43 protein-coding genes, 1 tRNA gene and 1 pseudogene are annotated in these 44,203 nt (G+C 60.0%); 17 read left to right on the forward strand and 28 right to left on the reverse strand.

The genetic code is table 11. The features are described from left to right. From AAHK20_RS31780 to AAHK20_RS31835, 12 genes and pseudogenes are all read right to left on the reverse strand, one after another. A pseudogene (locus AAHK20_RS31780) lies at positions 1-272 on the reverse strand (hypothetical protein); the annotation flags it as partial. A gap of 31 nt (positions 273-303) precedes the next feature. Continuing rightward, positions 304-774, reverse strand: a complete 471-nt coding sequence (locus tag AAHK20_RS31785; protein ID WP_449185483.1) for a hypothetical protein — start codon at positions 772-774, stop codon at positions 304-306. 204 nt (positions 775-978) lie between these two features. Then, complete coding sequence (locus AAHK20_RS31790) at positions 979-1,968, reverse strand: type VI immunity family protein (protein WP_449185484.1); 990 nt, start codon at positions 1,966-1,968, stop codon at positions 979-981. A gap of 23 nt (positions 1,969-1,991) precedes the next feature. Further along, entirely contained in the window at positions 1,992-3,026 is a 1,035-nt protein-coding gene (locus AAHK20_RS31795; RefSeq protein ID WP_449185485.1) for a type VI immunity family protein, read from the reverse strand. After that, entirely contained in the window at positions 3,005-3,988 is a 984-nt protein-coding gene (locus AAHK20_RS31800; RefSeq protein ID WP_449185486.1) for a type VI immunity family protein, read from the reverse strand. Before AAHK20_RS31800 ends, AAHK20_RS31795 begins: the two co-directional genes overlap by 22 nt. Before the next feature lie 25 nt (positions 3,989-4,013). Then, positions 4,014-5,003 carry a type VI immunity family protein gene (locus tag AAHK20_RS31805; protein WP_449185487.1) on the reverse strand — a complete coding sequence of 330 codons (990 nt, stop codon included), beginning with the start codon at positions 5,001-5,003 and terminating at the stop codon, positions 4,014-4,016. Between the two features lie 42 nt (positions 5,004-5,045). Beyond that, positions 5,046-6,092: a DUF4150 domain-containing protein gene (locus AAHK20_RS31810; RefSeq protein WP_449185488.1), complete on the reverse strand. Its 1,047-nt coding sequence runs from the start codon at positions 6,090-6,092 to the stop codon at positions 5,046-5,048. Continuing rightward, complete coding sequence (locus AAHK20_RS31815; RefSeq protein WP_449185489.1) at positions 6,089-7,183, reverse strand: beta-ketoacyl synthase; 1,095 nt, start codon at positions 7,181-7,183, stop codon at positions 6,089-6,091. The genes AAHK20_RS31810 and AAHK20_RS31815 overlap by 4 nt, the downstream gene beginning before the upstream one ends. After that, the gene (locus AAHK20_RS31820) at positions 7,180-8,250 is read right to left on the reverse strand and encodes a DUF2169 family type VI secretion system accessory protein (protein WP_449185490.1); all 1,071 of its coding nucleotides are present in this window, start codon (positions 8,248-8,250) and stop codon (positions 7,180-7,182) included. Before AAHK20_RS31820 ends, AAHK20_RS31815 begins: the two co-directional genes overlap by 4 nt. A gap of 3 nt (positions 8,251-8,253) precedes the next feature. Beyond that, positions 8,254-8,517, reverse strand: a complete 264-nt coding sequence (locus AAHK20_RS31825) for a hypothetical protein (protein ID WP_449185491.1) — start codon at positions 8,515-8,517, stop codon at positions 8,254-8,256. Positions 8,518-8,529: 12 nt separating this feature from the next. Further along, complete coding sequence (locus AAHK20_RS31830; RefSeq protein ID WP_449185492.1) at positions 8,530-9,852, reverse strand: hypothetical protein; 1,323 nt, start codon at positions 9,850-9,852, stop codon at positions 8,530-8,532. Positions 9,853-9,871: 19 nt separating this feature from the next. Next, positions 9,872-11,968, reverse strand: coding sequence for a type VI secretion system Vgr family protein (locus AAHK20_RS31835; RefSeq protein WP_449185493.1), 2,097 nt, complete (start codon positions 11,966-11,968; stop codon positions 9,872-9,874). A 214-nt stretch (positions 11,969-12,182) separates the two neighbouring features. On the opposite strand from AAHK20_RS31835, the gene AAHK20_RS31840 reads away from it, so the two are divergent. The 4 genes from AAHK20_RS31840 to AAHK20_RS31855 all read left to right on the forward strand — a co-directional run bounded on the left by AAHK20_RS31840 (position 12,183) and on the right by AAHK20_RS31855 (position 15,652). Beyond that, entirely contained in the window at positions 12,183-13,262 is a 1,080-nt protein-coding gene (locus AAHK20_RS31840) for a hypothetical protein (RefSeq protein WP_449185494.1), read from the forward strand. Between the two features lie 9 nt (positions 13,263-13,271). After that, the gene (locus AAHK20_RS31845; RefSeq protein WP_449185495.1) at positions 13,272-14,030 is read left to right on the forward strand and encodes a hypothetical protein; all 759 of its coding nucleotides are present in this window, start codon (positions 13,272-13,274) and stop codon (positions 14,028-14,030) included. Positions 14,031-14,347: 317 nt separating this feature from the next. After that, positions 14,348-14,908, forward strand: a complete 561-nt coding sequence (locus AAHK20_RS31850; protein WP_449185496.1) for a hypothetical protein — start codon at positions 14,348-14,350, stop codon at positions 14,906-14,908. A 309-nt stretch (positions 14,909-15,217) separates the two neighbouring features. Next, positions 15,218-15,652, forward strand: a complete 435-nt coding sequence (locus AAHK20_RS31855) for a very short patch repair endonuclease (protein WP_449185497.1) — start codon at positions 15,218-15,220, stop codon at positions 15,650-15,652. Here the strand turns inward: AAHK20_RS31855 and AAHK20_RS31860 are convergent. The 8 genes from AAHK20_RS31860 to AAHK20_RS31895 all read right to left on the reverse strand — a co-directional run bounded on the left by AAHK20_RS31860 (position 15,642) and on the right by AAHK20_RS31895 (position 23,068). Beyond that, positions 15,642-16,403 carry a GIY-YIG nuclease family protein gene (locus AAHK20_RS31860; RefSeq protein WP_449185498.1) on the reverse strand — a complete coding sequence of 254 codons (762 nt, stop codon included), beginning with the start codon at positions 16,401-16,403 and terminating at the stop codon, positions 15,642-15,644. The genes AAHK20_RS31855 and AAHK20_RS31860 overlap by 11 nt on opposite strands. Before the next feature lie 50 nt (positions 16,404-16,453). Then, positions 16,454-17,617 carry a DNA cytosine methyltransferase gene (locus AAHK20_RS31865; RefSeq protein WP_449185499.1) on the reverse strand — a complete coding sequence of 388 codons (1,164 nt, stop codon included), beginning with the start codon at positions 17,615-17,617 and terminating at the stop codon, positions 16,454-16,456. Continuing rightward, positions 17,614-17,844, reverse strand: coding sequence for an XRE family transcriptional regulator (locus AAHK20_RS31870; RefSeq protein ID WP_449185500.1), 231 nt, complete (start codon positions 17,842-17,844; stop codon positions 17,614-17,616). The genes AAHK20_RS31865 and AAHK20_RS31870 overlap by 4 nt, the downstream gene beginning before the upstream one ends. 2,733 nt (positions 17,845-20,577) lie before the next feature. Beyond that, positions 20,578-20,653 (reverse strand) — tRNA-Ala (locus AAHK20_RS31875). 73 nt (positions 20,654-20,726) lie between these two features. After that, the gene (locus tag AAHK20_RS31880; protein ID WP_449185501.1) at positions 20,727-21,065 is read right to left on the reverse strand and encodes a c-type cytochrome; all 339 of its coding nucleotides are present in this window, start codon (positions 21,063-21,065) and stop codon (positions 20,727-20,729) included. After that, complete coding sequence (locus AAHK20_RS31885) at positions 21,062-21,868, reverse strand: BON domain-containing protein (RefSeq protein ID WP_449185502.1); 807 nt, start codon at positions 21,866-21,868, stop codon at positions 21,062-21,064. The genes AAHK20_RS31880 and AAHK20_RS31885 overlap by 4 nt, the downstream gene beginning before the upstream one ends. 44 nt (positions 21,869-21,912) lie before the next feature. Beyond that, positions 21,913-22,500: a phosphoheptose isomerase gene (locus AAHK20_RS31890; protein ID WP_449185503.1), complete on the reverse strand. Its 588-nt coding sequence runs from the start codon at positions 22,498-22,500 to the stop codon at positions 21,913-21,915. A 136-nt stretch (positions 22,501-22,636) separates the two neighbouring features. Then, positions 22,637-23,068, reverse strand: coding sequence for a YraN family protein (locus AAHK20_RS31895; protein WP_449185504.1), 432 nt, complete (start codon positions 23,066-23,068; stop codon positions 22,637-22,639). Here AAHK20_RS31895 and rsmI point away from each other — a divergent pair. Beyond that, positions 23,067-23,939 carry a 16S rRNA (cytidine(1402)-2'-O)-methyltransferase gene (rsmI, locus tag AAHK20_RS31900; RefSeq protein ID WP_449185505.1) on the forward strand — a complete coding sequence of 291 codons (873 nt, stop codon included), beginning with the start codon at positions 23,067-23,069 and terminating at the stop codon, positions 23,937-23,939. The two genes, AAHK20_RS31895 and rsmI, sit on opposite strands and share 2 nt — an antisense overlap. Positions 23,940-24,042: 103 nt before the next feature. Here rsmI and AAHK20_RS31905 read toward each other — a convergent pair whose 3' ends face one another. After that, positions 24,043-24,630, reverse strand: a complete 588-nt coding sequence (locus tag AAHK20_RS31905) for a septal ring lytic transglycosylase RlpA family protein (protein ID WP_449185506.1) — start codon at positions 24,628-24,630, stop codon at positions 24,043-24,045. Between the two features lie 638 nt (positions 24,631-25,268). Here AAHK20_RS31905 and AAHK20_RS31910 point away from each other — a divergent pair. The 3 genes from AAHK20_RS31910 to AAHK20_RS31920 all read left to right on the forward strand — a co-directional run bounded on the left by AAHK20_RS31910 (position 25,269) and on the right by AAHK20_RS31920 (position 27,110). Next, entirely contained in the window at positions 25,269-25,913 is a 645-nt protein-coding gene (locus AAHK20_RS31910) for an MBL fold metallo-hydrolase (protein WP_449185507.1), read from the forward strand. Further along, on the forward strand, positions 25,910-26,560 hold the full coding sequence (locus AAHK20_RS31915; RefSeq protein WP_449185508.1) for a 3'-5' exonuclease family protein: 651 nt from the start codon (positions 25,910-25,912) through the stop codon (positions 26,558-26,560). The genes AAHK20_RS31910 and AAHK20_RS31915 overlap by 4 nt, the downstream gene beginning before the upstream one ends. 91 nt (positions 26,561-26,651) lie before the next feature. Further along, entirely contained in the window at positions 26,652-27,110 is a 459-nt protein-coding gene (locus tag AAHK20_RS31920; RefSeq protein WP_085228732.1) for an Lrp/AsnC family transcriptional regulator, read from the forward strand. A 21-nt stretch (positions 27,111-27,131) separates the two neighbouring features. On the opposite strand, the gene AAHK20_RS31925 is transcribed toward AAHK20_RS31920, so the two are convergent. From AAHK20_RS31925 to AAHK20_RS31935, 3 genes are all read right to left on the reverse strand, one after another. Beyond that, positions 27,132-28,325: a cation diffusion facilitator family transporter gene (locus AAHK20_RS31925; RefSeq protein ID WP_449185509.1), complete on the reverse strand. Its 1,194-nt coding sequence runs from the start codon at positions 28,323-28,325 to the stop codon at positions 27,132-27,134. Positions 28,326-28,632: 307 nt separating this feature from the next. Then, positions 28,633-28,932: an H-NS histone family protein gene (locus AAHK20_RS31930; protein WP_449185523.1), complete on the reverse strand. Its 300-nt coding sequence runs from the start codon at positions 28,930-28,932 to the stop codon at positions 28,633-28,635. A 397-nt stretch (positions 28,933-29,329) separates the two neighbouring features. Next, positions 29,330-29,995 (reverse strand): HugZ family pyridoxamine 5'-phosphate oxidase, encoded by a 666-nt coding sequence (locus tag AAHK20_RS31935; protein WP_449185510.1) that lies wholly within the window; start codon positions 29,993-29,995, stop codon positions 29,330-29,332. Positions 29,996-30,174: 179 nt separating this feature from the next. On the opposite strand from AAHK20_RS31935, the gene AAHK20_RS31940 reads away from it, so the two are divergent. Next, positions 30,175-31,386: an MFS transporter gene (locus AAHK20_RS31940; protein WP_449185511.1), complete on the forward strand. Its 1,212-nt coding sequence runs from the start codon at positions 30,175-30,177 to the stop codon at positions 31,384-31,386. Between the two features lie 134 nt (positions 31,387-31,520). Here AAHK20_RS31940 and AAHK20_RS31945 read toward each other — a convergent pair whose 3' ends face one another. Beyond that, positions 31,521-32,669: a branched-chain amino acid ABC transporter substrate-binding protein gene (locus tag AAHK20_RS31945; RefSeq protein ID WP_449185512.1), complete on the reverse strand. Its 1,149-nt coding sequence runs from the start codon at positions 32,667-32,669 to the stop codon at positions 31,521-31,523. 601 nt (positions 32,670-33,270) lie between these two features. On the opposite strand from AAHK20_RS31945, the gene AAHK20_RS31950 reads away from it, so the two are divergent. Further along, complete coding sequence (locus AAHK20_RS31950) at positions 33,271-33,969, forward strand: dienelactone hydrolase family protein (protein ID WP_449185513.1); 699 nt, start codon at positions 33,271-33,273, stop codon at positions 33,967-33,969. Positions 33,970-34,083: 114 nt separating this feature from the next. On the opposite strand, the gene AAHK20_RS31955 is transcribed toward AAHK20_RS31950, so the two are convergent. The 3 genes from AAHK20_RS31955 to AAHK20_RS31965 form a co-directional block, all read right to left on the reverse strand. Then, on the reverse strand, positions 34,084-34,398 hold the full coding sequence (locus tag AAHK20_RS31955; RefSeq protein WP_449185514.1) for a high-potential iron-sulfur protein: 315 nt from the start codon (positions 34,396-34,398) through the stop codon (positions 34,084-34,086). A 115-nt stretch (positions 34,399-34,513) separates the two neighbouring features. Further along, the gene (locus AAHK20_RS31960; protein WP_449185515.1) at positions 34,514-35,632 is read right to left on the reverse strand and encodes an NAD(P)/FAD-dependent oxidoreductase; all 1,119 of its coding nucleotides are present in this window, start codon (positions 35,630-35,632) and stop codon (positions 34,514-34,516) included. Positions 35,633-35,936: 304 nt separating this feature from the next. After that, the gene (locus AAHK20_RS31965; protein ID WP_449185516.1) at positions 35,937-36,914 is read right to left on the reverse strand and encodes an AAA family ATPase; all 978 of its coding nucleotides are present in this window, start codon (positions 36,912-36,914) and stop codon (positions 35,937-35,939) included. A gap of 297 nt (positions 36,915-37,211) precedes the next feature. On the opposite strand from AAHK20_RS31965, the gene AAHK20_RS31970 reads away from it, so the two are divergent. The 7 genes from AAHK20_RS31970 to bcaP all read left to right on the forward strand — a co-directional run bounded on the left by AAHK20_RS31970 (position 37,212) and on the right by bcaP (position 43,966). Further along, positions 37,212-37,715, forward strand: coding sequence for a hypothetical protein (locus AAHK20_RS31970; protein ID WP_449185517.1), 504 nt, complete (start codon positions 37,212-37,214; stop codon positions 37,713-37,715). A gap of 18 nt (positions 37,716-37,733) precedes the next feature. Beyond that, positions 37,734-38,543 carry an endonuclease/exonuclease/phosphatase family protein gene (locus AAHK20_RS31975; protein ID WP_449185518.1) on the forward strand — a complete coding sequence of 270 codons (810 nt, stop codon included), beginning with the start codon at positions 37,734-37,736 and terminating at the stop codon, positions 38,541-38,543. A gap of 113 nt (positions 38,544-38,656) precedes the next feature. Beyond that, on the forward strand, positions 38,657-39,304 hold the full coding sequence (locus AAHK20_RS31980) for a LysE family translocator (protein WP_449185524.1): 648 nt from the start codon (positions 38,657-38,659) through the stop codon (positions 39,302-39,304). Between the two features lie 155 nt (positions 39,305-39,459). Beyond that, entirely contained in the window at positions 39,460-40,230 is a 771-nt protein-coding gene (locus AAHK20_RS31985; protein WP_449185519.1) for a ferredoxin--NADP reductase, read from the forward strand. 467 nt (positions 40,231-40,697) lie between these two features. After that, entirely contained in the window at positions 40,698-41,588 is an 891-nt protein-coding gene (locus AAHK20_RS31990; protein WP_449185520.1) for a sensor histidine kinase, read from the forward strand. After that, positions 41,585-42,241, forward strand: coding sequence for a response regulator transcription factor RqpR (gene rqpR / locus AAHK20_RS31995; protein WP_449185521.1), 657 nt, complete (start codon positions 41,585-41,587; stop codon positions 42,239-42,241). Before AAHK20_RS31990 ends, rqpR begins: the two co-directional genes overlap by 4 nt. Before the next feature lie 324 nt (positions 42,242-42,565). After that, positions 42,566-43,966 carry a branched-chain amino acid transporter BcaP gene (gene bcaP, locus AAHK20_RS32000; RefSeq protein WP_449185522.1) on the forward strand — a complete coding sequence of 467 codons (1,401 nt, stop codon included), beginning with the start codon at positions 42,566-42,568 and terminating at the stop codon, positions 43,964-43,966. Positions 43,967-44,203: the final 237 nt, after the last annotated feature.

Here is a 44,203-nt window from a genome sequence, read left to right on the forward strand (position 1 = left end):
CGAACAACGCCATTCCCAACGGCTCGTGAGTGTCTAGGATAGCCGGGGCGATTCATGTCGAGAAAAGCCGGCTGGGTTTTACCGCCTTCGTCGACGAAGAGTGCGTCGCCATCATCGCCGTGGGACTCGGCTTTAAGCGTGGCACGCGTGCCGTCGGCAAGAGGACACGAGACTATGGTGCGAAGCTTCGTTGGGATAGTGTCATCCGCGTACGTCAAGTTGGTTGAGAACGCGGTCGCGGCGCATAAGAGAGCTAGAGCGATGTATTTCATTTGGCCGTGTCACATGGAAGTTGCACGTTATTTATCGCCACAGAATTCCGAATTGAACTCTTTGAATAGCTCTTCTCCCATCCGCATATCTGACAAAAAAGCGGATGTTCCCGGGCAATTCCCAAAACTCGCTGTCTCTATCTGGATGAAATCTCGCAGAGTTACCGAGTTTTTGAGTGGCCTCGTCTCGACTGTCAGAGAAGCGCAGGCCACCGGGCAGTTCGCCTTGGTACTCTGAGAACTGATCGTCGCCGTGACCGTAGAGAAAGATCGCCGTCAATACTGGAGCGTCACTAGGCAAGTCCACCCCGTACTTTGAACTGACATAGCGCTCGCTTTCAAAGAGCAACGAAACGCCAGCGTCTTCATTGTTCATATACGTATCTGTGTCATCACACTTTATGATGATCCGGCGCTCGATCCCTAGGCTTAACAAGAGACTCTTGGCAGCCTCCGAGTCTGCTTGCTGCCCAATTACGTTCGTGAAATCTTCGGTTCGCATCGTTACCTCGGCGCGTAGCGTTTATCGATCGATGTTCGGTACGAAGAGTCCGCAACCCCATCCGAACTTTGCAACAGGCTCCGAGCTCGCCCAGTCGCACGGTAGATGCAGCTTTTCCAGCGCACATAGACCGCGCCGTGCGATAGAGCGGGATCGGCAATGACGTCGTCAGGATTCATTCGATTGAGATTCGATCATCCAGACTCAATCAAAGCGGCGAACCCACGCGAGGGTTTCTTCTTTCTTGTCGAGATTGTCCGGTACCCGGAAAAGTCTGCTCCGGTAGTCCTCGAAACGGACAGGCTTTGTGTAGCGGGCGACCATGCGATACGCCTCGGGAATGTCGTTACGGTAAGTGTCGCCAAGCTGTGGGGCTTCGCCAGCCTGAATGACGACACCGCCCGGATACTCGTGGACCTTGCACGCTGGTTCCAGTGCATGACGCATCGGCTCGATGCCACCCAGTTCACCCACAATCTTGTCACCTAGCACCGTCAGCCAGTTTACGCACTTAATCTGGTTCTCAACATCGCGCGCATCCGAAGCGAAATCGATGCCATGAACGTAGTCGAAACCCGGGAACCGCTTCATGAGGTGAAGCGCGTACTTGGTGTTTTGAGACATCCCCGAAGCAAAAACAAGTGCGAATCCGCCTGTTCCGTGTACGGGATGACAAATTCCGCACCATCGCAAGACTGCTTGCAGCAACGAATCGAAGTGTGTGTGCCCATTGCCAATGCAGACGGGAATCGTTGCCGATACGTACGAGAGTTCGGCGTATTGAACTCGCTTGACGAGGACGTGGGCCTGATAGGGTTCCACGTCGTCTTTCGGCAAACCTACGTCGACTGCTCCGAACAGCGACGCGCCGTATCCCGTGTCAGGCGGAAATTTTTCGTACTCTGCCTGGAGGCGGGTGGCGAGATCATCTTTGATCTTGACTGTTCGTCGCTGGTCCCGCGGAAGGAACTGATCGACCTTGTCTGCGAATGAAGTCTGATAGTCGATGAGAAAATCGCGCGCCTCTTCGCGCAGCTGTTGTCGATCGGCGTTCGGCATAAAGAGCTCGCAGCCCAATCCAAACTTTGCTGCTGGTCCTGCACTTGCACGATCGTAGGGCAGATGCAACTTGTCCAACGCGCACAGATCGCCATGCGATTGAACGAGATCGGCAATGACGTCGTCAGGTTTCATCCGATTGAGATTCGATCACCTAGTTAGTCGAAGCGGCGAACCCACGCGAGGGTTTCTTCCTTCTTGTCGAGGTTCTCCGGCACCCTGAAAAGTCTGCTCCGGTAGTCCTCGAAACGGACTGGCTTCGTGTATCGGGCGACCATGCGATACGCCTCGGGAATATCGTTACGGTAAGTATCGCCAAGCTGTGGGGCTTCGCCAGCCTGGATGACGACACCACCCGAATACTCGTGGACCTTGCACACAGGTTCAAGTGCTTCACGCATCGGCTCGATGCCGCCCAACTCCGCTACAACATCGTCAGACAGTACGGTGAGCCAACTTACACCCTTGATACGGTTGTAAACGGCACCTGCTTCTCGGGGAAAAGCGATGCCTTCGACGAAATCGAAACCGGGAAAGCGCTTCATCAAGTGCAGAGCGTATTTGGTGTTCTGCGACATGCCGGACGCAAAGATGAGCGTGAATCCCGCGGTCCCATGTGCGGGCCGAGCAATCGCGCTCCATCTCAAGACAGCTGCCAGCAGCTTGTCAAAATGCTGCACGTCTAATGCGTCACAGACCTGCATAGTGGCTGCTAAGAAAGACAGCTCACTCTCCTCATTTCGACGTATCAACACGTGCGCCTGAAAGGGTTCGGCATCGTCTTTTGGTATCCCGATATCGACAGCACCGTACAAAGAGGTGCTATAGCCTTCGCCTACCGGCTGCTGGGCATACTCAGTGCGAATACGCACCTCAAGGTCGCCTGAGATTTTGACGGTCCGACGCGCGTCTATAGGAAGGAACTTGTTAACTCGCTCCGGGAACATCTGCTGGAAGTCGAGCAGAAACTGAAGCGCTTGCTCGCGCTGTACGGAACGATCGACGTCTGGGAGATACAGCTCACAGCCCAAGCCGAACTTAGCGGCCGGGCCTGCATTTGCACGGTCGTACGGCAAATAGATCTTATCTAGCACACACAGTCCGCCGTGCGACTGGATAAGGCCGGCAATGACGTCGTCAGGTTTCATCCGATTGAGATTCAATTGCCCAGTCAGTCGAAGCGGCGAACCCACGCGAGGGTTTCCTCTTTCTTGTCGAGGTTCTCAGGCACCCTGAAAAGTCTGCTCCGGCAGTCCTCGAAACGGACAGGCTTCGTGTATCGGGCGACCATACGATAGGCCTCGGGAATATCGTTACGGTACGTATCGCCAAGCTGTGGAGCTTCGCCAGCCTGAATGACGACACCTCCCGGATACTCGTGGACCTTGCACACCGGTTCAAGTGCTTCACGCATTGGCTCGATGCCGCCCAGCTCTCCCACAATCCCGTCACCAAGGACCGTAAGCCAATTGACGCATTTAATTTGATTGTGGACTTCCTGGGCTTCCATCGAAAAGTCGCCGTAAACGTAGTCGAAACCGGGAAATCGCTTCATCAAATGCAGTGCATATTTAGTGTTTTGCGACATTCCAGATGCAAATGTCAACGCGAATCCCGCCGTTCCGTGTGCTGGTCGGCAGACAGTGCACCAACGCAAGACTGCACCCAACAGGATCTCGAAATTTGGGCGCTCTTCTTTGCACACCGGCATATAGCTAACGACGTACGATAACTCCTTATACTGAGCGCGCTTTACTACGACGTGCGCCTGATAAGGGGGTACGTCGTCTTTTGGCAAGCCAATGTCTTGCTTCCCGAATAGAGCCGTGCCGTAGCCAGTGTCCGCGGGATATTTCTCGTATTCGGCACGGACGCGCGCCTCAAGATCGTTGGATACCTTTACGGTTCGACGTGCGTCTCTTGGCAAAAATTCGTTGACGCGACCAGGAAACATTTGTTGGTAGTCGAGCAAAAACGTTAACGTTTGCTCGCGCAAAACATCCCTATCTATGTCGGGCAAATACAGTTCGCATCCCAGGCCAAATTTGGCCGCAGGACCGGCGTCCGGTCGATCATATGGCAGATGCAATTTGTCCAGCGCGCACAGACCGCCGTGCGATTGAACGAGATCGGCAATGACGTCGTCAGGTTTCATCCGCTTGAGATTCAATCACCCAAACTCAATCGAAGCGGCGAATCCATGCGAGGGTTTCTTCTTTCTTGTCGAGGTTGTCCGGCACTCTGAAAAGTTTGCTCCGGTAGTCCTCGAAACGGACAGGCTTTGTGTAGCGGGCGACCATGCGATACGCCTCAGGAATGTCATTGCGGTAAGTATCGCCAAGCTGTGGGGCTCCGCCAGCCTGAATGACGACACCGCCCGGATACTCGTGGACCTTGCACACTGGTTCAAGTGCTTCACGCATTGGCTCGATGCCGCCCAGCTCGGTCACGATTTCTTCACCTAGAATTGTCAGCCAGTTCACGCATTTAACGCGATTGTGGACAGCACCTGCCTGCAGCGAGAAATCAACACCATCAATGTAGTCGAAGCCCGGGAATCGCTTCATCAGAAACAACGCGTACTTCGTGTTCTGCGACATGCTTGGGGCAAAGATCAATGCGAAACCCGCACTCCCATGCGCTGGACGACAGATCGCACTCCAGCGCAGTACAGCATCGAGCAGGACGTCAAATTGAGGCGCAGGAGACCCGTCGCACACAGGCATAGTCGCGCCCACATAGGAAAGCTCCACTTCCTCGCTGCGGCTTACCAGAACGTGCGCTTGGTAGGGGGCAACGTCATCCTTCGGCAAACCAATATCGACCGCGCCGGACAATGCAGTGCTATATCCGTCGTCGACTGGATGCTTTTCGTGGTCGGCACGAATGCGCGCATCAAGGTCGCCGGCGAGCTTGACGGTACGTCGCGCGTCCGCAGGTAGAAATTCGTTGACGCGTTTCGGAAACATTGCCTCATAGTCCAGCAAAAACTGTCGCGTCTGCTCACGTAATACACTTCTATCGATGCTCGGTAGATATAGTTCGCAACCTAGACCAAATTTTGCGGCTGGTCCTACACTTGCACGATCGTAGGGCAGATGCAATTTGTCCAGCGCACACGGACCGCCGTTAGATTGGATAAGCTCGGCAATAACTTCTTCAGGCTTCATAGTTCAATTCTCGATTCAGTTATCTCAGGTTGATGGCCAAACTTACGGAACAGGAACGAGATTGCGCGGAGGGAACAGTCGGCTTGCTTCGGAGATAACCAACACCGTAACGAGCGCAGCTCCCGTTAGCCTCAGCCCCGTAGTTGACGCAAGTGCATCACCGAATTTGTCCAGAAGGCTTTTTTGTTCCGGTGCCGGTACTGCAACAGGCACGGGCTGCTTTGGAGGCCAGTCGTCATCGCAGTCGCACCGCTCGTCGACGCGAAACTCCTCAAAATTGTCCTCGTCACCCGTGTATTTCTCAGCGATGCGCCTATAGTCCCGCCTTGCCTGCTTCGTAAGGGTGTCATCGCCAAACTTCATGTCATATAGCTTCGTCATTTGACCGTTCTCGACCTGAGCAACATCCAACCGCCGAGAATCCGGCCAGAGCATGTTCGAGCTAGGGACATCCGGATTTGCCCTGCTGCCAATCAGGTCCCACCCACTTTTGCGACCAAAGGATATCTCTCGCCACATCGGCGAATCAGGCTTAGGGTAGCCCCCATCGTAATACTTCTTGTCGATCTTCTTACGAACGCAGTCCTGATAGGTCTGCCCTGGCTCCAACTTTCCTTTCAATTCATTCAGACACTCACAAGCCATCTGGCACATCTCATCAAGGAAGTCCTGATCCTTCTTCGGCAGATCCCGCTGCTTCAACCCCGCCATGTTCACCGTGTTCCGGTGATTCATGAAAAGCTTGTCGGTCAGCCGGCACGCTGGCTTCTTGTCGACGAATACGTCAAAGGAGTGTGTGATCCAGTCGGTCTCTGCCAGATGCGTGCCCGAGACCACGCCCCCCATCGAGCCGGCTTCATCGTAAATGCTCTTCGAGAACTGGCTGCCATCGATGGCGATCATGTTTCCGCCGTCAGCAAAAACCGAAGTGGAACCCTTCACCAGATCGCTCGAATGCGCCTCGTTCTGGTACGGCACCGGTGTGCCGTTGCCCGGCGTCTTGCAGACATCCGGCAACGTGTTGTCGGAAACGCCGCCGCTGCCGCGATGGCACAGCGTCAGTCCGTTGACGTTGATGCTGATCGTCACAGGCGTATCTCCTGCAGTTTGGGCACCACATCAAGCGCACCGATGACCGCTGCTCCTCGCAGCGGATCGTCGGAACTAGCCAGCACCAGTTGCGCGGCCGCTTGCTGCTGCCTCTTGGCGGTGTACGCGGCCAGGGCAACATGCGCGACCGAGCTCGCTGCGTTCAGATCGCCGCTCGCGAGCGCCGGCAAAGCGCGTTGCCACTGGGGTGTGAGGAACCGAGAGAGACGCAGTGTCGTGAAGCCAAACTGGTCCGCCCGGTACGGTTCGCCGTTAAGGTCTGCGGTGATCGAGGAGACCTGGTTCGCTCCATAGCGCTGAGCCTGCTCGATCGCCCCACGCGCGGCTCGCGTAAGCCCTGCCCCGGTACAGACACCGTCAGAAGCGTGGGTGACTGGCTCTTCAGCAATCCCGGTTCCGAGCAGTCTCGCCCAGCCTGTTGATCCAGGAATACCCCCTGTCAGCACGATTGCGGCCGCGCCCTCGCCCGGTATGCGGCCGTATGGCTCCGGATGAATTCGCGTCTGATGTCCGTGGCGCGCGCCATGCAGCAGCGACTGCATGTCGAGCCACATCATCGCCTCGCGGTTCAAGCCAGATTCGACGCCCAACACCACGGCGAGCGTGTCAGGTCGCGTGGAGAGGTAATCAGACGCTTCACGCAACGCGGCGATTCCTGCAGCATGGCCACCGGTGTGCGGCACGACGCGCTCCCATCGAAACGGCCCCTCCTGAACGCCACGCATCACGGTTTCAACGAGGCCGTCCGGCATTCCGAGCCGCTTGGTGGCGTCAGGCAGAACCAGCCACAACACGCACGGCCTTTGCTGAACCACGGACGGCAGAGATTGCTCCAGCGACATGGCAAGCTGCTCTAGCGCGGCTCGTGCCAGCGAGGCCCAGCGCGCGGCATCGAAGGGGGTGTCGATCGGAAAGAAGCTGCCGCGGCAATGCTCGCCAGCCTGGTCAATGTATTCAGGGTGTCGCTGCAGCAGCGACAGCTGTGCGCGAACGGCGGCATCGGCCAGCTCGAGCGTCGGGCCCGAGGGAAACGTGCATGCAGCGGCCGCGATGACGGGTGCCGAACTCATGCGGACTCCGCTGCAGTTGGGCGGGAATCAGCGGCGTCCAGCTTCGGTGCATCTGTCCGGTCCAGTGGTCGACGCTTCTGCGTGATGCGGGTACGGTCCAACAGGTTGACCTTCGCATGGCAAGGCAGTGCCATGTGGTGAACGACGCTGACGCGTGGCGCGTCGGGCTCGAGGATGACCGTATGGATGACGGGCCGGGTGTGCTCCCGCGTGCCGTCGTAGAAGAACGTTTCGCAGACGATCGTCACCTTCGGCAACCGGAACGTGAGCTTGCCGCCATGGACGAATTCGGGCCGTGTCACGTTGATCAGCGTGACGGCTTCACCGCCCTTGAGGCGGCCCGTCGCCTGCTGCGCGTCGGGCGCGATTTGCCAGAAGCGTGAGTCGAAATCCTCAGGCGGCAACGGATGGCGGTCATTGAGCCATGCGTCGTCGTAGGTTCCGGCGTATTGCTGACGCATAGGCCAGTGACCGGGGATCGCTCCGAGGCAGGCCGTTGGTGGCACGTCGTCGCGACTGCGGATCGGATGCGCCACCGACTCGATGTTGGGCATCCACACCCGCCCTTCCGGGTCTGCGGCTACGCCGCGCCCGACAGGGTTGCGGCTCGCAGGCGGAAACTCTGGTACGTCGCCACCGAAGGCGCGTTCGTAGACCAGCGGCATGCTGACAAACGGCTCCGGCGCAGTCGGCTGCCACGACAAGCGTTTCCGTTGCCAGTAGCGATCTCCGTACACCTTCACCATTCGATTCACCGCGCCGATCTGAAACCCCGCGCTGAGTTCGCGTGCAGGTTTCCCATCCGGCGTCCACGCGTGCCCGTTGAGGATGATGTCGGTTGCCTGCTTGGGCGCGCCGAGATCGTTGTCGTATTTCAAGCTAGTAGAACCGTCATGCGGCACCGGGCCGGCGTGCATCGGCACCTGCTCCGCAGCGAGGCGCGTGGTGCCGTCCGGCAGGATGTCGTAGGTCGCCTTGACAGCAACCACCCATACCTCCGCGCCGTTGGTGTCGCGCACCCATGTGCGGTCAGCCATGAACGGGGTGCGGTTGTCGATGCTCCACATGGATCAGTTCAGCTCTACTTGGCCACCGGCAATGCGGTTGATTCCGGCAGCGTCGCTCACGATGTATTCGCCGCGCAGCGAGATCTTCCCGTTCGGGTAAAGCGTGATGCTGGCCTTCCCGCAACGCAGTGTGATTTTCTGGCGTGCCTCCAGCACCAGTTCGTCTTCCATCGGCGCCGGCGGCTGTGCTCCGCCGTTGGGCGCGCTGGGCGAAGCGTCTGAAGATGCCGGTTCAGGCGAGAGAGCCAGTTCGATTTCGCGGGTCATGGCGTCGGTCTCCTAAGGGAGGATGGCGCACTGCGCAGGGGCCGGCAGATGCGTCGGAAAGAGCGGACCATGCGTGAGCCGCTGCCAGTGTTCGGCGGCGACCGGCCGCCACGCAAGCGGGCCATTCGTGATCACTTTGATCAGCCAATCGGCCGCTATTGGACCGCCCAGAAAATATTGGCGTGCGCGATCGAAGCGGTTCTCACTGTTGCGCCACCAGACACGGAAGGCATCGGGTTTCGGCCAGGGCAGCTCGCTATCCTGATCCGGCGCGGGCATATGGTCGCCGTCGGCTTCGTCACGTTCCGTGCTGCGCTGGTTAGCGGCCATCCATCCGTCGCGGGCCGGGTCCGAGCCCGTGATGAGCGAGAGCGACGCGCCGGCCACACGCGCAAGGTCGGGTTCGTCGAGATACCCGATGAGAGCGGGCACGGCATCGATGTGGCCAGCCCACCCCAATGCCTGGATATGGAGCCGCTTCGCAGCGGAGCCTTTGACGGCGCGCATGACACTAGGAATATCCTGCGAAGCATGCAGTGCAACCGCACGAACAGCGGACTCGACGATCGCTGGATCGTCACCCTCTGCCAACGAGGACAACACAGCAAGCGCGGGGACAGCAGCATCGGCAGCGCCCAGCGCGAGCAGTGTGCGCGCCGCGGTCAAGCGCACAACCGCAGCGCCGTGATCAAGGTATGTTCGTGCCGCCGCCGCTAAATCACTGCGACCCAGTCGGCACACCATTTCCAGCGCAGAGCAGATGTCAGCCGGACCAGGCTCGTTGACAGCTCTTATCGCATCGAGCGCCCGCGCGGCCATGCTGTCGAAATCACGGTATCGCACGCCCACCACTTGAAGCCGCATCGCCAGCGGAAGGTTGGTGATTCGACTTTCAAGCCATGGAGAGGGTGGCGCCCATCGGAATGCATCGAGCCATGCTTCCTTCAGCTCCGGTAGCACCGTCTGGAGTGCCATGCAGGCGTCGAGCAACACGTCATCCGAGGTTGAGAGCGCAAACAGCGACATGACGAACATCTCGCCGGGACGCAATGGTTCTTTCAACAGCGCCTGCAGATGTTCACGGGCCGGTGAGCCGAGTGCGCAAAGCGCACCGAGCGAGGCCAGCAGGCGGTCGTCCGACTCGGCAAGGTCAGCGAAGTCGAGGATCGGACTGGCGAGCCGAGCCGGCCGGCGACGCCAGGCGAACGCGAGCAGATCCGCGTGGTGATCAACCAGCTTGCCGGCGGTGCTGCCGACAAACAGCTCGTGTACCGCCGAACGCGGACGCACAGTCGTCGAGGCGTGCGCAATTTCGCTCGTTATCGGTTCGTTCACGGCGTGGGTCCGCAGCGAGTCAGTTGGTGTTGATCGAGCTGCCGTCGAGCTTCACCGCTCCGGAGCCCTTGATGCTGATGTTTGCACCACTGATCACGATGTTGCCGTCGCTGGTCATCACGATGCTGGCTTTGCCGGCCTTGATCTCGATCCTGTCGCCCACATTCAGCGTGTACGTCTTGCCGACCAAGGTTGTCTTCGACAGTCCAACCTCCTCGCCACTGGCAAGCCCCACGGCCGTATTCATCCCGCCGGCGACTGTTACGACGTACGCCCCTCCGACCGTCAACGCCTTGGCCAGCCCGACGGTTTCTGCCGATGCAAGCGCCACCAGCAGGTTCTGGGCGCCATCGATCGTCTCGCTGCGGTTACCGCCGACGGACAGTGTTTCGTTACCGCCTACGGACTCGGTGCGGTTCACGCCGACGGAGATGGTCTCGTTGTTGGCAACGGTCTCCGTGCGGTTGTTGTTGACCTGGACGGTTTCGTCGTGCTGGATGGTTTTCGAGCGATCGTTGCCAACCGTATGCGACTCGTCGTTCTCGACCTCGATGCGCTGATCCTTCTCGGCGTGAATCCAGACTTCTTCCTGGCCGAGCTTGTCCTCGAACCGGATCGCGTTTGCGTTGGCCGCATTCGCTCCCTTGCTCGAACGGGACAGGATGCCGCTTTGCGTCGCGTTGGCCGGCAACGCCCACGGCGGCGTGTTCTGCGCGTTGTAGACGCGCGAGATGATGATCGGCCGGTCCGGGTTGCCGTCGAGGAACGAGACAACGACCTCGTCGCCGATGCGCGGGATTTGGATCGCGCCGAACCCACCGCCCGCCCAAGGTTGACCAACACGCACCCAGCACGAGCTACGCTGATCCTTGTTCCCAAGGCGATCCCAATGGAACTGCACTTTGACTCGCCCAAGCGAGTCCGTATAGATCTCTTCGCCCTTGGGGCCAACGACAATAGCTGTCTGAGGGCCCGTGATCATCGGCTTCGTCGTGCTGAGCGCAGGACGGAAAGGAATCTTCTTGCGAATACACACGAAGCTATTCGCATACGTCGCGGCGCCATCGGACGACTGATAGTTATTGGTACCGTGATGACTGACAGACAGGACGAGAAACTCCCTATCTTCCTGCTGACCGCTATCGTGATCGTAGTGCCCGGTCAATTGGAAGGTGCGGCCGACCGTGAGCGTCCGGCAATTGCTCGCGCCGACGAATACCTTTCCCTCAGCCTCAAGAGCTTCCAGACGAAAGCGCGTGAGCTCCTCTCCGCGATCGGTCGAATCGAAACCGTGCGCGCCGACGTAGTCGTAGATTTCGTATTTCTCGACATCGCCCTGGTTGGTATTCGTATCGCCGGACACATAGCGCTGCGCACTAGGCGCCTTGTAGTCGACCGTCTTCAGACTGATGCGGCCCGACTCCAGCTTTCGATCCGCACGAAACTGAGTCACGACGTTTTCTTCGTCGAACATTTCGCCCGTGGCGTACCGCAACGTCGAATCGCCATCGATCGGCTTAGCGGTGGTCGAATCGTCGGTGATGATGAGCTTATGCCCGTCTTCGGTATGCTCGAAATAAAAGAAGAGCCCATCCTGCTCAAGCAATCGCTTGACGAAGTTCAAATCCGATTCCCGATACTGCGTGCAATAGCTATAAGGCTTCAGTTGCTTGCTGAGCCGAAACTCGTATTTGGCGAGCGCACCGTACTGGGAAAAGACTTCGGTCAGAATGTCCTCGGATGTCTTCTCCTGAAACACCCGAATATCGAAGCGGCGGCTGAGCATCCACAACCATGGGCTAAGCGTCGCTGAATAAGTGGAAAGGCCGCCGTCCGTTCCGAGGTGAACGAAGCGCGTCACATAGCCGTGAAAATATCGAGTCGTCCCATCGGGAACCTGTAGCTCGACGGAAACGTCCTTGGCAATCAGCTCTTTCAGCTCGATCGTCGCATCCTGCGACGTCAGGCCAAGCTCGATCGTATAAAGCCGGGACAGCTCTTCCTGGTAACTGAAATCATTGACGAGCACCTGCGAGCGGCCCGACAACGGCGTCTTCACCGAGAAAAGCCGGTTGTTTTGCAAACTGAGGATTTGGGTGAAATCGGACATTTCCATGACAAACCCCTATACGGCCGCGCGCTCTCTCACGCAGGCGTAACATTGCGGCTTTCAGCAATGTCGTGATTAAATTTTGCTCGGCGATTATAGTCTCAGTTTCTGGCTTACTGAACAAAAGCAGCTAATTTGACATTTTTTGGATTTATTTTGCGAAACTAGTAGTCAGTCAATATTCCCGATTTATTTCCTGATTTGAATAAAGCAGGTAAAAATGGCTGAAACAGAGCTTTACGCTTGTACGGCGGAGAATCCTGGTGCATTGACGGGATTTCCTGGCTTGCTCGGCCCAGGCGCGAGCCCTAATGCCGGTCCGGTCCTCGGCATGGGTTCGGATATTGCGAGGACGTCAATCGACATTGGCGGGTCATATCCTGCCGATGCGGCGGCGGCAAGCCGCTATTTGATTGCGAAGCTGAAGTACGACACGGACATGACGCCGGAAGAACGGGTCAGTGATCTCAGGCAACTCCAGCTCGCATTGCGTGATGCCGAGACGACGCTCAATAAAACCGAAGTCGGCAAGCTATATAAAGAGGCGCAAGGTGTTCCGGGATTGACCGGCGATATTCTCAATGCCGCTTTCGGGCCGACGAATATCGGCTCGAGTCTCGCGACGGCAACGGGAGCGGCCCTCGCGACTGTACAGAAAGCGCCGACATCCGACCTGCTCGACATACCGGAGAGCACACGGCAAAAGCTGCTCGCGTGGGCACGCAAGGGAGGCAACCAGGGCATCAAGTCGGCTCGGAAACGCTTCGGGCAGACGCTTGAACTGGTGCGCGAGGATGGGAAATGGATGTTCGAGATCCCGGCGAACAAAAAAGCAGCGGGCTATGTGATTCGCGGACGAGCTGCGCAGACCGTGGTGCGAATTCCTGCGTATCGACAGGCTGCGCTTGACGCGCTAGAGGTGCGCAACCGGCTCAATCTTGCGGGTTTTGACAAGTCAATTGGCGGTCATATCGTCGGCTTTGGAGCTGGTGGACTGCTCGCCTTGGGGCCACAGGCTATTTCTGATGCGATCGATGCTGACAATATGCATCAGTTCATGAGCCTCGAGGCACATAGCCAGGTCGCCAATGCTGCTGGCTGGCTTGCCGGCGCGGGAGCGGGGGCTATCCTGCCGAGCGCAGTTGCATTTTTTGTGGCCGCTCCCGTTGAGGTCCCTGTGCTCCTCGTTCTCGCAGTGGGATTTGGCGTCGGTTTGACCGCGCAACTTCTTGTGTCGAAGTTTTATGGAAAGCGGGTTGGCGATGGCTTGGTCCATATTGCCGACGGTCAACCTTGGTAAAAGAAACTCATGGAAAGACTGCTCATCCGAGCACCGTTTGTGCTCGTTGTCATTAACGTGGTCGTGGGAATCTTCATTGCGACTAGCTTTCCACCTCTCGCGTGGCTAGTGCCGGTGATGATTGTTACTGCACTGGTCTTTAGCGTGTACGCCGCATTTGTGTCCACTCGATTCACGATCTACTACGGCGGAATGAGCGTTCTAATGCGCCTGAACTTCTGCCTGTTCGCGGTATCTGTCCTCGAGGCAATACTCGATTCGTGGCTGTCGCCCCATGCCGTCTTAGCCGTGGTGATCTGGTACCTCACTCTGCTTAGCGCGTCGTATCTACTTTATTTCCGCAGTGAACGTCGTGCGAATTGGAGTGAATTTTCGACGTCGCTCGCTAGCCCGACGCTCGCGATCGAAAACCTGAGAGTCAGAAGGATTCCTCCTGCTCAAGCGCCACGTAAGGCACGCTCATCGTCTAGTGCCTACGCAAATATCGGCGCGGCGTTGGGCATTGGCGTGCTCACTATGATCGGGGCCGTATTCGGCGCACACGCTAAAGAACTTGTGCAAATTGCCGTTGCAACTGCACTCATATTGTCGCCACTCGTCTTTCTGCGGTACATCATGGCGTACTTCGTAGGCGTCAGCGAGGTGCGAAAAGTCGAGCGGAAGCGTGGGCTGCGGTTTGAATTGGACAATGTCGATGCTCTTCAGGAGGAGAGAAGCAAGCTGTTCATTGCGCGCTTGCTGAACCCTCGACTTCGTCACCAGGGTTGATTCGCCATTGGAGGTGTCACTGTCCTCGTGACGATCACCTTCATCGCCAATACGGGCGCCATACGATTCGCGAATCACTTGGGCATCGACTATTTGTTTGGAAACTGGATCGATGCTTGGCAGGAGGAGTGCTGACGATTGCTGTCCGAACCAGCTGCAATCTGGAATTTAGTTAGGATCGCGAGTAATCGCTTGCGACAGAGGCAATTACGATCATTCAACTTTGACCGGGAACAGCGAGTCGCAGACGCTGGCGAAAGATGCTCAAGTTCGCTCGAAAATTACCACAGGTCCTATTCCGGCTAACGGCCTTCCTGATGTTCATGTTCCTGGGACTGCTCTTCTTCGGCGGTGGCTGTTCCGCTCTGTTCGATGCTGCTCTGCTACTGAAGGCTCGCAACTGGCCGGTCACCGAATCACTGCTTGAACATTGCGACCCAACTTTGTCCAAGCAAAAGGGCCAAGGGTATTACTGGCGGCTTTACGCCACGTGGCGATATGGTGAAGGCATGGAACGGGAATTCAGCGATGTCTGGACACCCGACGACGCGCCCACCTATCCCAGCTCGTCTGATCCTGACGTCGTGAACGCTCATGATCGATCCGCAATCATCGTGCGTTATTGCAGTTCACCCGCATTGACCCAATTGCGCATGTCACCAACTCACCCGTCATGGGCCGTTCGCAATGACGCCGTCGAGCGTGGTGAATGGACGGGCGAACTCTTGGCGGCCATAGTGGCGATTTTCGGTGGTTTGTTCTTGATGAGTTTCTCTTTCCTCGTCCTGCTCGTCGATGAGCGGAAGGATCCGCACTACCGAAAGACGATCAAGCGCTGCTTTTTGAGGGTTAGGCAGTTGCTTGTGAGAGCGCGCTGAAACCCCTTGCCAAGGGTGGGTTGATCGGCGGAGAAGGATCAAGCATTTCCGGCAACGGCGTACTGGAAAACTAACTGGCCTTCTCGATTCTCCGATCCCCCCAATACTACCCCCGGGTCTTGCACACTCACGAAAAGGGAGTGAACATTGCGCGGTCGCGATACAGGTTGCTGATTTCCACCGGATTCTTGCGTGCTTGCCCGGTACGCATCGTTTGGTCAAGGCCAGTGATCAGCGACATCTGAAAGGTGGCGCACGCGCTGCTCATGCGTCACCGTTCTGTGGTTCACGCGACGATGAGATCTCGCTATGACAGATACACTGACGACCGAGCAACGAAGTCGCGTCATGTCGCGCGTCCGGGGGAAAGACACAGTCCCTGAGCTTCGGGTCAGAAAGCTATTATTTGCAGCCGGATACCGATATCGTCTTCACGTCGCGAATCTTCCGGGCAGGCCTGACCTCGTATTTCCGGGGCGGCGCAAGGTCGTTTTCGTGCACGGCTGCTTTTGGCACATGCACCCAGGTTGCGTGCTCGCGCGACTCCCGAAATCCCGAGGCGAGTTTTGGCTACCGAAGTTGCGCGCAAATCGTGAAAGGGACGCGCGAAATGAGCGGGATCTATGCGCTTCGGGGTGGAGCGTACTTGTTGTGTGGGAATGTGAATTGAAGAATATCGATGAAGTATTGGACCGGCTCGCGATCTTCTTGGGACCCGCCAGAACAGCCACAATCAGAGCGTGAAGCCGTGCGGATAGTGCTTTGATTCCTTATACATAATCACGTATCCGGGCAACACCGTAATTTGCCACGACGGACCTAAAGAGATTTTGATTTGCACCAGGATGTTCCTTAGGATATCGCGCGAATTCGATAGCGTGACTAGCGCAGTCACGAGATCAGGATGCGGCTTCCGCGATTTGGGGGCGGCGCTTTCGAATCGAAGCGTATATGGCAGTGTCTGTTTTAGTGCGGTGAGCACGAATGCGACCGTTACGGGACCGCCAGCCGAATCGATCTCGATCGGAATATCGATGTCGATTGGGTACAACAGGTCGAAGTGGCCCGCCTTTAGCGTTGTTGTATCTCGTTTTATGCCCGGGTCGTTGGCCCCGAATCCGCTGTTGTTCCATGGAAGTGGCGAACCCAGGCCCTCGTAATGCTTGATCAACTGCTGCTCAAGGTCCATAGCCGTGAACACGAAAACGCGGACGGCTTTGAAAGTCACGCGTCGCGGGTCTAGGCCCTGTCGGTGAAGAATTTTGTGTGAGTGGCGATCGAGCCGCTGGTTGAGACCAGCTTCGGCATCGGTCTTGCCGACGTAGACGAGTTGACCGTCCAAGAAGAGTTGGTAGACCCCTTGCGCCTCGGGTATCTGCGATACAGTCGCCGCATTAAGTGGGCCAGCCGGCATCGCGGCAAAAAGCCGCGTGAGTTCGTGCAGCAACGCCGCCGGCAAGTCGAATTCGAACTCCCTAAACCATTCCCGTGCCATTCACTTCCCCCGAAAAGTCGGAGGATTATGCCTTAACTGAAAAATTGCGGTTACCGCCGTAGAGCGGCCGCTACGGAAGACGCAACCACCTCGCCGAGTTGGACGGGCACAGCGTTCCCTAGCTGGCGCATCGTTTCGCCCCAAGACCCGTGAAACCTGTAATCATCGGGAAAGGTTTGAATTCGAGCCGCCTCGCGCACGGTGAAATAGCGCACCGTCCCGTCGGACCGTGCCAGCATGTTTTCCCCCCCGGGCACGCCATGGTCGCCGGCCTTCAACGTCTTCGACGGCTCGTCGTACGGACTTCCTGTGTGCCCCGGGTAGGAACGAGCCCCAGGTATGAATACATGATCTCGGATTGCGGATCGACGTGATCTTTCCGGGTCGGGCAAGTCGCTTATTGCGTCGCGAACCGTTTTCCAAGGCTCCAGCGGTCGATGTAAGAGGTCGCGCTGTGCCAAACGCTGAACGCGCGCAGTGGCACGTGCTGGCAATGTGGGGCGATTTTTGCGAACCACTCCGTGTCGCTCCCAGTACTCGTGCGTTACCCATTTCGACACGAGCAACTCATCCTCGGAATGCGTCGGATCGGGGAACGCCCATTCAATGGCTAGGTCCGCACGGAAACCGACGATAACGACACGCTCCCGCTTCTGGGGAACCCCGTAATCAGCTGCATTCAGCAAGCGGAACACAACGTTGTATGTTGGTCTCCTTTTGCCAGCTGTATGGATGCCTTCGAGCTTAGCCAGATGCTCCATCCAGGTTTGATTCTTTCGGCGAATCACGTCGGGGTAAGTAAGTTGCAGAATGACGTATTCGAAATAGCTTGAGAAACTCTTTCGCAAGAGACCCTTGACATTTTCGAATATGAAAGCCTTTGGTCGAATTTCCCGAACAGACTGCACTGCGACGGGAAACATGTCGCGGGTATCGCTATAGCCCTGATGCTTGCCGCCCAGCGAAAAAGGTTGACAGGGTGGCCCCCCCGAGATCACCTCTACCCCGTCCCCATGGTCCGAGAAGCTAAAGTTTCTCGCGTCCCCTTCGTACAGCAGAAAAGGCGCGCCATGTGCCGCGTAGTGATGCCGATTTTCCCTGATCGTTTGGCAGGCGTCCGCATTCCACTCGACGACCGCCGAGTGATCGAATCCGGCGCGTGCCATTCCCATCGCAAGCCCGCCCGCTCCGGCGAACAGTTCAATACTCTTCATGATTCTTTCTTCTCTGAGAACAGGTCAAGGTCACGCTGCTTATCGCCGCCGAACCTACCTTTTGCGCCCGCACCACGGGGCTTCTTTCGATCAATGTCGATGCTCTGAAGCACAACTCGATAGTCAATCTTTCGCTCAGCCATCTCGCCGAGTAGGGCAGCAATGACGGCCAGATGCGACGGCACGCCGCCTCGCCGTGCGTAGTTGCTCAGCGATACGCGATTCATCTTGACGAGCTCCGCGAACTCTCGGAGAGTCAATCCCGCCTTACCGATTTGCCGCTGGAACTCATCGTATGTCATGCCCGAATGATACCGGCCGTATCGAGCTCATACAATAGTTACCATGGGTCATAAATTAATAACTTTATGCCATTAAACGGCTCGATTGCGCGCAGCTACCAACCTGCGAAGAGCGCTATGGCTGCCGAACGGCGCGCCCATCAGCGGCAGAATCTCCTTGAGGCACGGCCGTCAGAACTCCACGTTCAAGATCGCCCCGCGCGTACGTACGCGAAGCGTGCGTTCCGAGCGGGTGCCACTATTAGCCTTCGAGTTTGGGCATGATCCGACATAACATGTCGATCAAACACCATCACAACGCAGTGACAATAACGGGGGAATTATCGTGGCAGGTAATCGCGCGTTTAGAACGCAAGAAAGCCTTGAGGCGGAAGATGAAAGCCGCGACGCGGTAGCCCCTTTCCTTCGAAGCCGGGGCTTTGTGGTCACAGACGATGACCGCCCAACGGCCGGCACCGCAATATCGCAGATCATTTCAGCTATCGATCCGGACGGCCACCGTATCAAGATGCGTGTCCGCCTTTGTTGGAGATGGGGCGACCAAAAGGGACAATTTTCCGCCGCTCAGCTTCGCGCTCGCCTCATTAAGGGTGATTGGGATGAGACGTTGAACGCCATCGTGTCGCGCGACACATCGAAGGGGATTTCGCATTCCCTTCTGTTTCAACGCTTCGGGCGGAATGTCGAATACGCGGCGCTAATCCCAGTCGAAGAGATCCCTGCGATCTGGAGGCGACAACGAGAAATTAGCGAGAACCTAATCGCAAGCGGACGGATGGGGCGCGTTAAGAAAAATCACGCGGCGAATGGCGATAGTCCGACTGTATGGCTTATGGATAGAAGAACGCCAGACGCGCACGCCGTCCCTGATGTTCTGTGGGGATGGCGCGGCGTAAAAGATCTAGCGCAATCGCCCATAGTCGCGACAACATCAGCCTCCGTAGTGGATGACACTCTCGATGACCTTGGTGTCGACTACGGCGCACTAGGGAGCGATGGAGCAACCCGTGTCGTTTCAATAAAGTCCCATGTGAAACGCGACCCTCGAGTAAGGAGACGGGTGATCGAACGCGCTAAGGACGGATGCGAGCGGAAGTCTTGTAAGAACAGCCAGGCATATCCTGGCTTTCTTGACGTTCATCACGTCCTTGGCGTCGAGACGAGCGACAGGTACTGGAACTGCGTCGCATTATGTCCTAACTGCCATCGAGCCGCGCATTTTTCACCAGATCGAAATAGGATTAACGATGAACTCCTGGCATACGCAAATCAATTTAAGCCCGACAGGCGCTAACGCGTGTCTGCTTGCAATTTTTTAGTAATCTTAGGAATATTGATTGCATCGATTAACCTGAGAGTTCACATGAAAGCAAAGAGTATCATTTCTCACCTTAAACCGTACTCAATCCTAAAGAAGAGACGGACCACAATTGCGCACGCATTCGCGTCAGCACTCGCTCCAACGGATATTTACGAACAAGACAAGGTCGAAGCCGCTCTTTGCGCCCTTGGGCAAGACCCGGACAGCCTCCATTGCGTCTACTGTTTCGCGCCTGCTCAGACATGGGACCACTTGGTCAATCTCGTAAAGGCAGGCGAGTTCAATGGGTATGGTCACCAAATAGGGAATCTCGTTCCTTGCTGTCGCGATTGCAATTCTTCAAAAGGTTCTCAATCGTTCGAGAAATACGTCGACGGCCTTTACACACTTAACAACAAGGATCGCAATCGCCTGAAACAGCGACTAAGCGCACACCAAAAACTGTCCAACAAAGATGACGGAAGAGTGCCATCGATTAGCGAGCGTCTACTATTAGAAAAATATCGATCAATACAGGACGAGGTTTTAAAACTTCTGGCAGAGGCTGACGCATGTGCACAAGAAATCCGCGTCGAGCGACTGAAGCGAACGACCAGACTACGCAGGATCACCAGGTTAGCGGAATGACACCGTTTTGCTCCCGAACTCCTTCAAAGCTATTGCTGCGTGTTTTCGTCACTCGCCTGGGCGTTTCAAATTAGTCGTATTGAGATCGCCGCGATATCCACATGAGGTCTACGAATTCGCTGCGCGAACACCAACTCGTTTTCGTCACGCTATTCATTCCGATGGAATTAGAGATTGACGCCCTCAGGGAATCATTCAGCCCGATAAATTATTTCGCACTACGATCAAAGTGAAGCACGATTTCGAGCGTCTTGCTCGGCCAATTCCATTTGATCAAGTGCTCCTTTTCGTTGGCGAAGGTTGGTGGCCCATACCGATCTGTTAGCGTGGCCCGATGTTTCTCCAGGTCGGAGTCTTTGTAGTCGATGATGAAAAATTTTCTCGACCAGAATTTTCGTTTCGACTAGGTAAGCATTTGCTTCGATACCGGAACATCGAAAATGTGAGGAACATTCTGCCTTTGCACGGAGTCGTCCATGCCATTTGTGTCGATGTACATGTGGCTGTATGGCGACGTAAGTATGATATTTCTCTGTTCGACAACTGCGACACAACCCGCTAACGCCGACCGGTCCAGCCGCAGGGATTCACTCCAAGGATGGGTCAGGACTACGTGCAAATTAATATTCGTAGGCAATGAAAGCAAAAAACCCCGCCGGGTTTAGCCCGGCGGGGTTTCTGCTAAAACTTCGAAGTTGCTAGATATTCATTGGTGGAGCGGAGGAGGATCGAACTCCCGACCTTCGCATTGCGAACGCGACGCTCTCCCAGCTGAGCTACCGCCCCAACGAAGCGCCAATTCTAGCACAGCGCCCGAACCGTTTGCCAAGCCCCTGCCGACGCTGCAGGCCCCCAGAAATCACTTCGACGGCGCCCCCGCCAGCACCCACGCGACGACGGTGCGAATATCGGCATCGGTCATCCGCGGGTGCGAAGGCATCGGAATCGCACCCCAAACACCCGAGCCGCCGTCACGCACTTTCACCGCGAGTTTGGCCGGCGCCTGCGCGTCGCCCTTATATTTCCCGGCGATCTGCTGAAACGACGGCCCGACGAGCTTTCGATCGACCGCATGACACCCCATGCACGCGTTGCTCTTGGCGATCTCGAGCCCGTTCGGCCCATCGGCAGCGTACGCACCAGCCGACGCCACCGCCAACACAACCACCGCACCCCACTTCCAGCTAACCAAACTCATTGCATCGCCTTCGGGTTACCAGAATGAACCGCGTTCGAATTGGTAACCGGCGCAGGCGGCTGCTGGCCGAGCGGCTGCGAACTAACCGTCGCGGACTGCACTGCCCCCACCGTCGGCTCACTCGAATCCGGCGCCGGCGCTTGCGCCGCACCCGGCGCGCTGGCGGCCGCCGACGCGGACGCCTCGAGCGCCTGCGCTTCCTGCGGCTTGATGTACTGGAACACCTTCACGACCTGCATGACGCCCGGCACGCGGCTCGCCGCATCGCCGCCGGTATCGCCTTCATCGTTCGTCACTAGCCCCATCAAATAGACGTTGCCGCGTTCGCAAACCACCTTGAAATCGTTCGCCGAAATACCCTTCTCCGCGATCAACGCGGTCTTCACGCGGCCTTCGAGGTACGAGTCGTTCGCCCGCGACGACAGCGTGCTCTTCGGCTGCACCGCCAGCTCGTTGACGATCCGCTTGACGTTATCGATGCCGCGCGCGATCGTCTCGGCCTGCTGCTTGTTCTGGTCGCTCGGCACTTCGCCGGTCAGCAGCACGCGCTGGTTGAACACGGTCACGTTGACGTGCGCGTCGTCCGGCAGCTGTTGGGCGATTTGCGTCGAAGCCTTGACCTGAATCTCGCGGTCCTCGGTCTGCGCTCCGACCGTCCGCCGGTCGGTCGCGATCAGCGCGCCGCCCCCTGCCGCGCCGGCCAGCGCCAGCACGCAACCCTGCAACGTGGCAGCGAGCCCCGCCGCCAATCCGACCACGAGCGTGGTCCTCACAAGCGTCTTCTTGACGCGATTTACGCTCATCAACGCACTCCCTTTCGTGGTCAGTTCGGTAGTCAATTCGAGGGTCAATCTTCGCCGAGCAGCATCGCATCGATGCCGTCACACAGACAATGAATCGTCAGCATGTGCACTTCCTGAATGCGCGCGAGGCGCTCCGACGGCACGCTGATATGGATATCCATATCGGTCAGCGTCTCGTTCATTTTTCCGCCGCCGTGGCCCGTCAGCGCGATCACGACCATCTCGCGCTCGTGCGCTTCGGCCACCGCCGCGAGCACGTTGGCCGAGTTGCCGGTCGTGCTCAACGCGAGCAGCACGTCGCCCGTGTGGCCGAGCGCGCGGACTTGCTTCGAGTAGATCTCATCGAATGCGTAGTCGTCGCCGAGCGCGGTCAGGATGGAGGAATCGGTGGTGAGGGCGATGGCCGGCAAGCCGGGCCGCTCGCGCTCGAAGCGGCCGATCAGCTCGGACGCGAAGCGTTGCGCCTCGGCGGCCGATCCGCCGTTGCCGCAAGCAAGAATCTTGTTGCCGTTCGCGAGCGCGGCGAACATCGTGTCGACCGCTGCGGCGATCGGCATCGAGAGGGTTTCCAGTGCTTCGAGCTTGGCTGCCGCGCTGTCGCGGAAGTGCTGTTGAATGCGTTCGACTGACATCGATCTCTAACTAATAACGGGGTTGTCGAGCAACCTCGCTGCTGCATCCATGGTGCGCCTTTCGGCGCCGATTGTGGAACGTGTTGGTCACATTTGCGCGCAAGTTTACCGCACTCGGCAAGCGCCGAAACACTGTTCATACGTCGTCGGCGCGAAAAGCGTCTCGCAGCCACACGAGACGGGTGCCGTCGAACGCAACGACGTCGAAGCGGCACGCGCTCACGACGCCGCGACTCCTAGCGAGAAAGACCTGCGCCGCGTGCACGATGCGCCGGCGCTTCTGCCAGCCGACGCTCGCGGCCGCCCCGCCAAAGCGTTTGTCCGCACGCGCGCGCACTTCGACGAACACCAGCGCGCCGTCGCGATCGCGCATCACGAGATCGATCTCACCGCCACGGCAAGTTACATTGCGAGCGATGAGCCGCATGCGCTGCCGCTGCAAATACTCGAGCGCACGCGCTTCGAACGCCGTACCGACGCTCTTCGACCCGGCCCGGCCGGAAAAGTTGTCGCTCGCCGCGTGGCACAATGGCGGCCTTGTTCCCTTTGTCCGCGTTTTCTGCGTCATGACTGATCTCCTCGAACTCGCGCAAGGGCAGCAGTACCCGGCCAGCGCTCTGTATGTGGTGGCAACGCCGATCGGCAACGTCGCCGACATCACGCTGCGCGCGCTGCACGTGCTCGGGGTGGTCGACCGCATCGCCGCCGAAGACACCCGCAACAGCGGCCAGCTGCTCGCCCGCTACGGCATAGCCAAGCCGCTCATCGCCGTGCACGAGCACAACGAACGCGCCGCCGCCGCGCGCGTGATCGAGCACCTGCGGGCCGGCGAGCGCGTCGCCTACGTGTCGGACGCGGGCACGCCGGGCATCTCGGACCCTGGCGCGCGGCTTGTCGACGCTGTGCGCGAAGCGGGTCTGCCCGTTGTTCCGCTTCCAGGCGCAAGCGCGCTGACGACCGCGCTCAGCGTGGCCGGCGACTGGGCCGGCGCCTTCTCGTTCCTGGGTTTTCTACCGACGAAGACCAAGCAGCGCGCCACCCAGCTTCAGCAATTGGCCGGGCACACTCAAGCGTTGGTGTTCTACGAAGCGCCGCATCGCATCGTCGAGACCGTGCAGGCGCTCGCCGATGCATTCGGCGGCGCACGGCGCTTGTTGATCGCACGAGAGTTGACCAAGTTACATGAGGCCCTTCACCGCTGCACCCTGGCCGAAGGGCCAACGTGGCTCGCCGCCGACGCCAACCGGCAGCGCGGTGAATTCGTGCTGGTCGTTGAGGGCGCGCCGCAGTCGGAGCCGGGCGCCGAAGATCACGACGCACTCCTGAATATCCTGCTCGAAGAATTGCCCGTAAGCGGCGTGGTGAAGGTGGCCGCCGCGATCACCGGAGCGTCGCGCAACACGCTGTACTCACGCGCGCTCGAGCTCAAGAAAGACTAAAGGGCCGCACGCGGCGGCCCTTCAAGGTTCGAATCTCTTTTATGCAGTAGCGAGGCGAACCTCGCGAAGCACGGCACCACACCGCGCCGCTGCTTCTCGGCGCTTACTTGCTGATCGAATTGTCGGCCAGCATTTCGGCCTGCTCAGCCTTCGCTTCCTGCGCCGACAAACCTTCGATCTTCACTTGCGCCGTGCCTGCCTTGCGCAAGCCGAGTACACGAGCCGCCGCATACGACAAGTCGATGATGCGCCCGCGCACGTAAGGCCCGCGGTCGTTGATCTTCACGACGACCGACTTGTCGTTGGTCGTGTTCGTCACCCGCACGTAGGACGCGAGCGGCAGCGTCTTGTGAGCGGCGGTCAGCGCGTTCATGTTGTAGCGCTCGCCGCTCGCCGTCTTGCGGCCGTGGAACTTCGTGCCGTACCAGGAGGCGCGGCCGGTCTGGTGGAAATCGGAGACATCCGGGCCTGCGTCGAGGGGCTTCGCATCGGCGAGGCTCGCTTTCGAATCGGAAGCGGGTGCCGATTTCGAAGCGTCGTAGCCGAGCGGCGACGACGGGGCGTTTGCGACCGCGCCCAGCGTGCGCATCGGCGGGGCGCTGGCCTGATCAGCCGGACCATGGGGAACCGCACAGCCTGCCAAGGCAAAAAAGGCAAACAGACTCCCCAATCGAGGCAATCGAGATTTCATAAGACGTAACTCAACAGTGTCGAGCCGCAGCACGTGAATCTTTCGTGTCGCTTACGGCTCGGGCGACCAAGGCGCAACGTGGCTCCGCTCGCTATCCAGCGAGTCGTGCACAGGCACTCGGGTGCGGCCATACGCCGCTTTCCGCCCGGTTAGCTTTCACGTCTGGCGCAACCTGTCCCCGGCAGCCTGACCAGACCCCACATGCCGCCATCGAACGTAAATTGAACGTTCTACGCACGTCCGAAGACGTACAGGAACAGCGGCGTAGGCCCCACCCAGCGGCACGGCAGCAAGGCCGTTGCAGGCGCGCGGCGCCTGGCTGGGCAAGACGTGTGCATCGAATAACCTATCCGACGCAAGGTTTGTACCGCCCCAATGGACGGACACTTACTTGACGGCGACCCGGCTGTGCTCGCCCTTAAACGAGACCGGATCGTCAGTTGGCAGCGTGGATGTTCCACGCACAATGGGGCGGATTATAGCAAAAGAAGCTTTAAAACACCTGTCAACCTGCCCAGGAGTCATTGATTCTCACTATGGATGTAAAAATCGAGATAATTCATCGTCCGTTCGGCCTATCAGCGACGGCTTCGCACCGCCGGTACAATCGAGCTTTTCGCCGTCCTGCCGCATTGCCAATGAAAGTCTCGATCATCCCCGTCACGCCATTCCAGCAAAACAGTTCGCTGCTCGTCTGCGAAGCGACGGGCCGTGCCGCCGTCGTTGATCCTGGCGGCAATTTGGAGCGTATTCAGGAGGCGGTCGCCCAGCTAGGCGTGAGCGTTGAGAAGGTGCTGCTCACCCACGGGCACATCGATCACTGCGCCGGCGCGAAGACCCTGGCGGCTCACTACGGCGTACCCATCGAAGGACCCCATCAAGACGAGCGCTTCTGGCTCGACCAGCTGCCGCAGCAAAGCCAGCGCTTCGGTTTTCCGGCAGCGGAGGCGTTCGAACCCGATCGCTGGCTCTCGGACGGCGACACCGTGCAGTTCGGCGACGAAACGCTCGACGTTTACCACTGCCCAGGCCATACGCCCGGGCACGTCGTGTTCGTAAGCGATGCTCACCGGCTCGCGCTCGTCGGCGACGTGCTGTTCGCCGGCTCGATCGGACGCACCGACTTTCCGCGCGGCAACCACGCGGACCTGGTCGGGTCGATCCGCAGCAAACTCTGGCCGCTCGGCGACGACATCACGTTCGTCCCCGGGCACGGCCCCACGTCGACGTTCGGCGCTGAGCGGCGCACGAACCCGTACGTGGCGGACGGAGTCCGCGCATGACAGCCGAGATCTACGTCAGCACCGACGTCGAAGCCGACGGCCCGATTCCCGGTCCGCACTCGATGCTCAGCTTTGCGTCGGCGGCCTACACGGCGGACAAGCAACTGATCAGCACGTTTTCCGCCAATCTGGAAACGCTTCCTGGCGCCGAGGCGCATCCCATCCAGGCGGCCTGGTGGAAGACGCAAAAGGAAGCGTGGGCGGCGTGCCGCTCTGATCTGCAAAAGCCCGAAACGGCGCTGGTCACGTACGTCGAATGGGTCGAATCGCTGCCGGGCAAGCCCGTATTCGTGGCGATGCCGGCCGGCTTCGATTTCACCTTCATGTTCTGGTACATGATGCGCTTTGCGGGGCGCTGCCCGTTCTCGTGGTCCGCGCTCGATATCAAGACGCTTGCGTTCGCGATGACGGACCTGCCCTACCGCAAGTGCATCAAGCCGCGCATGCCGAAGCGCTGGTTCGACGACCACCCTCACACGCACGTCGCGCTCGACGACGCCATCGAGCAAGGCGCGCTTTTCTGCAACATGCTGGCGGAGTTGCGCAGCCAGCAAGCCGCGCTCGCCGGCATTCCGAACGCGTCCCTGCCTGAATCAGCGGCCGGGGACGATGCAGGACAAAACACCGCGAGCAACACGGCAAATTAGGGAAATCCCCTCAGCCCTGGCGTCTCACATTGCCTTTCTTTTCTGCCGCCTCTAACATTTAGGAAAGTTGCGGCCGAACTGGGAGGCACGCGTGACACTCGATACGTTTTCGCAAAAAATTCTGCGTCTGCTACAGCTCGACGCGCGCCGGTCGGTTCAGGAGATCTCGGATCAAGTTGGCTTGTCGAGTACGCCTTGCTGGCGGCGGATCAAGGATATGGAGCAATCAGGCGTGATCCAGCGCTATACCGCGCTGCTCGATCGCGAGAAGCTGGGGCTGCATGTCTGCGCGCTGGCCCATATTCATCTGACGAGACACACGGAAGGCGGCGTCGAGCAATTCGAGCGCGAAATCGCCACCTGTCCCGAAGTCACCGAGTGCTACAGCACGACCGGGGAAGCGGACTACATTCTGAAAATCGTCGCCCCCGATATCAAAGCGTACGACTCGTTCCTGCACGAGCGCATCTTCAAGATCCCCGCCGTGGCGCAAGTGCGCACCAGCGTGGTGCTGCGTGAGATCAAGTTCGATACACAGTTGCCGCTGTAGCAGCGACAACCTGTTTCCCGTTTAACTGACGCGCGCCGCCCGCTGCTGATCGGGCGAACGGCTCGCCGTATCAAGCAACCTTTGCACGGTAATCTTGCGCGCACCGAGCCGGGCGGCCAGATCGTCGAGATTCAGGCGGTTGGCCAGTTCGGCGTCGCGCTCGTCCGCCGCGAACGTCACCTCGATGTCGAGCCCACTGCTCAAGTAGTGGAGATTGAGACCGGCGGCGCGCAAACCGCGTTTCGCCAGTTCGGCGTCGAGCGCCTCGATCACCGCTTCGCGCGGCGGCAAGTTCGCGGCCGGGTGCCTCAGGGCATCGTTCTCCGGATCGACGTGAATCAGCGCATCGAGCACGCGCTTGTCGGTCAGCACACGCGAGCGCGCGGACTCGGCGATGTAGTGCCCCTCCGACACCGAGATCAGCGGATCGACGAGGATATGCGCATCGACCAGCGCCAAGTCGCCCATCTTTCGCGTGCGCAACTCGTGCACGTCGCGCACGCCGGGCGTCGACATCAACAGCTTGCGCACCTCGTCGGTGGCGTCTTCATCGAGCGCGCGGTCGGACAAGTCCTGCAAGGCGTCCCAGCCGAAGGTCCAGCCCATGCGGGCAACCATGAAGCCGACGATCGCCGCCGCGATCGGATCGAGCAGACGCACGCCCGCGAGACTGCCGATGATGCCGATCGCCACCACCAGCGACGATGCCGCATCGGAACGCGCGTGCCACGCGTTCGCGATCAAGAGCGCCGAGCGCACGCGCTGCGCCTCGCGCAGCATGTAGCGAAAGAGCCCTTCTTTAGATACCAGCACGAGGATCGCGACGGCCAGCGCGCTGATGTGCACGGCGGGAATGTCGTCGAGATGCGCAAGCCGTTGACCGGCGCGCCACAGCATACCGACGCCGACAGCGATCAGCAGGCCGCCCAGAAAAAGCGACGCCACGGTTTCGTAGCGGTTATGTCCGTAGTTGTGATCGGCATCGGGCTTCGCACCGCTCGCTTTATTCGCAATTAATACGATGAAATCCGACACGAGATCGGCAAGCGAATGCACGCCATCGGCGATGAGCGCTTGAGAATGGGCGATGAAGCCGATAAAGATTTGCAGCGTCGCCAGTACCACGTTCACCACGATGCTGACGAACGTGGTCTTGCGGGCGACGACCTGCTTTTCGGTGGTATCGGCGTCGAAACTTTCGAAGCTTTGCGACATGGGCAACCGTAGCGTTGTTGGTTTTGAATGCGCGAATTCTAGCAGCGCAACCATGACAAACCGTCGCAAAGCCCTACATTTTCGTTTTAAATCATATGCTTATACAAACGCGACGTATTCGTGTTTCGATATCTGCGCGCCCGAGGTAAGAACGGGCGATCCTTTCACGCCGCGCGTAAAGCGATGAAGTCAGACTTTTTATGAATATAAAAAAACCGCGCCCCAAGAGTACGCGGTTTTTTGTTTCGGCCGTCGAGGCTTAAGCAAACCTTAAGCGAACCACTCGTGCCGATGGCCTTTGAGCCGATTACTTCTGAATCAGAAATTGATCGCGATCTTGGCCGGCAATCCATTTCGGCGGTTTGCCGCGGCCCGACCAGGTGCTGCCGCTGTCGGGATCGCGATATTTCGGCGCAACGCCCGCACGCGGACGACCCACCTTCGCATGCTTACCGCGACTTACACCGAGTTCGGCAAGCGTAATGCCGTAGTCGGCCATTTTTTGTTTGATCTCATTAAGCACTTCCGCGTATTCACGCGCCTTCGCCTCTTCGATCTGCTTCTCCAGCTTTTCTCGTTGGGCGAGAAGTTCCTTGTAAGAAGACATACGTTCCCTTGTGGTTTCGATAAATGACGCAGGTCTGAAGCCGGCTTGCCATTTCACTGCGTGGTGCCTCGGATATTTCGGAGCGAGATTAGCACAAACAAGAAACCGATGAAAAGGCTGAAAAGGAAAAAAAATAAAAACGCTGATTTCAATTCATTGATTAGGTCTGCGGGTGAGTGACGCAGACAGCATTTTTACGTTTTGTTGCATATCTTGAAATCAGACAGGCTGGCCTAGCCCAAAGGGCATAATTCCCAAGGTATGAAATTAATATCACGCCGTCTCATAAAAACCTCTCATCCGATGAGAGGTTGAGGTTAAACAAAGACAGGGGTATCGGTCATCTTTACTAAAATCTGAACTAATCAGAGTTTTCCCGATTAGGAAAAACACGAAACTATTTTGCGGAACGGCGTTCGATACAACCGACCAGTGCCGTTTCGAGTTCCGCAATGGTCTGCTTCGGCTCATCGAAAGAATCGCGCTCAAGTACGCCGTCGACTTTCAAATCCGCGCCATAGCGATCCACCCCTGCCAATTCGAACCGAGCCGGGCGCCGCGGATGATGCGTGAAGAATGCCGAGAGCGCCGTTTCTTCTTCGGACGGCAGCGGAGCGAGCGGATCCAGGTCGGCGGCGTCGAGCCACCCCATTGCGCCGAAGCCGCCGATATAGCGCAGCCGATCGATCGCCATGACCCAAAACGAAAAGTCGCCCAGCGCGAGATAGCGCTCGGCATCGGCATGAAAGCGCAGATAGCGCGCGACGACAGCCGGAGTCGGTTCGAGCGGCTCGAAGCGCCCAATCAGCGTGACACGCTCCGAGTTCAACACGTCGCCGCCCGGCGCATGCACGACCAAAAAGCCGGCGCGCGGGTCGGCCTGTAGATTGCGCGTGTGCTCGGCGAGCCGGCTCACGAGCACGAGCGGACGATGCCGCGCATCGGTCGCGAACGGCAGTACGGTCGGATAGGGGAAACCTTGCGGTTCGCGCGAATGCGTCGCGAGCGTTCCGACGTCGGTTCTGTGCAGCAGGTGAAGCGGAGCATGAGCAGGAATTTTCAAGTCGATGTCCTCGAGAATTGAGCCGGCTTGGCCTTGCCCGGACATCTTAGATTACCGCGCAAGCAAGGCGGCAGGCGCTCCGATAGAATCAACGGCTTGGCGGCTACGCGACGCATCGTTGCGTTTCGCCCTTCATCTGCCGCCCATCCACCCGCAACCCGCAGTTTGACGAGCCCCTCGTGTCCGACCACTCCCCCGAACTCGCCCCGCTTCCCGCCGCGCATCGCCATCTGCCGGCGGCGGCGCGCAACCGTGCACGCAATGCAACGATGGCGCTCTTTTTCATCGCCGGCATGGTGTACGCGTCATGGGGCGTGCACGTGCCGACCGTACGCGACAAGTTTCATTTGAGCCCGGCGTTGCTGTCGATCGCGCTGTTCGCCGTCGCCGGCGGCTCGATTGCGGCGATGGCGACCAACGCCAAATGGATCGCGCGCGTTGGCACGCGTCGCGCGTGTCTGGCGGGCGGGCTCACGATGTCAGTCTGCGCGGCGCTGATTCTGGTCGTGCCGTTCTATTGGCTGTTGCTTCCCGTGCTTGCGCTCTTCGGCGCCGGCATGGCGACGCTCGACGTCGCGATGAACGCCGAAGCGAGCGCCGTCGAGACTGCGCTCGGACGGCCGATCATGTCGGCGCTGCACGGCATGTTCAGTGTCGGCGGGATGGCGGGCGCCGCCGTCGGCGGCGCGCTGCTCTCGCGCGGCATGGCGCCGGCGCTGCACCTCGCGCTCGCGGCGGCGGTGAGCGCGATCGTCCTGTTGCTCGCGTGCCCCGCCGTGCTGCCGCACGTGCCGCATGCCGACGATGCTCACCACCACGGTTCGCGCGCCAGCCGCTGGCGCTCGCCGGTGCTGTGGGCGCTCGGCGCGATAGCGCTGATCGCACTGATCGCCGAAGGCGCCATGTACGACTGGGCGACGGTCTACATGCGCGACGTCGTCGCGGCGACGCCTGCGCTCGCGAGCGCTGCGTACGCGGCGTTTTCCGGCGGCATGGCGGCGGGCCGCTTCGCCGGCGACGCCGTGCGCGCCCGCTTCGGCGCGCCGCAGCTGGTACGGGCGAGCGCATCGCTCGCTTGCGCGGGGATGATCGCCGCCTTGCTGCTGCCGTATTCGTTTGCCGCGTTGACGGGTTTCGCGCTGATGGGTCTCGGGCTGGCGAACATGATGCCGGTGCTGTTCGCCGCGGCGGCGCGCGTCAAAGGCATTCACGCCGCCGAAGGTCTCGCGCATGTCGCCGGTCTTGCGTACTTCGGCCTGCTCTTCGGGCCGGTCGTGATCGGTGGTGTGACGCAGGCGACGAATCTGTCGATCGGCCTATCGATCGTCGCGCTATGCGCAGCGCTGGTCGCTTTCGTTGGGCCCAAGGTGCTCGGGCGGCTCCGGATTTGACGCGTCCTCGCGCCGCATAGCGTGAACGATGACAACACAAAAACCCATACGAAAAAGCGCGCATGCTGGCAGCAGCATGCGCGCTTTTCGTCGCTGCCAGAGGCTGTGACGGCCCCTGAAGCCAACGGAGCAAATTACATCTTCACTTCGCTGAGCAGCGACTTCTTGCCGCCCTTGTAGTTGTACAGCGAGATCACGCCGTGCTGGAGGTCGCCCTTCGAGTCGAACGTGGTTTCGCCAATCACGCCCTTGTAGTCGGTGGTCGGCATGGCGGCGACGATCTTCGCCGGATCGGTGGAGCCCGCGCGCTTCATCGCGTCAACGATGATGTACACGGCGTCATACGTGAACGGCGCGTAGATCTGGATCGGCTGGCCGAAGCGCTTCTGGAACTTCGCCTGGAACTCCTCGCCGGCCTTGCCCATCTTCTCGAGCGACCTGCCGGCCTCCGAGCAGACGACGTTGTCGGTTGCTTCACCGGCCAAGTCGGCCAGCTTGTCGGTACAGACGCCGTCACCCGCGAGCACCTTCGCGCGCAGGCCCAATTGCTTCGCTTGCTTCGCGAACGGGCCGCCGGTGGCATCCATGCCGCCGTACATGATCGCGTCGGGATTTTCGCCCTTGATCTTCGTCAGAATCGCGCGGAAGTCGACGGCCTTGTCGTTGGTCGCGTCATGCGACACCACGTTCATGCCGAGCGACTTGGCGGTCTTCTCGAACTCGTTCGCGAGACCTTGGCCGTAAGCGGTCGAGTCGTCGACGATCGCGACGCTCTTGAGCTTCAACTCCTTCGCGGCATAGTTGGCGAGTGCCGGGCCCTGCTGTGCGTCAGTCGCCACCACGCGGAAGGTCGTCTTGAAGCCTTGCTGCGTGAAGGCCGGGTTCGTTGCCGACGGCGTGATCTGCACGATGCCTGCATCGCTGTAGATCTTCGAAGCCGGGATCGACGTGCCCGAGTTCAGGTGGCCCACCACTGCGACGACCTTGTCGTCGACGAGCTTCTGCGCCACTTGGGTAGCCGTACGCGGGTCAGCAGCGTCGTCTTGAGCGTCGAGTTCCAGCGTGATCTTCTGGCCACCGATCGTGAGACCCTTCGCGTTGATTTCCTCAACAGCGAGGCGCGCACCGTTTTCGTTATCTTTGCCGAGGTGAGCGATTTGCCCAGTCAGCGGTGCCACGTGGCCGATCTTGACGACTTGATCCGCCGCGGCGCCCGTCGCCATCGTCGCAAACAGCATCGCTGCAGCGCTGATCGGCAACAGCTTTTGCATCTTGATATTCATGTAAGTCTCCAGTTTCGGTCCCAAAAACTACGTAATCGCCCTGTGCCCCGCATCAGTCTTATCCGTCTATATCCGGTGGACGACTACGCCGGATGCATCGGTCATGCACTTGGCCAAGTACGCGAGCCAACAAGTTTTTGGCAGGTGGCACCCCGTACTTGCGCGCAAGTGTAGGGCATCAAATTAATTTATGGGATTTTTTTGAGAAAGTGGGAAGACTACTAATAGCGCGATCGTTCGCAGCGCAATCCGCAGACTTGAAGATTGCCCGGAAACGCCCGGCCCATGCGGCTTTCGGCAAAACCAGGGTTTTTGCGGATGCCTGCGATTTGCGCCTGCTAAGGCGGTTGAGACCATTGGCCGCGACGAATATGACGGCTATAAGTCGCGCCTTCTTGGGAGGTAGTCGCGCTCCGTCAATTGAGCCAAACCGGCTAAGCGAACTTGTTACGCGCTATAGGTAAATGACAGGCCCATGCGCGGCCCGATCGTTTCACGCGATGCGCCAAACTCCGCCGCTTGGCGCCGCCTCTGCAACAGTCTTCGATTGGTGGCACACTGGCGGCCCGATTTTCTCCCCTCGTTCTAATAGGAGATCGACGTGAGCATCACTTCCCGCTGGATCGACATCCCCACCGGCAACGACCACTTTCCTGGCTATCTGGCGCTGCCCAAAGGCGGCAAGGGGCCGGCCGTCATCATCATTCAGGAAATCTTCGGCGTGAACGGCCATATCCGCTCGGTCGCGGATCAATACGCGCTCGACGGCTACGTGGCCCTTGCGCCGGACATCTTCTGGCGCACGCAGCCTCGCATCGAACTCGGCTACGAAGGCGCCGATCGCGACAAGGGCATCGAGATTCTGCAGAAGACCGACGTCGACCTCGCGACGGCGGATATCGGCGCGGCCGCGCAAGCGCTGCGCGCGATGCCCGAAGTGTCGGGCAACGTGGCGGCCATCGGTTATTGCTTCGGCGGACGGCTTGCTTATCTGGCCGCGGCGCAGGGTTCGATCGACGTCGCGGTGGCCTATTACGGCGGCGGCATTCAGAACCAGCTCGACCAGGCGTCGAAGATCAAAGCGCCGATTCAATTCCACTACGCCGAGCTGGATGCGGGCATTCCGCTAGAGGCGGTGGGTCAAGTGAAGGAGCGTTTCATTGGCCGGGACGACGTCGAGTTCCATCTGTATCCGAACGCCCATCACGGCTTCAACTGCTCGGACCGCTCCGCCTACGACCAACACGCCGCCGCGCTCGCGCACGGCCGCACGCTGACGTTCCTCGGCGAGCATCTGTAAGACTTGCCATTGCGGCTTGCCCATTGCGCGGCAAGTCCGGCACGGCCGCGCAGCGCGAAGCCGCGCGGCCGTGCTTCAACAGGCGGCCGCTGCTTGCGGCCACGCTGAGATGAATCAGGCCTTCTTGTTATAAGCGCTGCACCAGCCCTTCCCCGACACTTGCTTGCCGCCGAACATCGGGCACGGCGCCCACGCATCGGTCGCCTTGCCTTGGTAGAAGCTGCAGTTGCCGCAATCCTGGCCAGCGGCGTACTTCGCCCATTTGGCCTTATCGACTTTGGTCGCGTCTTCCTTATAGCCGAGCGCCTGCGCGGTGGGATCGGCTTCGGTCACTTTCGGCGCGTCAGCGAAGGCGGCCTGGCGGGACAGCGCGAGCGTCGACGCGACGCCGATGCTCGTGATCAAGAACGTCCGACGAGATGATTTCATTGGGGACTCACTCCACGTTATATGAACTTGGACGCCGTTCTAGCGACGGCAGTGTCAAAGCATAGCAACGAAGCGGCGCGGTGTGGCGCCCGAAATGGTGGAGATAAGGAATTGCTTAGCTGCTCGAGAAGCCGCGCCCCGCCACCTCGCACACGCGCTGCGCGATCGCGAGCGACGCCGTCAAACCAGGCGACTCGATCCCGAACAGATTCACGAGCCCTCGCACGCCATGCGCGGCCGGCCCCTGGATGACGAAATCGGCCGCCGCCTCGCCCGGCCCCGAGAGCTTCGGACGAATCCCCGCATACGCGGGCTGCAGCGCGCCCTCGGGCAGCGCGGGCCAATACTCGCGGATCGCCGCGTAGAACGAATCGGCGCGATGCGGATCGACATCGTAATTGATCGCATCGATCCACTCGACATCGGGACCGAAGCGCGCCTGTCCGCCGAGATCGATCGTCAGGTGCACGCCAAGCCCGGCTTCGTTCGGCATCGGATAGACGAGCCGCGAAAACGGCGCGCGTCCCGACACGGTGAAATAGTTGCCGCGAGCCAGATAGAGCGGCGGCACGTGGCGCGGATCGAGCCCGTGGATCTTGCGTGCGATCGCGTTCGCCTGCAGCCCCGCGCTATTGACGACGCACGCCGCGCTGATCGTCGTCGGCGCCGCGCCGCCGACGCTCACGATGAAGCGCCCGTTGCGGCAATCGATCGATTCGACCGGCGCATGAAACACGCACACCGCGCCATCGTTCTCCGCATCGCCTTGAAGCGCGAGCAGCAGTTGATGACTGTCGACGATGCCCGTTTGCGGCGAGAACACGGCGGCGACGCAAGATAGCGCAGGCTCGAGTTCATGCGCGTCGTCGCCGCTCATGCGGATCAAGTCCAGCACGCCGTTTTCCTTGCCGCGCGCCTCGATCGCCTGGAGTTGCGGAATCTGGTTGCGCGCCGTGGCGACCAAGAGCTTGCCGCAGCGCTCGTGCGGCACGCCGCGCGCCGCGCAATATTCGTAGAGCATTTCGCGGCCGCGCACGCAGAGCGTCGCTTTCAACGAGCCGCGCGGATAGTAGAGGCCCGCGTGAATGACTTCGCTATTGCGCGAACTCGTGCCGGTGCCGATAGCCTCGGTCGCTTCCAGCACGATCACTTCGCGTCCGCGCGCCGCCAGTGCGCGCGCCACTGCAAGACCGACCACCCCTGCGCCGATCACTACGCATTCGATCTGATCCATATTTGTGTTTGTCCTTGCGGCGCCATGCACCGCGCCTCTCCACTCGCGGTGGACATAGTGTGCGCCAACCTCGCTGCGCACATCGTTCGCTTTCGCGCTTCACACAAATTGTACGACTTGGAGGAACGCGCAAATGTCCCCATGCATACAACTACTGCGGACGGCGTGACAGGAACGTGACAGAAGCGCGACGATCGTGCGCCAACCGGCATTGGCGTCGGATCGCTTTTGTGAAACCTCATGCATTCGCGCTCAATCAGGCGATTTTTCACACTAAATAGCGGCGCGCCTCATGCAGAGCGCCTCAAAAACCGATCGGCTTGCGTCGTGCGCCATGCTCGAGCCGGATGTCGCCGGGACGCACTTGATCGCGTCCCGCCACGCGCGCCGCCCCGAAGCCGTTCAAGATCGCGCGGCGCATGTCGCGCGGCGAAGCCAGCGCGAGCGCGTCAAGCGTGTCGTCGGCGAGCGCCGCGGGAAAGCGCTGCCCCCACACATGCGCCGAGCGGATCTCTTCGTAGATCGACTGCGCGATACGCCGCGCGCCTTCGCGATCGGGCGCCGCGATTTCGTAGACACTCATCCGGTCGAGAATCGGCTCGGGGATCGCGCGCTCGTCGTTGGCGGTGGCGATCCAGATCACGTGGCCGGCGTTGATCGGAATCTCGGCGAACTCGTCGATGAAGGTGCGCGCGGTCTCCTGTTCGAGCAGCGCGTAGAGCGCGCCGAGCGGATCGTATTGCGAATCGCCGCTCGCCTTGTCGATTTCGTCGATCGCGATCACCGGGTTCGCGTAGCTGCCGTGCACGAGCGCATCGAACACCTTGCCCGGTTTCGCGTTCTTCCATTGCGACGACGCGCCCGACAAAATCCAGCCCGCCGTCAGCGAGCTCATCGCGACGTATTGATACGATGTGCCAAGCAATCGCGAGAGCTGCTTCGCGAAGTGCGTCTTGCCGATGCCGGGGTCGCCGAGCAAGAGGATCGGCATCAGTTCGAGCCGGTCGTCGGTTTCGAGGCACAGCGCGACTTGTTTTCGAACGTCGTCGAGCGGTTCGGCGAAGTTGGGCAGCGCGTCGATCAGATCGTCGATCGACGGCATCCGGTTCGGCTTCACGCAAAAGCGCAAGTTGCCGGCCTTCAGCATCTTTTCGTACATGACGCGCAGCGCTTCGTTCGCGCCTTCCCCGAGTTCGTTCAGCGCGGTTTCGACCTCGTCGAGATCGTAGACCTGGCTGAACGACGCCAACGCGAGTTCCTGTTTGACCATGGCGGTTGTCATCGCTCACCTCGCTCTTTGTGTGTGCTGACGGTCGGCCCGATTCCCGATTGGGTATCGATATAACGCGCGATACCAGGCTTTGGCGCACATTGCGTCACGCATTGATTTGAGTGTAGCGACGCAATATTCGTGCGCAAGCGAGCAGCCGACGCGCTGTGCTGCTGATACGGCGGGCCTCGCACGGACCGCGCTCGCGCCAACTGAACCCGTCCCCCGATGCGCGGTCAGAAAACCGTAATTTCGATAGAGCGTAAGATGGGCGCCTATGCTTTTTTGAGCGCCGTGGAGAGATTCTGGATGTGGAAAACCCGTGCCGCCGTGCTGTCAGCCGCCTTGTTCACCTTGTCTATCGCCGCGCACGCGCAAACCGCGGCGCAGCCACCGGTGCACTGGGAACTGCAGGTCATGCGCGACGGGCAGCAGATCGATTCCTTCGACGCCACCACGACAGTGGGCCAGGCGCACACCGATACGCATCATCACGAAGTCATGCATGACGTCGGCTGCCAGAACAGGCCGGCGGGCAACATCGATCTCGCGCGCACGCTGACGGTATCGCCCACTCAGGCGACCCCAGATTCCGTGACGCTCGCGATCGAAGCGCAGGAAACGCTCGAAGACGACAGCGCGCCGCAAACGGTGGAAGGCTGCAAGCTGCCGCCGCAGCCGCGCGAAGTCACGGCGAGCCACCCGGGACTGACGATACCGAACGGTCAATGGGCGACGTGGACGATCGTCGACAAGAATCCGACGCTGGTGTACCGCGTGCGCGCCAGCGTTCCGCCTCTGAAAACGAATTGAAGTGGGAACGACGCGGCAATGCGAAATCCCGAAGAACTTGCACAACTGAAACGTGAGAGTCCGCTGAAAAAGGACTTCATCGCGGTGAGCTGGAACCTTCACAAAGGCCGCTCGCCGCTCGGCTTCACAGCGTGGAATGCGATGCAGCGCTGGGTGGAATCGACACACGCCGACGCCTATTTCCTGCAGGAAGCGATGGCGCGGCGCATGCCCGGCCCGGTGCTCGCGACGAGCTTCGGCGCGCCTGTCGTCCACGATCCGCTCGAAGACGTCTGGCATTGCCAGGCGACTGAAATCGCCCGCTCACTCGAGCTTGATATCGCGCTCGGGCCGAATGTCTTCAAGCCGTCGTGGCGGCATGGCAACGCGATCTTGTCGCCGCATCCGCTCGATCTCGGCGGACGCTGGGATATCTCGGCACACCGCTTCGAGCGCCGTGGGCTGCTCGTCGCGCGGGCGGCGTTCGCGGGGGAGTCGGTCACGCTGCTGTGCGCGCACCTCGCGCTCACGCGCGCGGCGCGGCTGCGTCAGATGAACTGGATTGCACACTGGATCGCGCGCGAGGCGCCCGCTGGTCCGCTCGTCCTCGCGGGCGATTTCAATGATTGGCGCAATGATTCGGTGCCGCTCTTCGGCGAACTCGGCCTGCGCGAAGTGGCGACCTGGCTCGGCGAATCGGGCCGCACGTTTCCGGCGTTCTCGCCGGCGCTCGCGCTCGACAAGATGTTCGTGCGCGGCATGCGGCCCGTCGAGTGGATTCAGCCGGCCCAGGAAACGGCTTGGCTGTCGGACCATCTGCCGTATATGGCGCGGCTGCGGCTCGAATGAGCGTGGCAGCGTTCGTGTCAGTGGCAAAGCGCGTATAAGGGATTTCCCTCTCGCGATTATCAGCAAGCAGGTACAGTAGCAGCTTCGCGCCACCGCCCAGCCCGAGCCTCGTCATCGCCCATTACCTGCCGATCCTGCTGCAAATCGCCGTCGTCTACCTGGTCGCCGCCATCAGCCCGGGACCGAATTTCTTCATGATCACGCAGCTCTCGCTCGCGGGCCGGCGCAGCCTCGGCGCCGCTTCGGCGCTCGGCGTGGGCACGGCATCGGTGACTTGGGCGACGCTTGCGATGCTCGGGCTCGCGGCCATCCTGCAGCAGATCGAGTGGCTCTATACCGGTATTCGGATCACGGGCGCCGTCTACCTCGTCTACTTTGGCCTCAAGCTGCTGCGCTCGAGCGCCAAGGCCGAACCGGCGGCCGCCGCCGCCCCGGACACCGCCGAGCCCGAGGCACACGACGCCGCGGCCTACTGGCGCGCGTACCGCTCCGGTCTCCTCACCTGTCTTACGAATCCGAAATCCTGCGTGTTCTGGACCAGCGTGTTCGCGGCGATGTTTCCCGCGCATCCGCCGCTCTGGTTCTACGGCGTGGTGCTCGCGTTGATCGGCGTGCTGTCGGCCGGGTGGTACAGCAGCGTCGCACTGATGTTCGCGTCCGAGCGCACGCAGCGCGGCTACCGCAAGCTGCGCCGGCCGATCGACGGCCTGTGCGGCGCCGCGCTGGTCGGCCTGGGCGCAAAGCTCGTCGCCGAGCGATAAAACCCGCGCCTTATGCCGTCGAGTTATTTCGATATGTAAGGGGTGTCGAAGACGCATAAGGTGTGCCGGGTTAAAATGCGCGTTTTCCCGTCGTTTTGCGACTCCCTGTCCGGCGCCTTCGGCGCCCCGGCGCAGCGACGCATCTCCTAGAAGCCATGAGCAACCTGAATTCTCAAACCGTTCTCTCCGTCCATCACTGGACCGATACGCTTTTCAGCTTCACCTGCACGCGCGACGCCGGGTTCCGCTTCGAAAACGGCCAATTCACGATGGTCGGCCTCGAAGTCGAGGGTAAGCCGCTGATCCGCGCCTACAGCATGGCGAGCGCCAACTACGAAGAAAACCTGGAATTCCTGAGCATCAAGGTTCAGGACGGCCCGCTGACCTCGCGTCTGCAGCACCTCAAGGTGGGCGACCAGGTGCTGATCGGCAAGAAGCCGACCGGCACGCTGATGTGCGACAACCTGCTGCCGGGCAAGACGCTGTGGCTGCTGTCGACGGGCACGGGCCTCGCGCCGTTCATGTCGATCATCAAAGACCCGGACGTCTACGACCGCTACGAAAAGATCGTGCTGACGCACACCTGCCGTTTCGTCGACGAACTCGCGTACAAGGAATACATCACCGATCACCTGCCGGCGCACGAGCACATCGGCGAGCTGGTGAGCGAAAAGCTCGTCTACTACCCGACCGTCACGCGCGAAACGTTCCAGAACCGCGGCCGGATCACCGAGCTGATCGACACCAAGAAGCTGTTCGCAGACCTCGACGTGCCGCCGTTCTCGAAAGAGAACGACCGCGTCATGCTGTGCGGCAGCCCGCACATGCTGCGCGACACGCGCGAGTTGCTCGACGGTCTCGGCTTCGAGGAAGGCAGCAACAATGCCCCGGGCCACTATGTCGTCGAGAAGGCGTTCGTCGGCTGATCGAGAGCGATCAGCGCACGTTTAGTCTGACGAATACCTTAAAGAACCGGAGCCTCGTGCTCCGGTTTTTTTATGTCCAGTGGGTTGCCGCATGCGCCTCGGCGGCCGGTCGCACTCGTTACTGCCATTCCTCCCAACCTGTCCGAACGTTACAAATCAATTCCTTACCGTCACTTTCCATGTCGGTGTTTTTCCTACATGAAAACCCGTGGCGCGTGTGAATCTTTGATGGCAAACAACACTAGAAGCCTTGTCACATCAGACTTTTAAATTGTTTTGGGATATCATCGCGGCGCGGCGGGAAGGTTTTGAAACAATCATAGGGTTAGCGCCGATTTGTTACGAGATGTAAAAATCGTTACGCTGAGTCGTTACCGTTTGTCCGTCGCACCTCGTCTTTTTGACCGTCTTGGCGGTGACTTTTGAGACGCACTGGAAGTGTGCTTGTGTCACCCGTAGGGAAAGCTATGGATACGTCGATCGTCGTACCAATCAACGCGATCACCTCGCTTGCGCTGCCAAGCGAGGCGGGCCGCGCTCACGGCATCGACCCATTCACCCAAGCCGAACATCTCGAGGCCCGGCGCGCCGCCGAGCGCGAAGCCGAGACGCTGCGCAAACGTGTGCGCGAGCTCGCGGCCGAGCTGACCAACGCCCAGGAAGACGCGCGCGCCTATCTGGCGCAGGAGCTGCATGACAGCGTCGGCGCCGAGCTGACCGCCGCCCGCTTCGCGCTCGCCAACGCCGAACACCGCCTGCCCGCCGACGCCGACCCGCAATGCGCGGCGTCGCTCGCCGTCGCCCAACAGTCGCTCGACGCCGCGAGCAACGCGAGCCGCCGTATCGTCGAGCACCTGCACGAGCGCCCGCTCGACGCCGGCATCGTCAGTGCGCTGTCGCAATGGACCGAAGGCTTCGCCGCCCGCACGCGGCTCAAGACCAGCTTCGTCTGCGCCGCCGACGTCCGCATCACCCAACTCCCCTACGGCGCGGCGCTCGCGATCTTCCGCGTCGCCCAGGAAGCGCTCTCGAACGTCGCGAAGCACGCCGGCGCGTCGTGCGCCAACGTGCGCATCGAGACCGACCGCCGCCATCTGACGGTGATCGTCGAGGACGACGGCCGCGGCATCGGACGCCGCGCCCGCCAGGACACGAGCGGCTTCGGCCTCGCCGGCATGCGCGCGCGCTGCGACGCGTTCGGCGGCAAGCTGCGCATCGTGTCGCACAAGCCGGGTAGCAAGGAGGAGCCAGCGCAAGCAAGCGGCACCGCCGTGCGCGCGCGCTTCGCGTGGCAGTCGATGCTCGAAGCCGACGCGCCGAGCCGCAACGTCTCGCTGTTCGTGAGGCCGGCCCGATGACGCTGCGCATCCTCCTCGTCGACGACCACGCAATCGTGCGCCAGGGCGTGCGGCAATTGCTGCTCGATCGAGGCATTGCGCGCGAGGTCGTCGAGGCCGACAGCGGCGCGCAGGCGCTCGCGAGCATCGACAAGACCGTGTTCGACGCGACCCTGCTCGACATTTCGCTGCCGGACATGAACGGCGTCGAAGTGTTGAAGCGCATGAAGCGCAAGGCGCCGCGGCTGCCGGTGATGATGTTTTCGATGTACCGCGAGGATCAGTACGCGGTGCGCGCGCTGAAAGCGGGCGCGGCCGGCTACCTGTCGAAGACGGTCAACGCCGCGCAGATGATCGAGGCGATTCAGCAAGTCGCTGCGGGCCGCAAGTACGTGAGCCCGGCCATGGCGGAGGCGCTTGCCGACTACGTCTCGTTCGACGGCGAGCAAATGCCGCACGAAAAGCTGTCGGACCGCGAATATCAGACGCTGTGCATGCTCGCGTCGGGCAAGCGCCTGACCGATATCGCGAACGCGCTGTCGCTGTCGGTGAAGACCGTGAGCGTGTACCGCTCGCGACTGCTGGAAAAGATGAAACTCAACAACAACGCCGAGTTGACCTTCTACGTGATGAGCAATCGTCTCGTCGACCTCAATCCGGCGATGACCGCATAAACGCCACGGGGGGCGCCAGAAGACGCTGTAAAGCAGCGCGAGATCAAAAGATGTTGTTCCCAACGGCTCCCGCGCCCGGCGCAGGGAGCCGTTTTTTTATCCCCGCTTAAATCCCCGATTCAAAAAGCCGCTCTGTCTAGTCAGAGGATTGGCTATAGTCTTTCCGCGGCCTTTCATCCGCACCCGCCTTATACGCATCCGTCTATGCGCACCCCGCCAAGAGGCGCTGCGACATCCGCTAAAATCGCGGGTTCCTCAAAAGAAATTCAGACGTTGCGCGCGGCGCCTGCCGCCTCGCTCGTCAACCAGGAGTCCTCGTTCCAAATGTCCCTTTTCCGCAAGAAAAACGTTGAACACATGATCGCCGGCGCGCAAGCCGCCGGCTTGAAGAAGGCGCTCGGCGCGCTCGACCTCACCTTCCTCGGCATCGGCGCGATCATCGGCACCGGCATCTTCGTTCTGACCGGCACGGGCGCCGTGCAGGCCGGTCCGGCGCTGATGGTGTCGTTCGTGATCGCCGCGATCGCGTGCTGCCTCGCAGCGCTTTCCTATGCGGAATTCGCGTCGACGATTCCGGTCGCCGGCTCCATCTATACGTATTCGTATGCGACGTTGGGCGAATTGGTTGCGTGGATCATCGGCTGGGACTTGATGCTCGAGTACGGGCTGGCGGGATCGGCGGTGTCGGTGGGCTGGTCGGGCTACTTGCAGTCGCTGCTCGCGGGCTTCGGCATTTCGCTGCCGGTCGCGCTGACGGCCGCCCCGGGCGCGGTGCCCGGCGTCACGACGCTCTTCAACCTGCCCGCGTTCCTCGTGATGTTCGTGATCACGGCGCTGCTGTCCGTGGGGGTGCGCGAATCGGCGCGCGTGAACAACATCATGGTCGCGATCAAGGTGACGGTGGTGCTGCTCGTGATCGTCGTGGGCGTGTTCCACGTGACGCCGGCCAACTGGCATCCGTTCATGCCGAACGGCTTCAACGGCGTGTTCGGCGCGGCGGCGGTGATGTTCTTCGCGTTCATCGGGTTCGACGCGGTGTCGTCGGCGGCCGAGGAAGTCGGCAATCCGAAGCGGGACTTGCCGATCGGGATCATCGCTTCGCTGGCCGTTTGCGCGGTTCTTTACGTGGCGGTGGCGGCGGTAGTGACGGGCATCGTGCCGTCGGCGCAGTTCGCGAATATTTCGCACCCGGTGTCGTACGCGCTGCAAGTGGCGGGACAGAAGTGGGTTGCGGGCTTCATCGACCTGGGCGCCGTGCTCGGCATGCTGACCGTGATTCTCGTGATGAGCTACGGGCAGACGCGGATCATCTTCGCGATGTCGCGGGACGGGTTGTTGCCTAAGGCGCTGTCGCGCGTGCATCCTCGCTTTGCTACGCCGTTTTTGACGACTTGGATCGTGGGGCTGTTTTTTGGGCTCATCGGCGCCCTGGTGCCTTTGAATGTGCTCGCCGAGTTGATCAATATCGGGACTTTGGCGGCTTTCTCGATGGTGTCCATTGCGGTGCTTGTGTTGCGGCGCACGCATCCTGAGTTGCCGCGGGCTTTTACGTGTCCTGGGGTGCCGGTTGTGCCGGTTTTGGCTGTCGCCGCTTGTTTGTTCTTGATGTTGCATCTGCAAGCTATTACCTGGATCGCTTTCTTGGTTTGGCTTGCGATCGGGATGGTCGTCTACTTTGGCTATTCGCGGCATCACTCCAAATTGGCGCATTCTGCGCGGCATTGAGGTTTTTTCTTTGCGCTCTGCGCCGGGTAGGGTGGCATTTTAGGGCGCTTGTTTGAGCAAGAGCGGTACTTCTGGTGTATTCGGGAGTGCCGCTTTTTTTCGTCTACTCGACGGGTTTTTGCCTGCGGCGCCTTGTTTGTCGTTTGCTTGGGGTTTCGTGAACACTTTGAATTCGCGCCGGCCCGTATAGTCCGTCCCTCCCCGGGACCGGGGTCACTTTGGTCCTTGCCCAAAGTA

This window comes from Trinickia camelliae (genome assembly GCF_053525655.1).

Excerpts from the sequence above, each read along its gene's own strand:
- AAHK20_RS31915 (WP_449185508.1), top strand. The coding sequence starts at position 25,910 with ATGACAGCCGAGATCTACGTCAGCACCGACGTCGAAGCCGACGGCCCG.
- rsmI (WP_449185505.1), top strand. The coding sequence starts at position 23,067 with ATGACTGATCTCCTCGAACTCGCGCAAGGGCAGCAGTACCCGGCCAGC.
- AAHK20_RS31965 (WP_449185516.1), bottom strand. The coding sequence starts at position 36,914 with ATGACAACCGCCATGGTCAAACAGGAACTCGCGTTGGCGTCGTTCAGC.
- AAHK20_RS31945 (WP_449185512.1), bottom strand. The coding sequence starts at position 32,669 with ATGAATATCAAGATGCAAAAGCTGTTGCCGATCAGCGCTGCAGCGATG.
- AAHK20_RS31890 (WP_449185503.1), bottom strand. The coding sequence starts at position 22,500 with ATGTCAGTCGAACGCATTCAACAGCACTTCCGCGACAGCGCGGCAGCC.
- AAHK20_RS31910 (WP_449185507.1), top strand. The coding sequence starts at position 25,269 with ATGAAAGTCTCGATCATCCCCGTCACGCCATTCCAGCAAAACAGTTCG.
- AAHK20_RS31990 (WP_449185520.1), top strand. The coding sequence starts at position 40,698 with ATGGATACGTCGATCGTCGTACCAATCAACGCGATCACCTCGCTTGCG.
- AAHK20_RS31850 (WP_449185496.1), top strand. The coding sequence starts at position 14,348 with ATGTTCATGTTCCTGGGACTGCTCTTCTTCGGCGGTGGCTGTTCCGCT.
- AAHK20_RS31885 (WP_449185502.1), bottom strand. The coding sequence starts at position 21,868 with ATGAGCGTAAATCGCGTCAAGAAGACGCTTGTGAGGACCACGCTCGTG.
- AAHK20_RS31955 (WP_449185514.1), bottom strand. The coding sequence starts at position 34,398 with ATGAAATCATCTCGTCGGACGTTCTTGATCACGAGCATCGGCGTCGCG.
- bcaP (WP_449185522.1), top strand. The coding sequence starts at position 42,566 with ATGTCCCTTTTCCGCAAGAAAAACGTTGAACACATGATCGCCGGCGCG.
- AAHK20_RS31905 (WP_449185506.1), bottom strand. The coding sequence starts at position 24,630 with ATGAAATCTCGATTGCCTCGATTGGGGAGTCTGTTTGCCTTTTTTGCC.
- AAHK20_RS31800 (WP_449185486.1), bottom strand. The coding sequence starts at position 3,988 with ATGAAACCTGACGACGTCATTGCCGATCTCGTTCAATCGCACGGCGGT.
- AAHK20_RS31785 (WP_449185483.1), bottom strand. The coding sequence starts at position 774 with ATGCGAACCGAAGATTTCACGAACGTAATTGGGCAGCAAGCAGACTCG.
- AAHK20_RS31865 (WP_449185499.1), bottom strand. The coding sequence starts at position 17,617 with ATGAAGAGTATTGAACTGTTCGCCGGAGCGGGCGGGCTTGCGATGGGA.
- AAHK20_RS31895 (WP_449185504.1), bottom strand. The coding sequence starts at position 23,068 with ATGACGCAGAAAACGCGGACAAAGGGAACAAGGCCGCCATTGTGCCAC.
- AAHK20_RS31845 (WP_449185495.1), top strand. The coding sequence starts at position 13,272 with ATGGAAAGACTGCTCATCCGAGCACCGTTTGTGCTCGTTGTCATTAAC.
- AAHK20_RS31825 (WP_449185491.1), bottom strand. The coding sequence starts at position 8,517 with ATGACCCGCGAAATCGAACTGGCTCTCTCGCCTGAACCGGCATCTTCA.
- AAHK20_RS31960 (WP_449185515.1), bottom strand. The coding sequence starts at position 35,632 with ATGGATCAGATCGAATGCGTAGTGATCGGCGCAGGGGTGGTCGGTCTT.
- AAHK20_RS31855 (WP_449185497.1), top strand. The coding sequence starts at position 15,218 with ATGACAGATACACTGACGACCGAGCAACGAAGTCGCGTCATGTCGCGC.
- AAHK20_RS31820 (WP_449185490.1), bottom strand. The coding sequence starts at position 8,250 with ATGTGGAGCATCGACAACCGCACCCCGTTCATGGCTGACCGCACATGG.
- AAHK20_RS31970 (WP_449185517.1), top strand. The coding sequence starts at position 37,212 with ATGTGGAAAACCCGTGCCGCCGTGCTGTCAGCCGCCTTGTTCACCTTG.
- AAHK20_RS31840 (WP_449185494.1), top strand. The coding sequence starts at position 12,183 with ATGGCTGAAACAGAGCTTTACGCTTGTACGGCGGAGAATCCTGGTGCA.
- AAHK20_RS31805 (WP_449185487.1), bottom strand. The coding sequence starts at position 5,003 with ATGAAGCCTGAAGAAGTTATTGCCGAGCTTATCCAATCTAACGGCGGT.
- AAHK20_RS31880 (WP_449185501.1), bottom strand. The coding sequence starts at position 21,065 with ATGAGTTTGGTTAGCTGGAAGTGGGGTGCGGTGGTTGTGTTGGCGGTG.
- AAHK20_RS31835 (WP_449185493.1), bottom strand. The coding sequence starts at position 11,968 with ATGGAAATGTCCGATTTCACCCAAATCCTCAGTTTGCAAAACAACCGG.
- rqpR (WP_449185521.1), top strand. The coding sequence starts at position 41,585 with ATGACGCTGCGCATCCTCCTCGTCGACGACCACGCAATCGTGCGCCAG.
- AAHK20_RS31985 (WP_449185519.1), top strand. The coding sequence starts at position 39,460 with ATGAGCAACCTGAATTCTCAAACCGTTCTCTCCGTCCATCACTGGACC.
- AAHK20_RS31925 (WP_449185509.1), bottom strand. The coding sequence starts at position 28,325 with ATGTCGCAAAGCTTCGAAAGTTTCGACGCCGATACCACCGAAAAGCAG.
- AAHK20_RS31975 (WP_449185518.1), top strand. The coding sequence starts at position 37,734 with ATGCGAAATCCCGAAGAACTTGCACAACTGAAACGTGAGAGTCCGCTG.
- AAHK20_RS31930 (WP_449185523.1), bottom strand. The coding sequence starts at position 28,932 with ATGTCTTCTTACAAGGAACTTCTCGCCCAACGAGAAAAGCTGGAGAAG.
- AAHK20_RS31790 (WP_449185484.1), bottom strand. The coding sequence starts at position 1,968 with ATGAAACCTGACGACGTCATTGCCGATCTCGTTCAATCGCATGGCGAT.
- AAHK20_RS31815 (WP_449185489.1), bottom strand. The coding sequence starts at position 7,183 with ATGAGTTCGGCACCCGTCATCGCGGCCGCTGCATGCACGTTTCCCTCG.
- AAHK20_RS31860 (WP_449185498.1), bottom strand. The coding sequence starts at position 16,403 with ATGGCACGGGAATGGTTTAGGGAGTTCGAATTCGACTTGCCGGCGGCG.
- AAHK20_RS31870 (WP_449185500.1), bottom strand. The coding sequence starts at position 17,844 with ATGAATCGCGTATCGCTGAGCAACTACGCACGGCGAGGCGGCGTGCCG.